The sequence below is a fragment of the Lentzea miocenica genome (assembly GCF_033949945.1).
Classification (GTDB): Bacteria; Actinomycetota; Actinomycetes; order Mycobacteriales; family Pseudonocardiaceae; genus Lentzea; species Lentzea miocenica.
Genome location: NZ_JAXAVW010000020.1, coordinates 57672 through 115342, shown reverse-complemented (window position 1 = coordinate 115342; position 57671 = coordinate 57672). Strand labels below are relative to the sequence as shown.

52 protein-coding genes (2 of these 52 cut by a window edge) are annotated in these 57671 nt (G+C 70.3%); 23 read left to right on the top strand and 29 right to left on the bottom strand.

Translation table 11 applies throughout. The annotated features are described in order from the left end of the window. The 3 genes from SK803_RS24455 to SK803_RS24445 all read right to left on the bottom strand — a co-directional run. Nucleotides 1-608: the beginning of a fatty acid desaturase gene (locus SK803_RS24455; RefSeq protein WP_319968412.1), read on the bottom strand. 793 nt of this gene lie to the left of the window's left edge; only the first 608 of its 1401 coding nucleotides appear in the window; it begins with the start codon at nt 606-608; its stop codon lies off the left edge, out of view. A gap of 63 nt (nt 609-671) precedes the next feature. Beyond that, nucleotides 672-1877, bottom strand: coding sequence for an NAD(P)/FAD-dependent oxidoreductase (locus SK803_RS24450; protein WP_319968411.1), 1206 nt, complete (start codon nt 1875-1877; stop codon nt 672-674). A 41-nt stretch (nt 1878-1918) separates the two neighbouring features. Beyond that, nucleotides 1919-2344 carry a MarR family winged helix-turn-helix transcriptional regulator gene (locus SK803_RS24445; RefSeq protein WP_319968410.1) on the bottom strand — a complete coding sequence of 142 codons (426 nt, stop codon included), beginning with the start codon at nt 2342-2344 and terminating at the stop codon, nt 1919-1921. A gap of 55 nt (nt 2345-2399) precedes the next feature. Between SK803_RS24445 and SK803_RS24440 the strand changes: the two genes are divergently transcribed. Further along, nucleotides 2400-3068: an alpha/beta fold hydrolase gene (locus tag SK803_RS24440; protein ID WP_319968409.1), complete on the top strand. Its 669-nt coding sequence runs from the start codon at nt 2400-2402 to the stop codon at nt 3066-3068. Here the strand turns inward: SK803_RS24440 and SK803_RS24435 are convergent. The 3 genes from SK803_RS24435 to SK803_RS24425 form a co-directional block, all read right to left on the bottom strand. Further along, the gene (locus SK803_RS24435; RefSeq protein WP_319968408.1) at nt 3049-5046 is read right to left on the bottom strand and encodes a GH36-type glycosyl hydrolase domain-containing protein; all 1998 of its coding nucleotides are present in this window, start codon (nt 5044-5046) and stop codon (nt 3049-3051) included. The genes SK803_RS24440 and SK803_RS24435 overlap by 20 nt on opposite strands. A gap of 160 nt (nt 5047-5206) precedes the next feature. Beyond that, on the bottom strand, nt 5207-7534 hold the full coding sequence (locus SK803_RS24430; RefSeq protein ID WP_319968407.1) for a VIT domain-containing protein: 2328 nt from the start codon (nt 7532-7534) through the stop codon (nt 5207-5209). After that, nucleotides 7531-8103 (bottom strand): MerR family transcriptional regulator, encoded by a 573-nt coding sequence (locus SK803_RS24425; protein WP_319968406.1) that lies wholly within the window; start codon nt 8101-8103, stop codon nt 7531-7533. Before SK803_RS24425 ends, SK803_RS24430 begins: the two co-directional genes overlap by 4 nt. Before the next feature lie 126 nt (nt 8104-8229). Here SK803_RS24425 and SK803_RS24420 point away from each other — a divergent pair, with 126 nt between their 5' ends. Both SK803_RS24420 and SK803_RS24415 read left to right on the top strand, forming a co-directional pair. Beyond that, nucleotides 8230-9246, top strand: a complete 1017-nt coding sequence (locus tag SK803_RS24420) for a hypothetical protein (protein ID WP_319968405.1) — start codon at nt 8230-8232, stop codon at nt 9244-9246. Next, nucleotides 9243-9752, top strand: coding sequence for a GNAT family N-acetyltransferase (locus SK803_RS24415; protein ID WP_319968404.1), 510 nt, complete (start codon nt 9243-9245; stop codon nt 9750-9752). Before SK803_RS24420 ends, SK803_RS24415 begins: the two co-directional genes overlap by 4 nt. Here the strand turns inward: SK803_RS24415 and SK803_RS24410 are convergent. Together SK803_RS24410 and SK803_RS24405 are read right to left on the bottom strand one after the other, a co-directional pair. Further along, complete coding sequence (locus SK803_RS24410) at nt 9730-10362, bottom strand: uridine kinase family protein (RefSeq protein WP_319968403.1); 633 nt, start codon at nt 10360-10362, stop codon at nt 9730-9732. The two genes, SK803_RS24415 and SK803_RS24410, sit on opposite strands and share 23 nt — an antisense overlap. A gap of 25 nt (nt 10363-10387) precedes the next feature. Further along, on the bottom strand, nt 10388-10756 hold the full coding sequence (locus SK803_RS24405) for a DoxX family protein (protein WP_319968402.1): 369 nt from the start codon (nt 10754-10756) through the stop codon (nt 10388-10390). Between the two features lie 105 nt (nt 10757-10861). Between SK803_RS24405 and SK803_RS24400 the strand changes: the two genes are divergently transcribed. Together SK803_RS24400 and SK803_RS24395 are read left to right on the top strand one after the other, a co-directional pair. Then, nucleotides 10862-11233 (top strand): winged helix-turn-helix transcriptional regulator, encoded by a 372-nt coding sequence (locus SK803_RS24400; protein WP_406601570.1) that lies wholly within the window; start codon nt 10862-10864, stop codon nt 11231-11233. A gap of 25 nt (nt 11234-11258) precedes the next feature. Continuing rightward, a complete protein-coding gene (locus SK803_RS24395) occupies nt 11259-11840 on the top strand; it encodes a peptide deformylase (protein ID WP_319968401.1) in 582 nt (193 codons plus the stop codon). A 196-nt stretch (nt 11841-12036) separates the two neighbouring features. Here SK803_RS24395 and SK803_RS24390 read toward each other — a convergent pair whose 3' ends face one another. Beyond that, complete coding sequence (locus SK803_RS24390) at nt 12037-12690, bottom strand: fasciclin domain-containing protein (RefSeq protein WP_319968400.1); 654 nt, start codon at nt 12688-12690, stop codon at nt 12037-12039. A 207-nt stretch (nt 12691-12897) separates the two neighbouring features. On the opposite strand from SK803_RS24390, the gene SK803_RS24385 reads away from it, so the two are divergent. Further along, entirely contained in the window at nt 12898-13500 is a 603-nt protein-coding gene (locus SK803_RS24385; RefSeq protein WP_319968399.1) for a sigma-70 family RNA polymerase sigma factor, read from the top strand. Beyond that, the gene (locus tag SK803_RS24380) at nt 13497-14219 is read left to right on the top strand and encodes an anti-sigma factor (RefSeq protein WP_319968398.1); all 723 of its coding nucleotides are present in this window, start codon (nt 13497-13499) and stop codon (nt 14217-14219) included. Before SK803_RS24385 ends, SK803_RS24380 begins: the two co-directional genes overlap by 4 nt. Before the next feature lie 227 nt (nt 14220-14446). On the opposite strand, the gene SK803_RS24375 is transcribed toward SK803_RS24380, so the two are convergent. From SK803_RS24375 to SK803_RS24355, 5 genes are all read right to left on the bottom strand, one after another. After that, complete coding sequence (locus tag SK803_RS24375; RefSeq protein ID WP_319968397.1) at nt 14447-14815, bottom strand: sunset domain-containing protein; 369 nt, start codon at nt 14813-14815, stop codon at nt 14447-14449. Nucleotides 14816-14823: 8 nt separating this feature from the next. Further along, the gene (locus tag SK803_RS24370; RefSeq protein WP_319968396.1) at nt 14824-15750 is read right to left on the bottom strand and encodes a hypothetical protein; all 927 of its coding nucleotides are present in this window, start codon (nt 15748-15750) and stop codon (nt 14824-14826) included. 110 nt (nt 15751-15860) lie between these two features. Beyond that, the gene (locus SK803_RS24365) at nt 15861-16985 is read right to left on the bottom strand and encodes a glycosyltransferase (RefSeq protein WP_319968395.1); all 1125 of its coding nucleotides are present in this window, start codon (nt 16983-16985) and stop codon (nt 15861-15863) included. 38 nt (nt 16986-17023) lie between these two features. Then, complete coding sequence (locus SK803_RS24360; RefSeq protein ID WP_319968394.1) at nt 17024-17845, bottom strand: HD domain-containing protein; 822 nt, start codon at nt 17843-17845, stop codon at nt 17024-17026. Nucleotides 17846-17877: 32 nt separating this feature from the next. After that, a complete protein-coding gene (locus tag SK803_RS24355; protein ID WP_319968393.1) occupies nt 17878-18237 on the bottom strand; it encodes a hypothetical protein in 360 nt (119 codons plus the stop codon). 18 nt (nt 18238-18255) lie between these two features. Here SK803_RS24355 and SK803_RS24350 point away from each other — a divergent pair, with 18 nt between their 5' ends. Then, the gene (locus SK803_RS24350) at nt 18256-18708 is read left to right on the top strand and encodes a DUF742 domain-containing protein (RefSeq protein WP_455032248.1); all 453 of its coding nucleotides are present in this window, start codon (nt 18256-18258) and stop codon (nt 18706-18708) included. Here SK803_RS24350 and SK803_RS24345 read toward each other — a convergent pair whose 3' ends face one another. Next, the gene (locus tag SK803_RS24345; protein ID WP_319968392.1) at nt 18709-19347 is read right to left on the bottom strand and encodes a TetR/AcrR family transcriptional regulator; all 639 of its coding nucleotides are present in this window, start codon (nt 19345-19347) and stop codon (nt 18709-18711) included. It abuts the gene before it with no gap. 134 nt (nt 19348-19481) lie between these two features. On the opposite strand from SK803_RS24345, the gene SK803_RS24340 reads away from it, so the two are divergent. The 3 genes from SK803_RS24340 to SK803_RS24330 are packed head-to-tail and all read left to right on the top strand — an operon-like array spanning nt 19482 to nt 22944. Beyond that, the gene (locus tag SK803_RS24340) at nt 19482-20285 is read left to right on the top strand and encodes an SDR family NAD(P)-dependent oxidoreductase (RefSeq protein ID WP_319968391.1); all 804 of its coding nucleotides are present in this window, start codon (nt 19482-19484) and stop codon (nt 20283-20285) included. Between the two features lie 2 nt (nt 20286-20287). Continuing rightward, nucleotides 20288-21415, top strand: a complete 1128-nt coding sequence (locus tag SK803_RS24335) for a DUF5938 domain-containing protein (RefSeq protein WP_319968390.1) — start codon at nt 20288-20290, stop codon at nt 21413-21415. Beyond that, nucleotides 21415-22944, top strand: coding sequence for an acyl-CoA synthetase (locus tag SK803_RS24330; RefSeq protein ID WP_319968389.1), 1530 nt, complete (start codon nt 21415-21417; stop codon nt 22942-22944). Before SK803_RS24335 ends, SK803_RS24330 begins: the two co-directional genes overlap by 1 nt. Here the strand turns inward: SK803_RS24330 and SK803_RS24325 are convergent. Genes SK803_RS24325 through SK803_RS24315 form a run of 3 tightly spaced genes read right to left on the bottom strand, consistent with a single transcriptional unit; the run spans nt 22934 to nt 26837 of the window. Next, nucleotides 22934-24034 (bottom strand): zinc-dependent alcohol dehydrogenase family protein, encoded by a 1101-nt coding sequence (locus tag SK803_RS24325; RefSeq protein ID WP_319968388.1) that lies wholly within the window; start codon nt 24032-24034, stop codon nt 22934-22936. The genes SK803_RS24330 and SK803_RS24325 overlap by 11 nt on opposite strands. Continuing rightward, complete coding sequence (locus SK803_RS24320; RefSeq protein WP_319968387.1) at nt 24031-24444, bottom strand: acyl-CoA thioesterase; 414 nt, start codon at nt 24442-24444, stop codon at nt 24031-24033. Before SK803_RS24320 ends, SK803_RS24325 begins: the two co-directional genes overlap by 4 nt. Before the next feature lie 14 nt (nt 24445-24458). Continuing rightward, a complete protein-coding gene (locus tag SK803_RS24315) occupies nt 24459-26837 on the bottom strand; it encodes a helix-turn-helix transcriptional regulator (protein WP_319968386.1) in 2379 nt (792 codons plus the stop codon). A gap of 184 nt (nt 26838-27021) precedes the next feature. Here SK803_RS24315 and bdeA point away from each other — a divergent pair, with 184 nt between their 5' ends. Both bdeA and SK803_RS24305 read left to right on the top strand, forming a co-directional pair. After that, the gene (gene bdeA / locus SK803_RS24310) at nt 27022-27870 is read left to right on the top strand and encodes a bis(hydroxyethyl) terephthalate hydrolase (RefSeq protein ID WP_319968385.1); all 849 of its coding nucleotides are present in this window, start codon (nt 27022-27024) and stop codon (nt 27868-27870) included. A gap of 129 nt (nt 27871-27999) precedes the next feature. After that, complete coding sequence (locus SK803_RS24305) at nt 28000-31335, top strand: hypothetical protein (protein ID WP_319968384.1); 3336 nt, start codon at nt 28000-28002, stop codon at nt 31333-31335. A 534-nt stretch (nt 31336-31869) separates the two neighbouring features. On the opposite strand, the gene SK803_RS24300 is transcribed toward SK803_RS24305, so the two are convergent. Beyond that, nucleotides 31870-32712 (bottom strand): SDR family NAD(P)-dependent oxidoreductase, encoded by an 843-nt coding sequence (locus SK803_RS24300; protein ID WP_319968383.1) that lies wholly within the window; start codon nt 32710-32712, stop codon nt 31870-31872. Between the two features lie 62 nt (nt 32713-32774). On the opposite strand from SK803_RS24300, the gene SK803_RS24295 reads away from it, so the two are divergent. Then, nucleotides 32775-33194, top strand: coding sequence for a MarR family winged helix-turn-helix transcriptional regulator (locus SK803_RS24295; protein ID WP_319968382.1), 420 nt, complete (start codon nt 32775-32777; stop codon nt 33192-33194). On the opposite strand, the gene SK803_RS24290 is transcribed toward SK803_RS24295, so the two are convergent. The 5 genes from SK803_RS24290 to SK803_RS24270 form a co-directional block, all read right to left on the bottom strand. Continuing rightward, nucleotides 33195-33812: a hypothetical protein gene (locus tag SK803_RS24290; RefSeq protein ID WP_319968381.1), complete on the bottom strand. Its 618-nt coding sequence runs from the start codon at nt 33810-33812 to the stop codon at nt 33195-33197. Nucleotides 33813-33903: 91 nt separating this feature from the next. Beyond that, nucleotides 33904-34554: a response regulator transcription factor gene (locus SK803_RS24285; protein WP_319968380.1), complete on the bottom strand. Its 651-nt coding sequence runs from the start codon at nt 34552-34554 to the stop codon at nt 33904-33906. Further along, complete coding sequence (locus SK803_RS24280; protein ID WP_319968379.1) at nt 34539-35606, bottom strand: hypothetical protein; 1068 nt, start codon at nt 35604-35606, stop codon at nt 34539-34541. The genes SK803_RS24285 and SK803_RS24280 overlap by 16 nt, the downstream gene beginning before the upstream one ends. After that, nucleotides 35599-36642 (bottom strand): sensor histidine kinase, encoded by a 1044-nt coding sequence (locus SK803_RS24275; protein ID WP_319968378.1) that lies wholly within the window; start codon nt 36640-36642, stop codon nt 35599-35601. Before SK803_RS24275 ends, SK803_RS24280 begins: the two co-directional genes overlap by 8 nt. 56 nt (nt 36643-36698) lie before the next feature. Next, nucleotides 36699-39614, bottom strand: a complete 2916-nt coding sequence (locus SK803_RS24270; RefSeq protein ID WP_319968377.1) for a BTAD domain-containing putative transcriptional regulator — start codon at nt 39612-39614, stop codon at nt 36699-36701. Between the two features lie 47 nt (nt 39615-39661). On the opposite strand from SK803_RS24270, the gene SK803_RS24265 reads away from it, so the two are divergent. Together SK803_RS24265 and SK803_RS24260 are read left to right on the top strand one after the other, a co-directional pair. Next, nucleotides 39662-40531, top strand: coding sequence for an alpha/beta fold hydrolase (locus tag SK803_RS24265; protein ID WP_406601574.1), 870 nt, complete (start codon nt 39662-39664; stop codon nt 40529-40531). Nucleotides 40532-40569: 38 nt separating this feature from the next. Next, nucleotides 40570-40725: a hypothetical protein gene (locus tag SK803_RS24260; protein WP_319968375.1), complete on the top strand. Its 156-nt coding sequence runs from the start codon at nt 40570-40572 to the stop codon at nt 40723-40725. A gap of 99 nt (nt 40726-40824) precedes the next feature. On the opposite strand, the gene SK803_RS24255 is transcribed toward SK803_RS24260, so the two are convergent. Continuing rightward, entirely contained in the window at nt 40825-41676 is an 852-nt protein-coding gene (locus SK803_RS24255; protein WP_319968374.1) for an alpha/beta fold hydrolase, read from the bottom strand. A 130-nt stretch (nt 41677-41806) separates the two neighbouring features. On the opposite strand from SK803_RS24255, the gene SK803_RS24250 reads away from it, so the two are divergent. Beyond that, on the top strand, nt 41807-42397 hold the full coding sequence (locus tag SK803_RS24250) for a CGNR zinc finger domain-containing protein (RefSeq protein WP_319968373.1): 591 nt from the start codon (nt 41807-41809) through the stop codon (nt 42395-42397). Here SK803_RS24250 and SK803_RS24245 read toward each other — a convergent pair whose 3' ends face one another. Then, nucleotides 42398-43057: an alpha/beta fold hydrolase gene (locus SK803_RS24245; protein WP_319968372.1), complete on the bottom strand. Its 660-nt coding sequence runs from the start codon at nt 43055-43057 to the stop codon at nt 42398-42400. Nucleotides 43058-43207: 150 nt separating this feature from the next. Between SK803_RS24245 and SK803_RS24240 the strand changes: the two genes are divergently transcribed. The 5 genes from SK803_RS24240 (at nt 43208) to SK803_RS24220 (ending at nt 47600) form a co-directional block, all read left to right on the top strand. Next, nucleotides 43208-44647: an NAD(P)/FAD-dependent oxidoreductase gene (locus SK803_RS24240; RefSeq protein WP_319968371.1), complete on the top strand. Its 1440-nt coding sequence runs from the start codon at nt 43208-43210 to the stop codon at nt 44645-44647. Continuing rightward, a complete protein-coding gene (locus tag SK803_RS24235) occupies nt 44644-45651 on the top strand; it encodes a hypothetical protein (RefSeq protein WP_319968370.1) in 1008 nt (335 codons plus the stop codon). Before SK803_RS24240 ends, SK803_RS24235 begins: the two co-directional genes overlap by 4 nt. Before the next feature lie 15 nt (nt 45652-45666). Beyond that, nucleotides 45667-46263, top strand: coding sequence for a TetR/AcrR family transcriptional regulator (locus SK803_RS24230; RefSeq protein ID WP_319968369.1), 597 nt, complete (start codon nt 45667-45669; stop codon nt 46261-46263). A gap of 113 nt (nt 46264-46376) precedes the next feature. Further along, on the top strand, nt 46377-46961 hold the full coding sequence (locus SK803_RS24225) for an NADPH-dependent FMN reductase (protein WP_319968368.1): 585 nt from the start codon (nt 46377-46379) through the stop codon (nt 46959-46961). 24 nt (nt 46962-46985) lie between these two features. Next, a complete protein-coding gene (locus tag SK803_RS24220) occupies nt 46986-47600 on the top strand; it encodes a TetR/AcrR family transcriptional regulator (protein ID WP_319968367.1) in 615 nt (204 codons plus the stop codon). Nucleotides 47601-47609: 9 nt separating this feature from the next. Here SK803_RS24220 and SK803_RS24215 read toward each other — a convergent pair whose 3' ends face one another. Genes SK803_RS24215 through SK803_RS24205 form a run of 3 tightly spaced genes read right to left on the bottom strand, consistent with a single transcriptional unit; the run spans nt 47610 to nt 53652 of the window. Next, nucleotides 47610-50609 (bottom strand): MGH1-like glycoside hydrolase domain-containing protein, encoded by a 3000-nt coding sequence (locus SK803_RS24215; protein WP_319968366.1) that lies wholly within the window; start codon nt 50607-50609, stop codon nt 47610-47612. 47 nt (nt 50610-50656) lie between these two features. Next, nucleotides 50657-50833 (bottom strand): hypothetical protein, encoded by a 177-nt coding sequence (locus SK803_RS24210; RefSeq protein WP_319968365.1) that lies wholly within the window; start codon nt 50831-50833, stop codon nt 50657-50659. Nucleotides 50834-50892: 59 nt separating this feature from the next. Then, nucleotides 50893-53652, bottom strand: a complete 2760-nt coding sequence (locus SK803_RS24205; RefSeq protein WP_319968364.1) for a tachylectin-related carbohydrate-binding protein — start codon at nt 53650-53652, stop codon at nt 50893-50895. A gap of 299 nt (nt 53653-53951) precedes the next feature. Between SK803_RS24205 and SK803_RS24200 the strand changes: the two genes are divergently transcribed. Further along, on the top strand, nt 53952-57671 hold the start of the coding sequence (locus SK803_RS24200) for a DNA/RNA non-specific endonuclease (RefSeq protein WP_319968363.1). The gene runs 5988 nt beyond the window's last position; only the first 3720 of its 9708 coding nucleotides appear in the window; it begins with the start codon at nt 53952-53954; the stop codon falls past the right edge of the window.

Sequence of the window (57671 nt, the reverse complement as noted above, 5' to 3'; positions counted from 1 at the left end):
CCGAAGACGGTCCGCGGCCAGAACCGGTAGAAGCTCTCCCCCACGCGGCTGCTCGCCGGGTCCTCCGGGGTGGCGACGCGCACGTGGTGGCCGCGGTTGTGCTCGATGTAGAAGTGCCCGTAGAAGCTCTGCGCCAGCGCGATCTTGGACAACCAGCGCTCGTGGCTCTCCTTCTTGTGGCCGAGCTCGTGCGCGGTGTTGATGCCGATGCCACCGATGCACCCGATCGACACGGCGAGGCCGATCTTGTCCACAACGGACAGATCACCGCGCGCGATCAGCCAGAACGCCACCACGAACCCGACGTACTGGATCGGCAGGAACAGGTAGGTGATCCAGCGGTAGTACCGGTCGTTCTCCAGCCGCTCGAGCACGTCGTCGGGCGGGTTGGCGCGGTCGAGCCCGGCGACGAGGTCGATGGCCGGGACGATGATCAGGATCACGATCGGGCCGATCCAGAACCACACGCCCCAGCCGGTGAGAGCGTGCAGCCCCATCGCCAGGAACGCCAGGGACGGCACGACCAGTCCCAGCAACCACAGGTAGCGCTTGCGGTCCGTCCACTGCTCGGTTGAGCCGACGGGCACCGTTGCCTTCTTGTCGCTCATGCCACACTCCTCGGGAGGTTGACAGAACGATAGGGAGTGTAAAGCCGGTTTGACAAGAGGCGGCTATTTGTAAACCTCGGCCAGCACTGCACGCGCAGCCCTGCGGCCCGAGTGCAGCGCGCCCTGGATCGAGCTGGTGTCACGGTGGTCGCCGCACACATAACGACGTCCGCCCGCGCGCACGGACTGCCGCAGCCGGTGCGGCGCGTCCATCGACGGAAGCGCCCGCTCGATCTCGTACCTCCGCAGGACCTCCCAGCGACTGGTGTCCGTGCCGTACAAGCGGTCCAGGTGGGTACGAACGTCCTTTTCGGACGCCTCGCCCAACACAGTGGCCTGCACGAGCGGGGCATGCGGCGAGTACGGGCGCGAGACCTCCGACATCACGGCCGTGTTCACGACCGGACCGCCGTTCGCGTCGACCACCAGGCAACCGTCCCGCAGCGGGGATCGCGGCGGCCGGAAGTACCAGGTGGTCACGCCGTTCCAGCGGGGTTCGGCCAGTCCCGGCAGCAACCTGGCCGCGGTCGTGCCGTCCGTCGCCACCACAACAGCGTCCGCGGCCACGTGGCCGCCGCCCTCAAGATCGACCCCGTGGTCCTGCACAGCACGCACGGCGGTCTCCAGCTGAACGGTGCCCTCCGGCAACTTCGCCGCCAGCGCCTTCGGCAGTTCACCCATGCCGAGCGCGGGAACGGCGGCGCCACCACGGGCAAAGCTGCGCCACACCAGGTGGAAGAACCGCGACGACGTCGTCAGCTCCCGCTCCAGGAACACGCCCGACAGAAACGGCCGGAACACCGCCTCCACCGCGCGATCGGTGACACCAAGAGATCGCAGCTCGTCGTGCGTGGGCCGGTCGGGCGCGCGGAGCAGAGGTCGCGCGGGCCCGAACGCGTCCCGCGCCGAGAACCCGGCCAGCGCCGCCAGATCGCGAGCACCCAGGACGTGCTGGCGAAGCATCCCGTCCCACGCGGCCGATCCGGTGCGCGGGTCGGCGAGCAGGTCGTGGCGGCCGTTGTCGTGCACGAACACGCCAGGGCGTAAGTGCCGCAACGGAAACGGCCCCAGGTCCAGCCGCTCCAGTTCGGGGTAGGCGGGCAGCATGATCTGGAAGCCCCGGTCGAACCGCACTCCGTCGACGACGTCGGTCCGCACGCGGCCGCCCACGTCATCACCCGCCTCCAGCACGGTGACCTCCGCGCCGGCCGCGGTCAGCTCCAGCGCCGCACTCAGTCCAGCCAGACCCGCTCCCACCACCACGATCACAAGTCGACGGTATGGGCCGCACGGCGTGTCCGCACAACGGACTACTGATCCGCCAGGTCGCCACCGAGCGCGGTGTCCAGGAGGTCACCCAGTTGCTGGAGCTGCGCGGCGGACAGCGCGCTGAACGAGGACTCGACGACGCGATCGACCGCGTCCTGCCCCTCGGTCCGCAGCCGCGCGCCCTCGTCGGTGAGCCGGTGACGCACGGCCCGCCCCGGCCCGGGAACCCGCTCGATCAGCCCGCGTTCGGCCATGCGCACGGCGAGCGAGCCGAACGACTGGTCGGTCTGGAAGGTCAGCAGCGCGAGGTCGTGCAGCGAGGCGTCCGGCTGCCGGTGCAGGTGGCGCAACGTGTCCCACTGCACGAGGGAGAGTCCGAGCGGCGCCAACGCCTGACTCAGTGCGCGGTGGTGGCGGTGCTGCAGGCGCTTCACAGCGAGCGCGACGTCAGCGGGACGGTGCTTCACAACCGGGATCTTAACCACCTTGCTTATATAAACATCCTTACCTAAGGTTCCTTATATGACCTACTTACTCCTGCACGGCGGGGGCGGCGCTCCCACGATGACGGCGTTCGCGGACCTGCTGGCCGAACGCACCCACTCGCAGGTGCTGGCCCCCACCCACCCCGGCTTCGGCGGCACGCCCAAAGACGGACTGACCAGCGTCGCCGATCTCGCGCAGCACTACGTCGCCCTGCTGGACCAGTTGGAACTGACGAACGTGACCGTGCTCGGCAACTCGTTCGGAGGCTGGCTGGCCGCCGAGATCGCGCTGCTGGCCAGCCCTCGCGTGAGCAGCGTGGTGATCGTCAACGGGATCGGCGTCGAGGTCGACGGCCACCCGATGACCGACATCAGCGGCTTCAGCCTCGCCGAGATCCGCGCGCTGTCGTGGCACGACCCGGCCCTTGCGCCACCAACCACCGCCACCGGCCCGAGCCCGGACGTGCAGGCGCTCATCAGCTACACCGGCCCGTCCATGTCCGATCCCACGCTGCTCGAACGGCTCGGCGACGTGCGCGTTCCCGTGCACGTGCTGTGGGGCGAGAGCGACGGCATCGTCGACTCCGGCTACGGCAAGGCCTACGCCGCCGCGATCCCGTCGGCGACGTTCACCCTGCTCCCCCGCACCGGCCACCTGCCCCAGGTCGAGACGCCCGAGGTCCTGCTCACGGCGCTGCTCGGGTGAACCGGCGCCGCATCGTGCCGCCGGCGGTGGGTTCGACGCCGAGCAACCGCAGGTAGGCGAGCAACGGCTGGGCGTGGCTGTGCAGGTTGGCGACGGGGTAGGCCTGCATCGCGACGCCGTGGCCGGGCAGCGCCCACGTCTCGCCGGGCCGGTCGCTGTCCGGCGCGAGGTAGCAGTCAGGACCGGACAACGTGCCCGTCCACGTGCCGGGGTAGGCGGCGGTGTGCGCGTGCAGGGACATGCGCCGCCACTCGTCCCACGCCAGATCCGGGTCGTAGCGGGCGGCCGCCCAGATCAGCGTCATGTTGACCGAGAACCACACCTGGCCGGGCGTCGCGGGCCAGCGGTGCCGCGCGCCCAGCGGTGAGCCGGCCCGGCAGGTTTCGTCGATCGTCCTGAGCAACGCCCGTGCCTGGTCCGGCGTGGCCGCACCGCACAGGATCGCCCACGGCTGCACCTCCAGCCACAGGTCGTGGTCACCGATCAGGCCGCCGCCAGGGGCGTGCGCGCGCCGGAACCATCTGCCGTTCCACTCCCCCGCCACCCGCTCACGAAGATCAGCCGCGCGCTCACGGGCTTCCGCCGCGGTGGCGTGGTCACCGAGTCGCTCGGCGAGGCTCGCGTACACCGGGAGCACCCAGGCGGCCATCGCCGAGTTGAGCACCGACTCGCCGCGTTCGATCATCAGGTCGCGGTCCACTCCGGACTCGCTGACGGCGAGGTCGTTCCAGTCGGCGTTGAGGATCCGGACGTGCCCGTGTTCCCCCACGCCCACCTCGTCGACGAAGAACCTGAACTGGCGCCGCAGGTTCTCGCCGAGCGGCACCGGATCGGCGCCGTGACACGGGTGGTACCGCACCGGTTCGGCGAACGCGGTGAGGTCATCGGTCGCCGCCGCGTACTCGGCGGCCAGCCACAGCGCCCACAGGTTCTGGTCGGACGGCCGGAACACCCCGGCCCAGGGCTGCTTGCGGCCGTCGAGCGCGTACGGCAGGTCGCCGTCCGGGCTGCCCCAGGAGCAGGTGTTGCGCAGGACCGACAGCGCGAGGTCCGGTTCGAGGTGGACGAGCGGGAGCGCGTGCTGCAACGGATCCCTTGCCGCGCCGTTGAATCCGTGCCGGAACGAGTAGGCGGAGCCCTGGTTCAACGTGTGGCCCCCGAGCACGCCGTCGACGCAGGCGCCACCGGTGAGCAGGGCCGCGTGCCAGGTGATCTCGGGTGTCGCCGCCGGGAGGCGATCCCGCAGTGCGGCGAGGCTGTCGGTGTACACGGCGGCCGGGTTCACGGGGCCGTCGAGGAGACCGAAGCGGAACCACACCGTCGTCTGGGCACCGGGCGGCAGTTCGAGGCCGACGGCGACGGCCAACGGACCGGACGTGGTCTCCACCCGCTCGTCGCCGCGCTCGCCAGGCGGGAGCTCGATCCCCGTCGACGGCCCAGCCGGCGCCTCCGTCCCGGCGTCGCCGCACTTCTCCAGCGCCACAACGGGTCCGTCCTCCAGCACGTCGTCACGCGAGGGACCGAACTCCAGGTTCACCTCGCGCGGCCGCACCACCCACTCCTCGGTCAGCGTCCGGCGCAACACCGCCTCGCCCCGGTTGACCACGTCCACCTTGATCAGCACCCACGGCACCTCCCCCTCGGGGCACAGCACCGTGCGTTCGATCTCCGCCCCGTCCCCGGCCACCGACACGCGGCAGAACGTCGGCCCGAACAGCTTCACCGCAGCGGCATCCGTGGACAGCGCACCGAACCGGCCAGCGCCCGTGTGCTCGGCGATCCATCGGCACCCGAGGTGCTCGTCCCACACGCTGGAGAGCCCGTCGCTGCCGGCCACCAGCGTGATCCGGCGGTTGCCCACGTGCACGCGGTGCAACGACGTCGGCGGGTCGAGGACGGGATCCCACGGCTCTGGGCCTGCCCGGTATTCGAACGCGGGCAGGCCCTCGGCTGTCGTCCACTCCCCGAACGCACTCACACCTGCCAGCGTTCCGCTGGGACACGCGGGCGGGCAAGTGGCGTGGCCCAGAACGTTGCCGGGGGAATTCGCGGTCAGACGGGTGCATCGTGGTGCCGCGAGGCACCCTGCTGGGCGTGGATTACCTCGCCAACGTTCTGGGGCGCGCCACCAGGGCCGTTCAGCGCCAGAACGACCGGCGGCGCTCCGGCGCGGCGGGCTGTTCGGCGAACTCCCGCAGCACCTGCTGAGCCCGTGCCCACAGCTGGGCGACGTCTCCCCCGGCGGTGAGCTCGGCGACCAGGCGGCGCAACGGCTCGTACGCCGCACCCTGCCGAGCCGCGACCAGGGTGCCGAGGCGGCTGGCCAGGTCGGCGAGCAGCTCGCGGCGTTCCCAGTCGGGCCGTCCCGCGTCCTGCTCCAGGCGCCGCACCTCCATCGCCGCGATCTCCCGCAGCTGCGCGGGGTCATCGGGCACCGGCACGGGAGCCGGGGCGCACATCATCTTCGGCGCGGAGGGCCGGCCGCGAGTGCGACCCGCGGCGGCCTGGGGTGCTGGAGGCGGCGGTGCGGCAACCCCGTCGAACGCGGCGCGTGGTCCGCCGCCGTAGCCACCACCGGGCGCCGAGGCGTAGCTGACCATCGGCGCGGCGGCGAACGGCGGAGCCGCGAGTTCCCAGCCCGCGGGCTGCTCGACCGGCTGCACCACCCGGTGCACCGTGCCGTCGGACACGACGCGTTCGTCCACCGCGACGAACGCGGTGAAACGGCACAGCACGCCGAAACGCAGTGAGGTCTGGACGATCGTCGGCTCCACCGCCCTGTCGCCGGTGGCGTACCGGTCTTCGAGGTCACGCAATGCGGCGCGAGCCCATTGCGCCCGGACCGCGGGCGACGTGTGGTGCTGGGCGGCGACCGTTTCCTGCCAGTCCGCGCCGTCCCTGGTCCGGCCGCGCACGGTGAAGGAGCCGGGCGCCGGTCCGCTGTACCGGCCGAAGGCGACCAGCGGCACACCGGGATAGATGGCCGTGGGCTGCTTGGGCAGCGACGACTCGGGCGAGACCACCACGTCGGTGATCACCGGCGCGCCGATGCGGCGCTGGATGTGCGACATCGCCTCGTCCAGGCGGTCCTCGCTCTCCACCAGTTCGCAGCGGCCCGCGCCCTGAGCGGCCAGGCGGCCGAGGAAGCCCGCGTTCACGGCGGTGTCGATGCCGACGGCGTGCACGCGCGTCCGGTTGATCACCGGCGCGATGTCGCGCAGGAGCTGGTCCTCGTTGCCGACCTGCCCGTCCGTGACCAGCACCAGAACGGGGTCACGGCCCTCGCGGACGTCGGCGAGCAGGGTCAGCCCCTCCCGCAGCGGCGCGAACATCTCGGTCCCGCCGCGGGCCTGGACCGCCGCCAGGTGCTCGACAGCGCGGAACCGGTGGCGGTCGGTGCCGGAGACGAGTCCGTTCCCGAGTTCCGCCGGCCGTTCCACGCGGTCGTCGAAGGTGATCACGGAGAACGTGTCGTCGTTGGTCAGCGTGTCGATGATGCGGGCCGCCGCTCGCCTCGCCGCGACCATCTTCCAGCCCGACATGCTGCCGGACCGGTCGAGCAGCAGCACCACGTCGCGAGGCCGCACCGGGACGGAAAGATCCGGCGGCAGCACCGTGAGCTGGTAGGTGCCCTCGTCGGAGTCGGGATCGGGCACGCACACGGCCGCGGAGCTGTTCCCCGCGTACGCCAGGCGCAGCACGAAATCGCGGTCGACGCGTTCACCCGGCACGACCGTCACCGTGTTGCCCTCGGACACGACGGTGTGCAGGCTCGACCGCACCTCGCCGAGCTCGAGACCGGCGGGGTCGATCTCCACGCCGATCTGCAGCCGCAACGGGTTCGGGAAGCCCGGCAGCAGCACCGGCGGCGTGATCCGGGAGGCGTCCGGCACCAGGTCCGTGTCCTCGGCGTACCCGTCACCGACCGACGGCCCCGGCAGCGGCGTGCCCGGCACGTACCGCGGCGCCACCACCAGCGGGAACCGGAACGTGGCCGCGCCGTCCTCGAACACCAGCGGCCCGACCAGGCTCAGTTCGACGATCACCCGTTCGCCCGCGGGGATGTTGCCGACCCGCATGGTGAAGACGTCGGGCCGTTCCTCCTCGACGATGGACGCTCTTCTGCCTGCCGCGATCGCGTCGTCGTAGGCCTGGCGAGCGGCACCGCGCTCCTGCAGTTCGGCGTCGACGGTGCGATCGCCCGCGGTCATCTTCATGCCGGTGACGGCGGCGCGGTCCGGCAGCGGGAACACGTACGTCGCTTCGAGGGCCGTGTCGTGGGAGTTCACGAAGCCGGTCGTCAGCACGACGCGGCCGACCAGCCCGGTGATCGCCGCCCGCACGTCGAGGCGCTCCAACGGCAGGTTGCCGCGCTCGGTGCGCAGCGCGCCGAGACCCGCGTCCTCGGTCGTCCAGCCGATCCGGTCCCCCTCTGCGGACTTCATCGGGGCGACGGAGAAGGTCATGGCGATTCCCTTTCGTTCGTGAGCAGACCACGGGAGGCGAGCAGGTCGAGCAACGGCTGTGCGGCGGCGGCGATGTCCGCGATGTCGGCGGCGGCCGGCGTTCCCGGGACCAGGAGGACAGCGCCTCCTCCGAGCGCCACGCCGTTCAACGGGGCCGCCTGCGGCGGCGCCGGGGGCGGCGCGGCCGGTGCGGCGGCGGGTTCCGCCCAGAACCGGGGGCGGACGGCCTCCTGAGGTGGCGGATCAGCGGACTCGAGCAGTCGTTCGGGAACGCGGGCGATGGCCGCCAGCGCCGTGTCGGCGGCGCCCGCGAGCTCGGTCTGGATCTCGGCCAGCGTCCTCCCCTCCGACTGCAGTCTCTTCACGGCCACGAGCTGGAGCAGGTGGCGTTTCCCGTACAGCGCGGTGCGGCCGCGCATCGCGGACGGCCGGTCCACCAGCCCGGTCGTCGCGTACCAGCGGACAGCCCGCCGGTCGGGCACGTCCCGCACACGACCGTTGGGCGCGCCCGAGTACTCCGCCGTCAATGCGGCGGAGACACGGTCCAGCAACTCGTCGAGCGTCCACACCACTCGATGGTGACACTGCAACCGTGACAGTGTCAACGTCAATCTTAAAGATGATCACACCCGGCGGCGCGGTAGGGTCCGCGCGTCGCGTGCCCCTGCACACCGACTGAGGGATGGAGAGCACGAGTGACCACGGACGAGGTCGGGATGATGACCGACCACGACACCGCTTTGGCCCGGCTGAAGACCAAGAAGGCGCAGATCCAGTACGCGCTGGAACACATGCCGCGTGGCTGCACCGTCGAGGACGTGCGCCGGTGGCTGTACAAGCACGGCCAGCAGCCGCCCGGAAGGCCTTACGCCGCGCCGATCGTGAACGACTGGCGCGCTCGCAACGGCGTCACCGACACCGGCGGCCACGTGCTGCTGACGCCGGAACTGATCGCCGAGATGGACGAGGCGGACGGCAACGAGCCGGCCGGCACCAAGGCGGGCAGCACCGGGCCAGCTGCCGATCCCGCACCGGCCGAGGCCTCGAAGCCCGCCGGTGCCAAGGGTTTCTACGCGGTCGCGGCCCTGAGCATCGGTGTCAGCGTGGACACCTCGTGGCGGTTCTTCGAGCTGCGCCTGGGCATCACCGACACCGTCGAGCGGGTCATCCTGTTCTCCGTCATGGAAGCGGCGCTGATCGCGTGCGGCTGGGCCATGCGCGGCGGCGTGCGCCGAGACGGCCGTCCTGGCCCGGCGCGTCTCGTGGCGTGGGCGCTGACGGCGTTCGCCGCGTTCGCCGCACTCAGCCTGTCCGGTCCCGTCGCGGGTACCGCCCGTGTTCTGCTCGGACCGGTGCTGGGCCTGGTGATGCTGCACCTCGCGCTGGGCATCGAGATCCGCGCCGCACGTCAGCGCACGACGACCTGGGCACGAGTCGGCCGCGAGCTGCGGGAACGCCTGCTCTCGTTGCTGGGCCTGGGCAACGACCACCGCGACGCCCTCGCGCGCACCCGCGACCGGGCGGCGTTGCGGGCCGCGAAGCTGGCGCTGGCCAGCCGGTGGACGCCGTGGCGGAAGGCCCGCCTGCGCAAGGCCCTGCACATCTCGCACGTCGCGCACGACCCGGCGCAACGCGACCGGATGCTGCGCGAACTGGGAGTGCTCCAGCACGCCGACAAGCTGGCCGACACCACCCAACCGGCGCCGTGGTGACCATCGCCCCGGCCGACACCGGCCAGGCCGCGGAGATCGCGGAGCTGGTGAACCGGGTGTACGCCGACGCCGAAAAGGGACTGTGGGCCGACAGCGCCGAGCGGACCAGCGAAGCCGAGATGGCGGGCCTCGTTCAGGCCGGGCAGATCTGGGTGGCCCGGTCGGGCGAGCGCGTCGTGGGTTCGGTGCGCATCCAGCAGCTGGACGACGGCACGGGTGAGTTCGGCATGCTCGTCGCCGCTCCGGAAGAACGCGGGACCGGCCTCGGCAGGGACCTCGTGTCGTTCGCCGAGCGCTGGGCCCGCGAGCGCGGTCTGGTGCGGATGCAGCTGGAGCTGCTGGTTCCGCGGACCTGGTCTCATCCCGTCAAGGACTTCCTGCGGGACTGGTACACGCGCATCGGCTATCAGGTCGTGCGCACGGACGACTTCGGTGCGGCCTTCCCGGAGCTGGCCCCGCAGCTCGCTTGCCCGTGCGACTTCTTCATCTTCCACAAGGAGCTGTGACGACCTCGGTTTCGGGGTCGTGGCGGAGTTCGGTCGTGCCTGCGACGACGATCGTCGCCCTCTCCCAGGGGCGTTCGCGGAGCAGGAACGGCAGCTCCTCGGTCAGCCACGCGGCGACGTGCCGTTGCTGGGCCTCGGAGTCGCCGTCCCGTGCCACGAGCCGGCGTTCCTGCTCGTCCAGATCGCCCTGGATCCAGATCGAGGCGTCGAGCCACTCCGCGAGCTCCTCGCGGATGATCCCGGTGCCCTCGATCCACACGACGTCCATCCCCGCTGGGACCTGGATCGCGCCCTGCCGGTGATGCTCGATCCAGGCCGGTGGCCGGAACTCGACCGCCTCGCCCCTCCGCAGTGGCTTCAGGACGTTCTCGGCCAGGAGGTCTCCCCAGTCGAAGAACGCCTGGTTCCAGGCGATGTCGTCGGTGTGCACGACCGCGGACGCCGGAACGAGCTTCCGCAGGCGTTCGACGAGGGTGGACTTCCCGGCGCCGCCACGGCCGTCGATCGCGACGAGCGCCGGACGTCTTGGACTCACGAGTCGTTGCACCACAGCGGACAGCTTCTCGACCCGCCACCCCGTGGCCTCGCCCTCACCCTCGTGCAACCGCATACCCGCGATCCTGCACCGCCGCCGGTCAGCCCGCGAACCGCCCGACCGCGACGAAGGCCGCCAGCAGCAGCAGAACCACGTTGACGGGCAACGACTTCGTCTCCCCCAGCTTCAGGTGCGCCCGCGCCGCCAGCACCTGCACGATCACCAGCCCGACGGCCGCGATCGGGGTGAGCACCGGTGCGATGCCGGTCAGTTGCGGCAGGACCAGGCCGAGCGCGCCCAGCACCTCGACGGCACCGATCCCCTTCACCGCCCCGTCCGACATGTCCTTCGCCCACTCGAAGCTGCCGGAGGCCACCATCTGTTCCCGCGGGCGCACCAGCTTCATGAGGCCTGCCGCCAGGTAGACCGCCGCCAGCAGACCCTGCACCACCCACAACGCGATGTTCACCGCAGTCTCCAATCCTTACGAGTTGTGCGTAGCCTCATGGTCTGTAAGTTTTGAAGCGCTGCAAAAGGCACATCGATGTATGTGTCCAGGAAAGCGGGGTGCGCTGTGACGGGGCTCACGCAGTCGGACACCTGTCCGCCGCCGATGAACGACGGCGGCGCGGTCCGGGAGGTGCTCGACCGCATCAGCGACAAGTGGAGCCTGCTGGTCATCGGCGCGCTGCGGAACGGCCCCCTGCGCTTCGGCGAGCTGGAGAAGGGGATCACCGGCATCTCGCAGCGCATGCTCACCCTGACGTTGAAGCACCTCGTCGAGGACGGCCTGGTCAGCCGCACGGCGTACCCGGAGGTGCCGCCCCGCGTCGAGTACGAGGTGACCGACCTCGGCAAGACGTTGGTGCCGTTGGTGATCGCACTCGCCGAATGGGCCATCGCCCACCGCGACGAGATCAACGCCAACCGCGGCGGCCACCACTAGTCACCCGAAGACCTACGCTGCGTTCATGACTGTCAGGCCGATCCTCGTGGCCGGCGAACCGATCCTCGCCACTCCCGCCACACCGGTCACCGAGTTCGACGAGGATCTCGCGCGGCTGGTCGAGGACCTGTTCGACACGAACACCGCCGCCAACGGCGCGGGTCTCGCGGCCAACCAGATCGGCGACAGCCGCACCGTGTTCGTCTTCGACTGCCCGGACGGCACCGGACGCCACCACCGAGGTCACGTGATCAACCCGGTCCTGGAGACGTCCGAACTCCCCGGCACCCAGCCCGACCCCCGCCGCGACCTCGAAGGCTGTCTTTCCTTGCCCGGTGAGCGTTTCCCCACCGGCCGGGCAGCCTGGGCCCGCGTCACCGGCGTCGACCGGCACGGCGACGCGGTCTCGGTGGAGGGCGTCGGCTTCTTCGCCCGATGCCTGCAACACGAGGCCGACCACCTCGCCGGACGCCTCTACCTGTCCCGGCTCGTCGACCCCCATGCCGCCGAGGCGATGCGGATGCTCGAACGCAACGGCTGGACCGAACCGGGCATCAGCTGGCTGCCGGGCGACGGACCGGACCCGTTCGCGGCGGGTCCCTGGTGACGAGCGTGACACCGGTCCGGTGGGAGCTGATCGCGGCCCTGCGCAGCGGGCCGGTGTTCACGACACCCGCTGCGCAGGGACCACGCGCGGCGCCGGCCCGAACCGGCTGAACCGCATCTGGCGGATCCGCGCGCACTGCGTTCGAAGCGGACCGCCCGCGTGGATCACAGCCACGCAGGCGGTCCCCCGAACGAGATCACTGGGGAAGCAGGACCGAGTCGATCAGGTAGACGGTGGCGTTCGCGGTGCGCACGCCGCCGCAGATCACGTTGGCGTCGTTGACCTTCAGCGCGTTGCCCGAGCCGGACACCTTGACCATGCCGGTCTGGACGGTCTTCTGGTCGCCGGCGATCTTGTCGGGCGAGATCTGGCCGGGGACCACGTGGTAGGTCAGGATCTTGGTCAGCAGCGCGTCGTCGGTCTTGAGCTTCTCGATCGTCGCGGCGTCGATCTTCGCGAACGCCGAGTCGACCGGCGCGAACACGGTGAACTCGGCGCCGTTGAGCGTCGACACCAGGTTGACCTTCGGGTTGAGCTTGCCCGACACCGCACTCACCAGCGTCGTCAGCAAGGGGTTGTTGCTTGCGGCGACGGCGACCGGGTCGGCGGCCATGCCGGTGACGGAACCGGCTCCGGACGGGACCTGCTTGGCGTAGTCGGCACAACCGGGGCCGACGAGGTCCTTGGCCGGGTCGGCCATCGCGGCGGACGACGGTGCCGTCGAGGTGGCCGAAGTGGGCGCGGTGCTGGAGCCACTGCTCGCCGCGTCGCCCGAGCCGCAGGCAGCTCCGAGCAGGGCGAGCGAGGCGGCGCCGATGGCCAGAACAGTGCTGCGGACGGTCTTGTTCATGACAGGACATCTCCAAGGAGTGGCCGGGCGGTTGTTGCCCGTGATTCGGCGCCCGCCGGGGAGCGGATGGGTGCGGTTACCGATCCGTTACCCGTCCGCCGCTTTCGTCCACCTTCGGCTGAACCTGTTGTGACAACGCATTCAGATCCGATCCGTCTCGGCCTCCGTCACGAACACCAAGGGACAACGCTGAGGAGAGGAAGCACGATGCCGAAGCGCGAGCGGTCGCTGCAGAGCATTCCCCGCGATGACGACCGCCCGGCCGAACCCACGGCCGACGACCTGCTGGCTCTGGTGGCCAGGGGCGACGAGACCGCGTTCGAGCGGCTGTACGACGTCGTCTCCAGCTCGGTGTTCGGTCTCATCAGACGTGTCGTGCGCGACCAGGCGCAGTCGGAGGAGGTGTTCCAGGAGGTGATGCTGGAGGTGTGGCGAACAGCGACCAGGTTCGACCCGGGCAAAGGCAGCGCCAACACCTGGATCCTGACCCTGACCCACCGGCGCGCGGTCGACCGCGTCCGGTCCGCGCAGGCCGCCACGCACCGCGAGGACCACGTGGCACGGCTCGACCCGGCCAGGCCGTTCGACGAGGTGAGCGAACAGGTCGACGGCAGGATCGAGCAACGCCAGGTGCGCCGCTGCCTGAGTTTTCTGACCGACCTGCAGCGCGAGTCCGTCGTACTCGCCTACTACCAGGGCTATTCCTATCCAGAGGTCGCGAGCCTGCTGGGCCTGCCGCTCGGCACGGTCAAGACCAGGATGCGCGACGGCCTGATCCGACTCCGCGACTGCATGGGGGTGACCGGATGAGGAGCACATCCGCAGACCTGCACACGCTCACCGGCGCCTACGCCGTGAACGGCCTGTCGGACACCGAACGAGCGATGTTCGAGGTCCACCTGGCCCGCTGCGACAGCTGTGCCGTGGAGGTCGCCGAACTCACCGCCACGGCAGCCCGGCTGGGCGCGGCGGTCGAGTTCGCGCCACCTCCGCACCTGCGGGCACGCGTCCTGGCCGCCGCGGCCAAGACCAGGCAACTGCCTCCGCGCACGGCCCGCCTCTCCAGGGCCAGGAACCTGCGCGGCGCGGGCGGCCTGCTCGCCGCCGCCTGCCTCGTCGTCGCGGTCGTCCTCACGGTGGAAGTGAAGTCCACTCAGGACAGTGATGCGCTGGCCCAGATCTCCAGCGAGTACAGCCGGTTCTCCAACTTCCTGTCCACCCCGGACGTCAAGCTGGTGAGCGCCACCGGCCCGGACGGCGCGACCGGTACCGCGGTGGTGTCGGCGAGCCGCGACGAACTGCTGTTCCTGAGCCGCGACCTGCCGGCGCCCCCGTCCGACCGCGTCTACCAGCTCTGGCTGATCGACGACCACGGCCCACGGCCCGCGGGAGTGCTGCCCGCGTCCGGCTCGGCTCCGCTGATGGCGTCGGGCGTGGCCGACGTGCGGAAGGTGGCGATCACCGTGGAGCCGACGGGAGGTTCGGCGACGCCCACCACGGCGCCGATGATGGTCATCGCACTCGCGTAGCCCGCTTGTCGTTGGCCGATGCCCATGAGTGTCATCGGCCAGCGCACCGCTTCGCCCTGGCCCGGCTCGGTACGACGTCCAACTGGCGTCGGTGAGCCGGCCGGTGGCGATGCAGGACCGCACAAGGGAACGCACGTCGTCGGGAGCGGGCGCCTGGTCGTGATCCCGCTCCCACAGGTTCAGCGCGGCGAAGCGTGACACCTGATTTGCCCACCGCGAGCCCGGCTTCACGCCTTGACGCGCGCCTTCGTCGTCCACATCCGGTAACCGGCGCCCAACGCCTCCGCTTCCGACGCGAAGGCCATGTCGCCCTTCATCCGGTTGTAGTAAGGCGATTGGGGCGTGTGGTACACCATCGTCTTCGAATTGCCCTTGACCGGCAACGACTTCTGCTTGTCCGCCGGCACGACGGGCGGCGCCACCGACTGCTGCCGCACCACCACGTCCTCCGCGGCGATCCGCGGTGCCGGCAGGGCCAGCCGCGGCTTCAGCGGCTCGGGACGCAGGCGGCCGCGCACGGACAGCCACGTCAGCAGCACGCCGACGCCGAAGGACACCACGCACAGCACGAACATCTGCGAGAACAACCAGAGCACAAGAACTCCTAGCGGACTACGACGTCGACCTGGCGCGCGGCCGGGTCGTACTCGCCGTCGGGGGCGGGACGGGTCTCAACTGCGATCAGCGTGGACGGCACGCCTTGACCCACGAGCACGTCGCGGACCAGTTCCGCGCGTTTGGTGGCCATCGCGGGGTCGGTGCCGTGTGCCACCAACGTGATCGAGGCGCGTGGTGCGACGAGAAGCATGCGGCCGACGCGTTGGACAAGCACCGGGCCGTGGCCTTCCCACGCGGTCGTGCCCTGCACGAACCGGATCGCGCCGTTGCCGTTGACCAGCCGGCTGATCGAGTCGTGCAGCGCCTCGACGTTCAGGTCGCCGACCGCGGCGGACGGTCCGACCTCCACGCGGTCCGTGATCTGGAGGCCGTTCGCGGCTTGTTTCACCGCGTCCCGGACGGCGGTGGCGCGGGCCTCGTCCGGCACGCGGGCCGCGATCGCCACCTGGCCGTTGTAGATGGTCGTGGTCACGTCGGACACCTTGGCCGACAACGCCGCGGACACCAGACGCCCGACCACGGCGGGCGGCACCGGCAGCGTGCCACCGAGCCGGAGCGCGGCCGTCACGCGGTGGTCGTCGGACTTCGTCGCGTTGATCAGCGCGACGCGTTCCGCGTCGTCGGCCACCGCGCCGGACAACAGGATCTCGCCGCCTCGCACGGCCACGAGAAGCTGCTCCGGGCCAGCGGGCCGTACGTCTGTGCTGCCCACGCCGGACACATCGGAGACCACGGCGCGCACCGCGTCCACGGACCGTGGCGACACTTCGCTCACCACGACGGAACGGCCGCTCACCTCGACCACGCCGTGGTAGCCGGCCTTTCCCAGCGCTGTACGCACGTCGGCGTGCAACGCCCGTTCGACGTCCTGGCCGTACACGAACACGCCGGTGGCGGCGAGCAGCACGGGCACCAACAGCCCACTGATCCAAACCGCGTGAGGAAGACGCACGGCGCAGGGCTTACCGGACCTGGAGACCGAAAATCCAATCGCTGCCACCGATCGGACCGAACTTCACCCGGTCAGGTGGCCGCACTCGCGCTGAGGGCCGCCCGGCACACCTCGACGGGATCGCGGACGTCGGCCACCGTCGCCGCCGCACGCGCCGCCGCCAGAGCGAACCCCGGATCGCCCAGCACACGTGCCACGGCATCCCGCAAACCGTCCACAGTGGCCGGACGAACGATCAGCCCGCACCCCTGCCGCGCGACCCGGTTCGCCATCTCCCACTGGTCGCCCCCACCCGGCACCACCACGACGGGAACAGACGCCAGCAACGCCTTGGCCAGCATCCCGTGCCCGCCACCGCAGACCAGCACCGACGACGCGCGCAGCAACTCGTCCTGCCGGCCGGGCCCCGACCGCACCCAGTCCGGCAACTCGCGAGGTGGCGGCGCGAACGTCGACACCACCGCCCGCACGCCCAGGTCGCCCAACGCGTCGAGCGTCATCCCGGCCATGTCGGCGGCCCCGGTCCACGCCGTCGACGGCGCGACCATCACCAGCGGAGCCTCACCGGGCGGCGGGCTGATCCGCTGCCGGCTCGCCTCCCACAGCAGCGGCCCGACCACCTGGGCGTTGCGCGGCCAGTCCGCCCGCGGCACCTCCAGCGCGGGCAGCGTCGCGATCAACCGCACCACCGGCCCCGCACCCGGCGAGCTCAGCCCGATCCGCTGCCGCACGACAGCGCGTTGCCGGTCCCCCTGACGGATCGACCTGGCCGTCATGGCCCGCAGCACGGCGTCCCGCATCCTGCCGCGCACACCGACCCCCGCGGCCAGCCCGCTGCCCATCGGCGGCAGCCACCTGGACGGTTCGTAGAGCGGGTGGGGCGACAGCTGCGCCCACGGCACGTCGAGGAGTTCCGCGGCCATGCTCGCGCCCAGCGCGAGGACGTCGCACACCACCAGGTCCGGCTTGAGAGCAGCCAACTGCGGGGTGAGCGCCGCCGCCAGTTCGGCGGCCTGTTCGTGGAGCGCCTGACCGAGATCCACCGCGTCCCGCAGGTCGGCGAGCGACAGCCCGTGGACCCGCGACGCCGTGATTCCCTCGCGCGCGGCGGCGTCGACCCACCGGTCGCCCGTGAGCAGCATCGGAATGTCCCCGGCCGCCGCGAACTTCAGGCACAACGCGATCGCTGGAACCACATGCCCCGGATCGCCCCCGGAGACAACAGCTACCCGCATCAGCCGCGGGCGGGCTTGTACGTCCGGCGCAGCAGCCGGTGGATGCGCCGCACAGCCGCCAGCCGTTCGTCGCCGTTGATCGCGAGAGCCCTGACCACCGGATCGTCCGGCCCACGACGCCGGCGGATCTCGGCGAGCCGCTCCTCGACCGTCGTCGGGTGGCCGTCCGGACTGGTCGTCATGTCGGCGTACCAGAGCGCGTCCCGGAGCCTTCCGCGCTCGTCGCCGAACTCCGCCAGCCCTTCGGCCATCCCGGTCAGCTCGGCCACGGCCGACGCGCCGGAATGATGCGCGACCAGGCCGCACACCCGCCGCGAGAGCCCGGCCCGCAACAGGTACCGCGCCCCGTCGAGGGAGTGCAGACCCGTGTCGGCGAGCTCGGCCGCGTACCCGATGTCGTGCACCCACGCCGCGGCGACCAGCAGATCCCGCTCTTCGACGGGCAGCACCCGCGCCACCTGCCGCGCCCGGCGCGCCACCCCGGCGGTGTGCGCCCACCGGCGCGGCAGCTCGTCGGCGAGCAGCCGTCGTGCGGTGTTCCTCGCCCAGTCCGGCAGCCAGGTTCCCGACATCTCGTGCTGGTCGGAGGAGAAACCCAACACGGACGCCCGCACCGCGCGTTCGACCAGCAACGGCACGAAGTCGCGCACCCGCGCGTCGCCGAACCGCGCGCTGGCACGCTCGATCCACTCGTGCACCAGGCTCGGCGGGACCTCGTCATGTTCCCTGACCAGGCGCGATTCGAGGCGCCTGATCCGCTCGTCCACCTGCCGCCGCCGCACGTCCGTGGTCGTCAGCACGTCCTCCGCCTTCCGCAACATCCGCCGCGTCCACCGTAGACGGCCGGGGCGCGTCAGCCGAGCCTTGCCCGTTTCGCTCGATCAGGCGGCCTGACCGAGCGAAGCGCGTTGCTCCATCCGGTGGAATCCAGGTCCGCGCGGTGACGTTTTCGGTCGAACCGACGATAGGGCGAGAACGAACACCTCCTCAGGAGCCTCCAGTCGACCGCCGCAGAAGAAACCCGAAATAACTCGTGGGCATCGGCGCACACAAGGTCACCGACGCGTACCGTCGGCGTGGAATGCTCGTTGAGCTGGATGAGGAGCGGGAACCAGACCCCGTTGACGATGATCTCGCTGCGAAGCTCGACGACCGTGCCGCCCTCGCCGCTGTGCAAGCTGCTGACACCGCTCACCGACAGGTTCAGCACCACGCAAGGAGGCGAGTGGTCATGACCGATCCGGCTCCTGCGCGGTTCGACACGGAGGCCGGGCTGGACGACGTCCTCGAGCGTGCCGGTGGTTCAGCGGCGACACCGAGCCGGCACGAAGGCGAAACCGACACCGCCAGGTCACTGGTGCGCCCTTATGCGCGCACCGGCGGCCGCACCCGGCCCGACCACGACCTGGCCATCGAAGCACTGGTGTCCACGAGCGCACGCGGCCTCGAACCGGACGCCACGGTCACGCCAGAGCACAAGTCGATCTGCCAGTTGTGCGCGGAGACCCGATCCGTGGCCGAGGTCGCCGCGCTCCTGCACCTGCCGCTCGGGGTCGCGCGGGTCCTGATCGCCGACCTGGCGGGCGCGGGACTGGTCACGATCGGCGAAGGTGGCTTCACCGCGGGAGATCAGCCTTCCGTGGACTTCCTGGAGAGGGTGCTCAGCGGGCTTCGCCGGCTCTGATCAACGCTGGGGTGTCACGAGGAGGTCGATCACGTCCGGCAGCTCGGCGCGCAACTGCGCGACGGTCACCACGTCGCCCGCCAGGTGGTGCAGCAACGCCCGCTGGAAAACCCCGTCCAGCGTCACGTAGACGGTGGACGGCGAACCGGCCACCGACCCGCCGGACAGCTCGGCGTAGCGGCTGATCACCCGCCACACCATCGACTCCCGGTGGCTGTCGATCTCCAGCACGTCCGCCCGGAACGACTCGTCGAACAGGCTCTGGTTGCGCAGGTCGTACCAGAGGCGGTGCAGCGTGGCGTCCTGGTCGAGGGTGTCGAAGAACGTCCCCACGAACTCGCCGCGCAGCTGCTCCGACGTGGTCGCGTTCGCCACCGCCTCGTCGTACTTGGTCACGCAGACGACCTCGTACTGGCGGACCGCCTCGGTGATCAGGTCGCGCTTGTCCGCGAAGTAGTAGTGCAGGACGCCGTGGGAGAACTCGGAGTTCTGCGCGATCTCCCGCAGGCTCGTGCGGGCGTAACCCAGTTCGGCGAGCGTGTGCAGCGTCGCCACGGCGAGCTCGGTCCGCCTGGCGTCGAACTTGTCGACCTGCCGGCGGGTGATGCGGTCCTGCTTGCTCTGGGCGACGTCTGTCACGTCTCGGATCCTAACGCCGATTGCGACAACGGTTGACCAATTGTCCAAAGAATCTTGGACAACCGTCAAAGAAAAACTTGACGACTGTCAAGCATTGGCTAGGGTGTGAGCCATCTCACCGAGGAGGCGACTCAATGACGAGTTATCAGCTCAACGGGCGGAAAGCACTGGTCACCGGAGGTGCACGCGGGCTGGGCGCCGGCATGGCCCAGGCGCTGGCCGCGGCCGGTGCGGCGGTCCTGATCGGCGACGTGCTGGAGGAGGAAGGCAAGCAGACCGCCCAGGCGCTGCGTGACTCGGGTGCGACCGCGGAGTTCGTGCCGCTGGACGTCACCGACGACGAGAGCTGGGCAACGGCGGTGAGCACCGCGGTCGACACGATCGGCGGGCTCGACATCCTCGTGAACAACGCGGGCATCGAGATCACCAGCCTCATCACCGAGCTCGTCCCCGCCGACGTGCGCAAGATGCTGGACGTGAACGTGCTGGGCACCGCGCTCGGCATGAAGCACGGCCTGCGCGCGATGCGTCCCGGTGGCGCGGCGGGCAACGGTGGTTCGATCATCAGCGTCGCGTCCGTCGCCGCGACCATCGCCTTCCCCGGCATCAGCGTCTACTCGGCGACCAAGTCCGCCATCGACCGGCTGACCAGGGTGGCCGCCGCGGAGTCCGGCAAGCTCGGCTACGGCGTGCGGGTCAACTGCATCTACCCCGGCCTCACGCCCACCGCGATGGGCAACCAGCTGGCCGTCGACTGCGCCGAACTCGGCCTGTTCCCGTCGGTCGAGGCCGCCGTCGGCGCGGTCGTGGAGCTGACGCCGCTCGGACGGCTCGGGCAGGTCGACGACATGGCCGACGCCGTGGTGTTCCTCGCTTCCGACGCGTCGAAGTTCATCACCGGAGCCGGGCTTCCGGTCGACGGCGGAATGGGGATGTAGTCGTGCCTACCGACAAGCCTGTCGTCGTCTATGGCGCCTCCGGCTACACCGGGCGCCTGATCTGCGAGTACCTGCGTGAGTACGGGGTGCCGTTCCTCGCCGCCGGCCGCGACGGCAAGAGGGTCAAGGAGGCCGTCGACGCGGTGCCCGGCATCGACACGGTCGACTACGAGGTCCTGGAGGTGGAGCACACCACCGCGGCGCTGACCGAGGCGTTCACCGGGGCCAAGGTCGTGCTGAACACCGTCGGCCCGTTCTCCCGCTACGGCCACGAAGCCGTGCAGGCGAGCCTGAACGTCGGTGCGCACTACACCGACACCAACGGCGAGCAGGACTGGATGATCGACGCCGAGGCCCAGTACGGCGCCGAGTTCGCGAAGCAGGGTCTGCTGCTCTCCCCCGGCATCGCGCAGATGTACACGGTCGGCGAGATCGCCGCGCAGATCTGCCTGGAGACGCCCGGACTGGACACTTTGGACATCGGGGTGTTCTGGAAGGGTTACCCCACAGTCGCTTCCACCAACACGATCCTCACGAACGCCGCGTTCGCGAAGGCGTACTACCTGGAGCAGAACGAGTACGTGGAATGGCCGCCGGACGCGGGGCTCTACGAGCTCGTCGTGCCCGGTCAGCACGAACTGGGACTGGCGCTGCCGTGGGGCGGCACGGCGCATCCCGTGTGGTTCAAGAGGGATCCACGGGTGGCGTCGGTGCGCGCGCTCGGCGGCGTGTTCAACCGGCCGCTGATGCTCGGCGTGCCGCAGATCGTCGCCGCGGCTCTCGAGCAGATGGAAGGCAAGTCGGACGCGGAGAAGTACGAGATCGTCGACGCGTTCTCCGCGCAGGTGCGCAGCGAGATGCCGCCACGGGAGAACCCGCGGATCAACATCTCGCTGGACTCCGTGCACGCTTCCGGACCGCTCGGCCGGGCGAGTTGCGTGATCCACGGCAACTGCAACTACAAGCAGACAGCGTTGCTGAACGTGTACGGCGCGATGCACCTGTTGCAGGACGCCCCTCGCCGGGCCGGATTCGCCTCGGGCTGTCAGGCGTTCGGGCACCGGGAACTGCTCGGCGCGCTGCGGTCGTTCGGTCTCGTGCTCGATCCGATCGTCGAAGTGCACCGCTGATGCGACTGCACGACTACCTGGACAAGGGCGCGTCGCTCGGTGGTGACGCGCCGTGCCTCACCATCGGCGGCGTCTCCACCAGCTACGCCGAGGTTGTGCAACGTTCCCGCACGATCGCGGGAGCGTTGCAGGACAGCGGGATCGGCCCGGGAGACCGGGTCGCGGTGCTGTCCGCGAACGACCCGCTCGCACTCACCTGCGTGTTCGGCATCTCGCGGGCCGGTGCGGTGTGGTGCCCGGTGAATCCCCGCAACGAGGCGGCGGAGAACCGGGAGCTGCTCGACCTGTTCGGCTGCCGGTGCCTGTTCTTCCAGGCGAAGTTCGCCCCGCTCGTCGAGCGCATCCGCGGCGACCTGCCGGCGTTGACGACGCTGGTGTGCCTCGACGGTGAGGTCGAGGGCGCGGTCACGTTCTCGTCGTGGCTGGCGCGGCACGGCAGGGAGCCGGAACCGGTGGTCCTGCCCGACGACCTCTGCATGCTCGCGGGCACCGGTGGCACGACCGGCAGGCCCAAAGGCGTGCGGTTGACGGGCCACAACATGGAGACCGCGACCGCGCTGACCCTGATGAGCTACCCGTTCGGCGTGCGACCGCGTTACCTCGCGCTCGCGCCGCTGACGCACTCGGCGGGCGTGCTCACGTTCCCGATCATGGCCCTGGGCGGCGAGACGGTGATCATGCCGGCGCCGGACCTCGGCGAGTTCCTCCGGTTGATCGAGCACCACCGCGTCACGCACGCGTTCCTCCCGCCGACCGTGATCTACGGCCTGCTCGACCACCCCGCGCTGGACTCGACCGACCTGACCTCGTTGCGCTGCCTCTGGTACGGCGCCGCGCCGATGTCCCCGGTGCGGCTGACCGAGGCGCTGCACCGGATCGGGCCGGTGATGGGTCAGCTGTTCGGTCAGACCGAGGCACCGAACATGATCGCCACGCTCAGTCCCGCCGACCACTTCCTGCCCGACGGGTCGATCGCCACCGCCAGGTTGTCGTCGGCGGGCAGGCCCACCCCGCTGACCCAGGTCGCCATCATGAACGCGGACGGCGCACTGCTGCCTCCTGGTGAGCGCGGCGAGATCGTCGTGCGCGGGCCGTTGGTGATGGCCGGCTATCACGAGAATCCCGCTGCCACCGCCGAAGTGAGTGCGCACGGCTGGCACCACACCGGTGACATCGGCTACCTCGACGCGGACAACTTCCTGTACATCGTCGACCGGGCGAAGGACATGATCATCACAGGCGGGTTCAACGTCTACTCGGCCGAGGTCGAGAAGGCGTTGCAGGCCCATCCCGCGGTGCAGGACAGCGCCGTGGTCGGGCTGCCGGACGACAAGTGGGGCGAGCGGGTGACCGCCGTCGTGCAGCTGCGGGTGTCCGGGCACGCCGACGCCGAGGCGTTGATCGCGTTCGTGAAGGAGCAGCTGGGCAGCGTGAAGGCACCGAAGCAGGTCGAGATCTGGCCCGACCTGCCGCGGTCCAAGGTGGGCAAGGTGCTCAAAGCCGAGATCAGGCAACGACTCAAGCCATGATCACGACCTGCCGCACCGCCTCGCCGGTCGCGAGTTTCGCGAACCCGTCGTTGATCTCGTCCAGCCGCAGCCGCCCGGACAGCAGGCCGTCCACCGGCAGCTTGCCCGCCCGGTAGAGGTCGATGAACCTGGGCACGTCCCGGCGCGGCACGCACGAGCCGAGGTAGCTGCCCTTGAGCGTGCGTTCCTCGGCGACCAGGTTCAGCGCGGGCAGGGTGACGGTGCGGTCCGGGTGCGGCAGGCCGACGGTGACCGTCGTGCCGCCGACAGCCGTTGCGGCGTAAGCCTGTTCGAGCACGGCCGCGACGCCGGTGGTGTCGATGACCTTGTCGGCACCACCGTTGGTCAGTTCTCGGACGCGTTCGACGACGTCCGGCCCACCGGCGGCTTCGTGCGTCGCACCGAGGGTGAGCGCGAGCCGGCGTTTGTGTTCGACGACGTCCACCGCGACGACCTGGGTCGCTCCCGCGGTGATGGCCGCGAGCACCGCTGCCAGGCCGACTCCGCCCAGTCCGAAGACCGCGACCCTGTCCCCCGGCACGACCTGGGCGCTGTAGAACGCCGCGCCCGCGCCGGTCAGCACGGCGCAGCCGAACAGTGCGGCGATGTCGAGCGGCAGATCTCCTGGCACGAGCGTGGCCGAACGGTCGGAAATCACCGTGTACTCGGCAAAACCGGACACGCCGAGGTGGTGGTGCGGCTGCGTGCCGTCCGGGAGCGTCCATCGTCGTTGTCCACTGAGGAGCGTTCCGTCGCGGTTCGCGGCGGCGCCTGGTTCGCACAACGCCTGCCGGCCGGACGCGCAACGACGGCAGGCACCGCACGCGGGCACGAACGACATCACGACGTGGTCACCTGGCTTGAACTCGGCGTTCGGGCCGACTTCGACGACTTCGCCTGCCGCCTCATGGCCGAGCACCATGGGCAACGGCCGGATGCGCGAGCCGTCGATCACCGACAGGTCCGAGTGGCACAGGCCGGTGGCGTGCACCTTGACCAGCAGTTCGCCGGGACCGGGCGGATCGAGTTCGAGGTCGGCGATCTCGAGCGGCCCGCCGACGCCGGTCAGCACCGCGCCTCGCGTCTTCACGCGATCACCAGACCTTCCATGGCCGTGCGGAGGTTCGCCGGGATCTCGACCGGCTTGCGGGTCGTGCGGTCGACGAACACGTGCACGAAGTGGCCTTCTGCCACCACGTCAGCGCTGTCTTCGAGGAAGAAACCGACCTCGTAGCGCACGCTCGACCGGCCGAGGTGCCCGACGCGCAGCCCCGCGTCCAGCGCGTCCGGGAACGAGACCGAGGCGCGGTAGTTGCAGTGGGATTCCACGCACAGCCCGATCTGCTGCCCCGCCTGGATGTCCAGGCCGGCGTCGATCAGCCAGGTGTTGATCACGGTGTCCATGAACGCGTAGTGAACGACGTTGTTCACGTGCCCGTAGACGTCGTTGTCCGCCCACCGGGTCGGAATCCGTTGCCAGTGCCGGTAGTCGTCGCGCACAAACCCTCCATGCCTCAATCGAGTCTCCTGGTGAGCTCGACCCTCGACCGCACGCCGAGCCGCGCGAAGATGTTGCGCAGGTGGTGCTCGACGGTGCGGTGGCTCAGGAACAACCGCGCGGCGATCTCGCGGTTCGTGGCGCCCTCGGCGACCAGCCTGGCGATCTGCGCCTGCTGCGGCGTGAGAGCGGGATGGTCCTTGGGCTCGCCGGTGGGATCACCGGCGGCGCGCAGTTCGGCGCGGGCGCGGTCGATCCAGTGATCAGCCTGGTACGACTGGAAGATGCGCACCGCGTCACGCAGGTGTTCGCGGGCGGCCTTGGGTTTGCGGCTTCGTCGCAGCCGGGTCCCGTACAGCAGCTCGGTCTTCGCGAGTTCCATGGCGGTGCCGCTGGCCCGGTGCAGCCGGATCGCCTCCTCGAAGTGCTCGTCGGCGGTTCCGGCCTCGAGAAGTCCGTGACAGCGATGCGAAAGCGCCATCCTGGCCGTGCTGCCCGTGGTGTCCGCCCACTTCTCGAACCGTTGCAGCGCTCTGTCCGCTGTGGACGTTCGCCCGCATGCCACGGCGGCCTCCACCACGTGCGGTGCGGCCATCACCTTGATGCCGGCGTGTCCGGGATGCAGCCGCAGCCGGTCCAGTGCGTCGGCGGGCCGGTCACGCGCCAGATCGACGCACGCGAACGCCCACGCGCCGAACGTGCCCGGCCGGGTGAGCCCGCGTTGGGTGATGTGCTCGGTGGCGGTGTCTATGCGGTGCAAGGCCGTGTCCGCGTCACCGCGCAACGCCGCCAGCAGCGCCAGGATCGTCAGGTGGTCGACCACCGCGTTGTGCTGCCCGATCGCCGTCGCCGCGTGCACGCCCTCGGTGGCCGCCGTCAACGCCGCGGCGTGCTGGTCCAGCAACAACGCCGACAACGCCCGGTACACCAACGCCCAAGGCACCAGCGCGATGAATCCACTCTCACGCGCCGACGTCACCGCGCTGGTAGCCATCTCGTACGACCGGTTGGCGTCGCCGAGGACGTACGCGGCCTGGCTCGCCCAGATCCGCGCCTGCGGTCCGGCGACCTCGTCGGCCAGCCGCACGACCTCGCGGAGTTCCGGCAACGCCTCGTCGTGCCGTCCGGAGAGCGTCGCGGACATCCCCACCAGGTGGTCGAGGGTGAGCCGGGTGGCCGCCGGTTCGTCGCCGCGGCGGATCTCGCGCGCGAACTCCGCGATGGCGGTGTGCCTGCGGTGGTCCCCGGCGATGCTGGCCGCCTCGCCCGCGAACCCCAGTGCGGCCACGGCGAGCACGCGATTGGTGCCGACGAGGCCCTTCGCGGCGCGGACCAGCCGGTCGGCAGCGACGTCCGGGAGGCTTTCGCCCAGGTCGATGCCACCCACCACGAGGTCCATCAACGCCTTGAGCTCAGGCGTGTCGGTCAGCCGGACCGCGGTGCGCAGAACGGCCCGCGACCGGTGCGGCGCGCCGTGGGCCCAGTGGTCGGCGGCCGCTCTGAGCAGCCGGTGGGCCTTGGTCTCGGGGTCCGCGGTCAGCTGGGCGGCGCGGCCGTGGTCGCGTGCGGCCGTGGCGAAATCCCCGCAGCGACGTGCGTGCTCGGCGTGCTCGGTGAGCACGTCCGCGAGCGCCGGGTCCTGGGTCGTCACCGCCTGATGCCACGTCCGGCGAGCCCCCGGTGGCAACGTCTCCGCCAGTTCGGCGTGCGCCTTCCGCCTGGCAGGCAGCGGCACCTCCGCCCGGAGCGCCGACCGGACCAGTCTGCGCAGGTCGAGCAACGAGCCGGCCTCCACCACCGCGTCCAGGTCCCGCTGGGCCAGCGTCTCGGCGTCGAGGTCCTCGTCCACCGCCGCCAGCGCGACGACGTGCTGCGCACGGGGTGACAGCGCGTCGAACCGGGCCCGCCACCGCAACCGCAGCGAGCTGTTCTCCGGCAGCACGTCCGGCGCCGGCGCGGCACCCCCGAGCTGCGCGGACGTGAGCGATCCCGCCAGCTCGACCAGCGCCAGCGGGTTCCCGCAGGCCAGGTCGGCGAGGTCCTCGGCAAGGGCGTCGGGCGCACCGGGCACCAGGTCGTGCAGCACGCGCAGGCTCGTCGCGCGGTCCAGCGGGTCGAGCGTGACGCTGGGCAACCCGCGCGGCTCCCCCTCGGTAGCGATGAGCAGCGCAGCACGCGTGTTGGTGACGTCGTGCGCGAGCTGCACCAGGTCGTCGTCAAGAGAGAGGACGTCCACGCACAACAACGCGTCGTAGGTGTGCCGCACCGCGTTGAGCAGCGCAGTCTTGCCCGACCCAGCCTCACCGCGCAGCACCAGCACCCCACCGCGTCCAGCGCGCGCACGGTCGACCAACGCGTCGACGGCGACGCGCTGCCGGTCACGCCCACGCAGCATCGGACCAGTCTTACGGCGGTTGTGGCCCCTCCGGAAGAGGTGGGACCAAATTCACCTACCACCGTTAGTTTTTCCGCCGAAGTTTTCGCCGAGACCGGTGGTTGCACCGATGCGGACCCGAGCGCCGTGGTTGCAGGGTCGAGGTGTCCTCGCAGTTCCCCTGCCGAATGAGGTGTACAGCGCCGTGCAACTCCGCACCCTGCTCCCCTTAGCGCTCTCGCTGGTCCTGGTGACCGGCACCGCCCAGGCGGCGGACAACCCGTACGAACGCGGCCCCGCGCCGACCGTGGCGAGCATCGAAGCCTCCCGCGGCCCGTTCGCCGTCTCGGAAACCTCCGTGTCGTCCCTCGTGGGCGGCTTCGGCGGCGGCACGATCTACTACCCGACCAGCACCGCGTCCGGCACGTTCGGCGCGGTGGCCATCTCCCCCGGCTACACCGGCACCCAGTCCAGCATCTCCTGGCTGGGCCCGCGCCTCGCGTCCCAGGGCTTCGTCGTGTTCACCATCGACACCAACACGATCTACGACCAGCCCGACAGCCGCGCATCCCAACTGCTGGCCGCCCTGGACTACCTGACCCAGCAAAGCACCGTGCGCACCCGCGTCGACGCCACCCGGCTGGGCGTCATGGGCCACTCGATGGGCGGCGGCGGCACCCTGCGCGCGGCCAGCCAACGCCCCGCACTCCAAGCGGCGATCCCGCTGACCGCGTGGCACACCACCAAGAACTGGTCGTCAGTCCGCGTGCCAACCCTGGTGGTAGGCGCCGAAAGCGACTCCGTAGCCCCGGTCTCGTCCCACTCCGAGCCGTTCTACACGTCCCTGCCGTCCACTTTGGACAAGGCGTACCTGGAACTCAACAACGCCTCGCACTTCGCCCCGAACTCGTCCAACACGACGATCGCGAAGTACAGCATCTCGTGGCTCAAGCGGTTCATCGACAACGACACCCGCTACGAGCAGTTCCTGTGCCCGCCGCCGGGACGCAGCACCCTGATCGAGGAGTACCGGGACACCTGCCCGCACTCCTGATCTGAGCACGGGTCGCGGCGTCCGTCCGAGCGCGGGGGCGCCGCGACCCGACCCACTGCACCGATGTCCGGTCCTGGCGCCCTCTCCTCAGGCATGATTGGTGTCCGAACGGATGCCGAGGAGACGTGCGTGGCCGAGGAGCCGAACTCGGTGCCGGGGCTGGCGCCGGGCGCAGTCGTGCGGGCCACCAACAACTTCCGCGCCGACGTGCACGTCGTCCGCAGCGCCTATCTGCACCAGGTCGCTCAGATCGCGCCCGCCGACCTCGTCGGCAGAGAGGCAGAACAGGCCGATCTGGCCGAGTTCTGCACCTCGGCGTCGACCTCGGGGCGCTACCTGTGGTGGCGGGCGGAAGCGTGGTCCGGCAAGACCGCCCTCATGTCGTCGTTCGTGCTCGCTCCACCCGCCGGAGTGCGGGTCGTGTCGTTCTTCGTCACCGGGCGGCTGGGCGGCCAGAACGACCGGGCGGCCTTTGTCGACAACGTGCTGGAGCAGCTGCTCACCCTGCTGGGAGCGAGTGTCCCGGAGCTGCTCACGGAGGCCACCAAACAGGCACACCTGCTGCGGCTGCTGGACGCCGCGGCCGCCGCTTGCCGATCTCGCGGAGAGTCCTTCGTGTTGCTGGTCGACGGACTGGACGAGGACGACGGAGCGGGTGGCCACAGCATCGCCTCCCTGCTGCCGGTGCGGCCGCCGGACGGGATGCGCGTGGTGGTCGCGGGTCGTCCCAATCCGCCGGCGGACGCTCCCGACGACCACCCACTGCGGTCAGGTGCCGCGGAGATCCGTTCGCTCAAGCCCTCTCCTGCGGCGACCGCGGTGCGGCGGGAGATGGAGCGCGAGCTCAAAGCGCTGATGTTCGGAACCAGCCTGGCCAAAGACCTGCTCGGGCTGGTCTGCGCGGCCGGTGGCGGTCTGACCGCGGACGACCTGGCCGAGTTGACCGAGACGTCGCGCTACGAGGTCGAGGACCGTTTGCGCACGGTCGCCGGACGCAGCTTCGCCCGCCGCGACGACGTCTACCTGCTCGCGCACGAAGAGCTGCGAGTCACCGCGACCGAGATGTTCGGATCACGGCTGGCCGGCCATCGCGACCGCTTGCACGCCTGGGCCCGTGGGTACCGCGACCGGGGCTGGCCGGAAACCACGCCCGAGTACCTGTTGCACGGGTATGCGCCGATGCTGCGGTCGATGCCAGATCTCGCGCGCGTGGTGGAACTGGCCACGGATCGTGAGCGGCAGGCACGGCAGTTGCGGCAGACCGGCGGCGACGCGGCCGCGCACGCGGAGATCCTCGCCGCACAGCAGGTGGTGGCGGAGCACGACCCGGCGAATCTCCTGGCCATCACGAAACTGGCCGCGGCACGGGGAGACCTCGACGCCCACACCGGCAGGCTGCCCGTCGAACTGCCCGCCGTGTGGGAGTTGCTCGGGCAGCCGCTGCGCGCGACGGCACTCGCCCACGGCATCGTCAATCACCGCACACGGGGACACGCCCTGTCGCTGCTGGCGCCGGCGGTGGCGGAGTCAGGTGACCTCGACAGAGCACAGGACACCGCTGACAGCATCACCGAACCTTGGTGGCGGATGTGCGCACTCACCCAGCTGGCGCAGATCATCGCCGCCAGCGGGCACAGCGAACACGCTGAAGTCGTGCTGACGAAAGCCGAAGCCGCGGTGGCCGAGATCATCGAAGCCGCGGAACGCAACCGCGGCATCGTCGCCGTCGCTCGCACCTTCGAGTCGCTCGGACACCGGGAGCGGGCATCGGCGATTCTGGGCACCGTCGACGAAAGCGTGGTGCACGACTTCACCTTGACCAGACGCGAACTCGCCGTATGTGCAGAGGCGATCGGTGACCACCGACGGGCCGAGAGGATCGCCAGGAACGCAGCCGATCCGCTCGAGCAGGTGATCCTGCTCGCCGCGGTGGCATCCGAAGCGCTGGCAGGCGGCCGCGGCGAGCGGGCCGCGCCGTTGCTCGACGACGCGGAGGCCATCGCCTTGCGCCTGGACCCCTTTGAACAGGTGCTGGGTCTGGCGAGGATCTGTTGTTCGGCGGTCGGTCTGGGCAGCCGTTCGTCCAGAACGGCCGACCTGGCCTTCGCATCGGCGACGAATCTCGATCTGGAGGAGAGGGGCGGTGTCCGTGCGGACCTGGTGGACTGCGCTGTGGCCTGCGGCGATCTCGAGAGAGCGGAGAGCACCGCCCTCTCGATCAGCGAGTCCGTCGACGCCGCGTCGGCGCTCGTGGAGGTGGCGCGGCTCGCGCTGAGCCGTGGTGAGAACGAGCGTGCTGACGCCCTGATCACCAGGCTCATCAGCTCTTACCGGCACGCCAGCGCCCTCGGCGACCTGGCCCTGTTCGTCGTCCGGCTCGGCAGGAGAACGACCGCCGCGGAGCTGGCGGAGCTCGCGGAAACGGCCTCTCGCGGAAACGTCGGCCTCTACCGCGACCAGGTCGCGGCCGACGTGGTGTCCGCCCTGTGCTCCTTGGGATGGCACGACGAGGCCGAGGCCGTTGCCGCCACCGTCGCCTCCCCCGCCAAACGGGCACGTGCTCTGGGCTCCGTCCTGACCTCGGTCTCCCCCACCGGTGAACGCGAGCGGATGAACCGTCTCGCCGCCGCCGTGGACTCCCTCCGGCTGGAGATCGAGACCGAGCTCGACTACCGGGAAGTGTGCCGCACCCTGGTGAACGCCCTGGCCGCCGCGGAAGAAGCCGATCGGGCGGCAGCCGTCGTCGACTCGATTCCCCACGACTTCACTCGGGTGATGGTGATGGCAGGTGCCGCGCTGGCGGCAGCCCCGACCAACCCGGCGCTGGCCGTCGAGCTCGCCGGTCGCGCGGAAAGAGCGGCCCGCTCACTCGCACCCGGTGCACGCCAGACGCCGTGTGCCGACATCGCCGCCGCTTTCGACATCGCGGGGAACCGGCACCGAGCGATGACGATCATCCGGGAGACCCTCCCGGACGTCCACCATCGCGATCTGGCGTGGCTCGCGATGGCCGAAGCCGCGGCATCGTCGAACGATCACGAGCGGTCCCGCCGGCTGGCCGAGCGGATCGAGATGCTCCACAACTACCAAAGCGCGCTCGGGCACACAGCCGCGGCCATGGCCAGGGCAGGACTGACCAACGAGGCCGAAGAGCTCGCCGCCGAACTTGAGATCAACGATGCTCGCGACACGGCGATGTACGGGCTCGCGCTCGCGGTGGCCGCGAAAGGTGAATGGTCGCTCGCACGGCAGCGCGTCGACACGTTGCGACAGAAAAGCCGGCGGCCGGTACTGCTCGGCGAGTTGGCGATCATGGCCGCGGACGCCGGAAACCCTGCGATGGCCAAGCGGTTCGTGCTGGAGGCTGCGACAACGGGACAGTGGTCCGCATCGTTGAGAGCGCTCGCGAGGGTCGATCCGGACGCTTTCCAGGAGATCGTCGCGATCGTCCGAGCCGCAAGCTGATCAGGACCGTCCGACCAAGGTCATCCGCACGTCCCCGGACAGCCGGTACGGCCGCGTCTCCACCAGCGCCCCCCAACAGCCGCCGCAACCGCGACACCTCCGCCCGCACCGTCACCACGTGCTCGGCGTCCCCGTACAACACCCGGCTCAACGCCTCCGCGGACAACCCACCGGGCCCAGCACGATGCAGCAGCACCAGGATCTCCGCGTGCCGCCGCGTGACAGTCCGCCGCCAGTCAGCGTCACCGCCCGTGAGCCGAACCTGCGGCGTGCCAGTCAGATCAAGCTCCAGTGTCACCGTGCGATCCACAGAGGACGGACGAATCAGCCATCCGCCGGCGAGCCGTACGGGCGTGCACGCGCCAAGCCCCGGCACCGCAAGAGGTTTGCCGAAAACAGGAACGGCGATCCGCGACCCCACCGCGACCCCATGAGAAGCCGCCACCCAGCCGTCGTCGTCCACGACCAGCGCAGGCCCAGAAGCGAGCAGCGGTGCCCCGGCCGTGCGCAGGCGATCCAGCCCCAAGAGGTGCATCACCTCACTTGAAGCAGCTTCTCGGTCGCTTCCCACAGTTCGCGTTGGACGTCCGCACTCCTGCCGGGTTCGGGACACGGCAGGGGTGCGGCGTCCTTCACCGAGAAGTAGCCGCCCGTCGTGGTGGCGAACGCCGGATCGGTCGCGAGCCGCGTGATGATCGAGGCGCCACGCGCCGGATCACCGATGCGCAGTCCACGCAAGGCTTTCTCCAAAAGCCCGGCCAACGGCAGTTCGCGGCCGAGCCCGGTGGTGTTGAAGCCGGGGTCGCAGCAGTTGGACGTGACACCCGTGCCGTCGAGCCGCCGTGCCAGCTCCTGGCTGAACATGATGTCCATCAGCTTGGTCCGGCCGTAGTGGGCGGCCGACTCGCGGCGGGTGTAGTCGCCGGTGAACGTGAGGTCGCGGGCCGGGTCGATGCCGCCGGAGTGCCGTGACGCTTCGGAAGCCACCGTGACGACGCGACCGGTCAGCTTGTCGCGCAAGGTGTTCGTGAGCACCCAGGGCGCGAGGTAGTTCACCGCGACCATCTCGGCGAACCCGTCCTGCGTGACGCGCTGGCTGAACGCGTGGATGCCGGCGTTGTTGATCAGCACGTCGACCTGGTCGTAGCGGGCCTCGATCTCCTTGGCCGCGCGGCGGACGTCGTCCAGCGAGGACAGATCGGCCACGAACGCGTCGACGGTGGTGCCAGGTGCGACCTGTTCGACCGACAGACGCAGGTCGTCCACCTTGGCGGCGCTGCGGGCGACGATGCCCAGGTCCAGGCCGCGGCGGGCCAGGTCGAGCGCGACGAGCCGGCCGAGGCCGTGGGTCGCGCCGGTGATGACGGCGGTGGTCATGACGACTCCTATATCGTGAGGTACCTCAGTTATACCCTGAGGTACCTCACGAAGGGCTGATCATGACCAAGAGCCGCCGCGCCAGCGAGGTTGGCCTGCACTTCCTGACCACCGCCGCACAGGTGCGCAAGGCGGTCGACGAGCACATGGCCCTGGAGGGGGTGTCGCTGGCGCGGACGAAGGTGCTGCAGGTGCTGGCCCGGCTCGGGCCGGCCAAGCAGACGCAGCTCGCGGAGGAACTCGGGATGGCCGCTCGGTCCATCACCCAGGCCGTGGAGGCGATGGAGCGGGACGGCTTGGTGCGGCGGTCTTCCGATGCCGATGACCGGCGGGTCAAGGTGGTCACGCTGACGGAGGAAGGTGGCCGCGCGCTGGCTGCCGGCGAGGCCGCGGGCGACGAGATCCTGCGGTCGATCTTCCAGCGCCTCGACGCGGATCAGCTGGCAGCGCTGGACGAGATCCTGGCCGTCGTCCGGCCCTGATCAGCTTTCCCAGACCACCGGCGACTTCTCGTAGCCGTCGCCGCGGTTGTAGGCGGCCGCCGCGACCTTCAAGCCGTCCGGCGCCCCCGTCAGCACGCACGTCTCGTACGACGCGCCTGCCGTCGAGAACGTCTTCGGCGCGCTGGTGGAGTCGCACTTGGGGGTGTCGCCGGAGATGATCACGCCGGTGCCCTTGCCGTCGGCGCCGAGGCCGCGCAGGGCCACCGACGTGTAGCTGAGGTCGGTGCCGCTCACGTTCTCGACGCGCACGCGCAGGTAGAACGGCGTGATGCCCTTCGCTTTGTCGCCGAACTTCGCGAGGTCTTCCTTGGCGCCCGGTTCGATGGCGGTGAGGGTGACGGCGATCGTGCCGTTCTTGTCCGTCCCGGCGTAGGGGATGACTGCGCGGGCGCCGACCTTGAGCTTCGTGCCGGGGGCCGTGGCGTCACCGGTCGGCGTTGCGGCGGACGTGCTGGTTTCCGTCTCGGAGGTCGTGGTCGCCGTCGTTTCGGACGACGCGGGCGAGGCCGTGCCGGTGGTCTCGGAGCCACAGCCCGACAGGAGCAGTCCCGCCGTCGCGGCGGCGGCGATGAACAGGGGGCCACGGGCGTGGATCACTGCGGAACTCCTCGGAACTGCGGAAACGGGATTGCAGAGGAGGCTAGGTCGTGGCTCGTGGTGGCGGTATCGGTCGTTCACACCACACGGGTCAGAGGTCGTCGAGCCCGATCAGACCGTCCTGAACGGCGCGCGCCACGAGTGCTGCCTTCGTGGGCGCCTGCCTGCCGATCGCGGCGTACTTCACCCTGATCCGCTCCAGGTGCGAGTTCACCGTGCTGAGCGTGATGTTCAGGCGCTGGGCCACGAACTCCTTGGACTCCGACTGGAACCACTCAACCAGGACCTCGGTCTCGCGCGGCGACAACGCGGGCCGCGTCTCCGACCTGTCGCCCGCCAGCGCACCGGCGAGCGCGGGCGGGGTGTAGGACTGACCGGCCGCCGCGGCACGCACCGCCTGCACCAGGTGGTCGGCGCCCTCGGACTTGGTCAGGTAGCTCAGCGCGCCGATCTCCATGCACTGCAAGGCCGTCTCGTCGTCCGCGCGCATCGAGTACACCACGACGTTGCGACCGTCCTCGACGAGCCGGCGCAACGCGGGCAACGCCGGTGTCGAAGCGCCCAGGTGCAGGTCGAGCACGACCACTCCGGCGTCGGCTCCGGGACCGGTCCACGCCACCTCGGGGTCCTCGCCGTTGGCAACCAGGGTGATCGGCGGCTCCGCGGTGGACAGCCAGTGCGCCACTCCAGCGCGCACAACGGGATGGTCGTCGACCACGACCGCGGTCACGTCGTCCGCCATCTCGCCTCGCTCCTCACCAGTCCACCGTGGACGCTCGTCTCGACCGCGACGAACGCCGGCACGTCCCGTTCCGGCAGCTCATCACCGGCTTCCGTCACCACGGCCACACGCACCTCGTCCGCCGTTCGCAACAGACTCACCTTCGCACGCCCATCGGCCACCGCCAGCGCACGGGCCATGGGCGCCACCAGTTCCCGGCGCACCTCCGTAGGCACCGGCGTAGCCACGCCGCTCACCGCAAGCGAAACGACCACCCCACGCCGCTCGGCCACGTCCACACACGCGGTCAGTTCGTGCAGCAGCGGGTCCGGCACGTCGTCGTTCTCCGCGAACAGCCTGCGCAGCTGCACGGCCGCCACCGAACACCGCAGCCTGGTGGCCTCGTCCCCCGCGCTCACCACCTCGTCGGCGAGGTCCGCGAGCAACGGCAGCACCGCGCCCAGCTGCCCCGCGAACCCCGTGCGGAGGTCCTGTTCGCGCTGCCGGGCCAGCTCTTCGCGGGTGCGCGCGGCATCGTGCTCGGCGGCGGCTTCCGCGGCAAGCCTGGCGTCGCGCACCAGCACGCGGATCATCACCAACGCGCCGAGCTGCACACTCGTACCGCTCAGGATGACCACCCCGGCGGTGCCCACGTCGCCGTTGCCGTCGTGCAGGAACCACGCGACGGAGAAGGCGATGTGCGCGGTGAGCGCGGCGACCAGCACTCTGGGACGTTCGGTCAGCAGGAGCAGCAGGTACCAGCCGACGAGTCCGAACGCCCAGTCCGCGGCGCCGAACGACGCTCCGGCGGGCAGAGCGGGCGTCGCGAGGAAGGACGATGCGAGCACGACGGCGGCACCGGGCAGCGCGATGGCAGCGGGCAGCTCCGTTCGGCCTGCCGCGACCGAACCGCTCACCAGGGCCAGCACCGAGGTCAGGAGAGCGAACGCCAGCCACGCGGGCGGTGCGTGGCCGTGGGTGACGAGGGTGGGCAGGGTGAGGCCGAGCTGGATGGCGACGACCACGACCAGCAGGACTTGGCGGGTGGTGGCGAAGACGGCGTGATCAGTCATCGGCTGGCCACACCAACCGGGCCGTCGTGCCTCGCGACGGCGCCGAGTCGATGGAGACGGATCCGCCCGCCGTTCGCAACCTCTCCAGCACTGAGCCACGCAGTCCGCGCCGATGCTCAGGCACGGACGCGAGCACGAACCCGCACCCGTCGTCCTCGACCGCCACGACCACGCCCCGGCCCGCCCGCGCCACCGTCAGCGAAGCGGCCGCCGTGCCCGAATGCCGCGCCACATTGGTCAGCAACTCCCCCACGGCCCGCACGAACGCCAACGCGACCGCCGCGGGCACCGGCGCCGGCTCAGCCCTCACCTGCACCGTCACGGCGCTGTCCCGCGCCACCACCGTGAGAGCAGCCGCGAGATCCACGGTGCCCTGGGCGTTGTCCCGTTCGGCCAGCGCCACCAGATCGCGGCGCGCCTGGACCGCGACGGCCGACGGATCGCCGTCGTGGGCGGCCATCAGGAACGTCGCGGCGGCGGTGTCGTGCAACAGCGCGAGAAACTCACGCTCCTGACGGCCGCGTTCCAGGGCCACCGCCGCGGCACGCTGTTGCGACGCGGCCTGGGAGCGCAGCGAGTCGACCCGGCGGCTGGAGCGGCGCAACAACTCGTAGGCGACTCGGGCGAGCACGGGCTCCAGGACGGCTCGCACCAGCACGCCAGGACCGGCCACCGCCACTTGCAGCGCGATGAGCACCGCGGAGAGGGGCACGGTGGCCCGCAGCGGCCACTGCCACTGCCAGGTGATCAACGTGGTCGTGAGGACGGTGAGCGTCCACTGCTCGGCACCGCCCAGCAGCACCGACAGCACCACGACCCGGACGAACGCCACCGGCAGGGCGATACGGGGCACTCGGAAGTCGGCGAGAGAGGTCAGCGCGACGAACGCGAGCAGCGACCAGCCCAGCGGCGAGTTCACCGACCAGGCGCCGAAGACGCTGATCAGGACGACGCCGGAGCCGCGAACCGGGCCCGCGAGGCGGGACACCGTCGCGAGCAGTCTCGCCTCCAGCAGCACGCCCGGCACACTAGCCACCGATGTGGCCCGGAACGGTGGCGAGGTAGTCCACGCCACCGTTCCGGGTCGCACCACTACCTACCCAGTTCGCCGAGATAGCGGGCGACCGGGCCGAACGTGAACAGGCCGGTCCCCGCGCCCGCCAGCTCGGACTTCGCGGGCAGCAACAGCTCGTGGGCCCGCTTGCCCAGTGCGGCGTCCCGCAGCCGGGTCGCCGCCATCGCCAGCAGGCACGCCCGCACCTCGCTCAGCAGATCGGCAGGGCCCGGCGGCAACGCCCGTGCGGCGGCCAGCGCCTCGTCGTGCGGCAGCACCAGCGGGCGGACCCACTCCAGGTGCGGACCCCAGTCGTCGGTCAGGTCCACTGTGGACGGCCCGTGCAGGCTCAGCAACGCCAACGGGAGCAGTCCGCGCTCCATGCCCCACATGCCGGTCCCCTGCACGCGCGCGGCGGCGGCTCGGTAGGCGCGGTCGGCTTCGGCGACCTGGCCGGACGCCGCGAGTTTCAGCGCCGCGTACCACTCGGTGAACACGGAGACCAGCGGCAGGTCGTGCCGGCGGGCCAGGTCGTCCGCCGCGGCGGCGTGCTGGTCGGCGGTGTCGAACTCGGCCAGCGCCGCGTGGGCCTGGATCAGGATCAGGTGGCCGAGGACCTCGTGGGTGACCAGGGAATGCGCGGAGGCCACCGAGAGCAGTTCGCGGCCGATCGCGGCACGTTCCGGGGCGAGGCCGGTGCGGTGGAACGTGTGCATGAACCGGGCGTTCAGCGCGAACGCGAGCAGCGCGGGATCGCCGAGGTCGCGGGCGATGGTCTCGGCCTCCGCGGCCTCGGCCAGCCGGTCGCCGGTGCCGCGCTGTTCCATCGCGATCGTCGCGAGGAGCCGGGCGCGGGTCGCGGTCGGGCCGGGGAACGCGGCCAGCGTGCGTTCGGCGGCGGTCACGAGCTCGGCCGAGTGGACGGGGTCGTCGTTGGTCGTCCAGATGCCCGGCACGTCGAACGACCCGATCACGTCCGCCATCGCCTCCGCGTCGCCTGCCAGCCGCAACGCGTCCGAGCGACGGGCGCGGGCCGCCTCCAGGTCACCGCTGACCGCCAGCGCCCTGACCAGGCCGGTCAGCAGGTCGAGCCGGGTGCCGCCGGACGCCTCGACCGCCGCCTGCCACAACCGCGCCGCCGCACGGGGTGACCGGGTCGACTCGGCCGCCGCGGCCAGTGCCCGGACCGCCTTGTCACCGCGTGCGCCCGCCAGCAGGTAGTGGTGAGCGAGCAGGTGGACGTCGTCGGGCCGCAGAGATTCCAGTGCCGCCGCGACGACGGAGTGCCAGCGCGCCCGCCTGGTCAGCGACACGTCCTCGTACAACGTGTCGCGCACCAGCGCGTGGGTGAACCGGGCGCGGCCGGGCGCTTCCTCGACCAGGAAACCCGCGGCGAGGGCCACGTCCAGCGCGTCGAGCACCCGAGCCTCGGCCCCAGCACCCGCGCCAAGCACGTCGTCCGACGCGCCTGGCACCCGCTCATCGGCCAACGCGGCCAGCAGGTCCACCTCGACGTCACGCCCGAGCACCGACGCCTGATGCAGCACCGTCCGCGCCTCCGCGGGCAACGCGGCCAACCGGTGCCGGATGACGTCCCGCACTCCCGCGGGGACAGCACCGAGGTCCCCGCCGGCCGCGAACAGCCGAGCGAGTTCCTTGACGTAGAAGGGATTGCCACCACTGCGCTCGTGGATCACCCGGACGTCCGGCGAGCCCCCGGTGATCGACCGCACGAGTACGCCGACGGACTCCTCGCCCAGACCGCGAAGCTCCACCCTGACCGGCTCGGCCCGGGCCAGTGCCTCCGACGGCACCACGGCACGCGTGGTGGCGACGATCAGGACGCGGCCGGAGAGCTGGTGGGTGGTGAACGCGGCCAGCACCGCGAGGGTCTCCTCGTCGGCCTGGTGCAGGTCGTCCAGCACGATCAGCACCGGCGCGGCGGACTCCACTGTGGACACGATCGCGCGTCTGAGGTGGAAGCGGTCGGCGACCGCCAGCTTCTCCCCCAACGACTCCACGACCTGCTGCCACGGCCACGCCACCGGCGCGTCCTCCGGGCACCGCGCCCAGACCGTCGTCCAGCCGCGACCGCCGACCACCTCGCGGAACGCCTCCGCCAGCGCCGTCTTGCCCACGCCAGCCTCGCCGGTGACCAGCGCGATGCCCAGGCCCGCCGCCGGCACGGCGGCTTCCAGCGCGGCCAGCTCGGCGGACCGCCCGACCAGCGACGGTGCGGTGGAAGGCATCAGCCGGGGCGACTGGGCGAGGATGTCGGCTTCCAGCGCGCGCAGCGAGGCGCCCGGATCGACACCGAGGTTCTCGACGAGTGCGTGCCGTGCCGCACGGACCGCCTCCAGCGCGTCACCCTGCCGTCCGTCGCGGTACAACGCCAGCGCGAGCAGACTCCACGCCTTCTCCCGCCACGGGTGTTCGGCCAGGTGAGCCCGCAGATCGGCGACAACTCCCGCGGTACGGCCCAGTGCCAGCGCGGCCTCGGCACGGCGTTCCAGGGCGACGAGCCGCAGCTCCTCCAGCCGGTCGATCTCGGCCCGCGCCCAGTGTTCGTCGGCGAACTCGGCGTAGGCCGGGCCGCGCCACAACGCGAGTGCACTGTCCAGAACGGACAGATCACCGCCGAGCATCTCCTCGAACCGCCACGCGTCCACGTCCTCGGCGCGCAACGCGTAGCCCGCACCCTCGGTGACCAGCAGCGTCGAGGGTGTCCGGGGTGGACGATCGGGTTCGAGCGCCTTCCGCAACGCACCGACGAACGTCTGGACGGTGCCGAGCGCTCCGTCCGGCGGGTCCTCCCACAGGTCGGCGACCAGCACTCGCACCGGCACGACGCGGCGCCGGGCGATCAGCAGTCTGGCCAGCACCGCGCGCTGTTTCGGGCCGCCGAGGCGGGCGGATCCCGCGGTCAGCGGGCCGAGCACCCCGAACGTCCCCACCCGCTGAGCCTAACGCTGATCGGTTGCTGATCGGGCGCGCGCAGGCTGTGGGCGTGAACCTCAACGGATACGACTACCAGCGCGTTCAGGGCGCCGACGACGTCTCGATCAACGTGGCGAGCCTCGGCTCCGGCCCGCCGGTCGTCCTGCTGCACGGCTTCCCGCAGACCCACCTGATGTGGCGGCACGTCGCCGCCGACCTGGCCGCCGACCACACCGTGATCATGCCCGACCTGCGCGGATACGGCGACAGCGACAAGCCCGCCGACACCGGCCTCACCTACTCCAAGCGCACCATGGCCGCCGACGTCGTCGCCGTCGCCAAGGCGTTCGGCCACGACAGGTTCGCCCTCGTCGGGCACGACCGGGGTGCGCACGTGGCGTTCCGCGCCGGCCTCGACCACCCGGACGCCGTCACGCACCTGGCCGCGCTCGACGTGCTGCCGACGCTCGACACCTGGGACGTCATGCGCGGCACGACGGCCGTGGTCGGCTTCCACCTCTACCTGATGGCGCAGCCGCCTGGGCTCGCCGAGGAACTGATCGGCGCGCGCCCGGACGAGTTCTTCGGCCACTTCCTGGACATCTGGAGCCAGTCACCGTTCCCCGCGGACATCCGCGAGGCCTATCTGAAAGCGTCCCGCGACGCCGTCACGTCGATCATCGCGGACTACCGGGCGACCGCGACGATCGACGTCGAGCACGACACCGCCTCGCGCGACGCGGGAGTGCACCTGCGGATGCCGGTCACCGTGCTCCAGCAGGACTGGGGCGCGGCGCTCGGATTCGACGCCGAGGCGTTGTGGCGGAAGTGGGCACCCGACCTCGACCACGGCACCGTCTCCTGTGGACACTTCATGGCCGAAGAGGCGCCGGACGTGGTGGCGGGCGCGATCCGCGCTCTGCTCACCCGGTGATTCCTGCGCTCACAAGGAAATTCATTCGACGAGACTCGATGAGGAGGATTTCCGTGTTGTCACTGGCTGCCTGCGCCGTCATGGGCGCGCAGACGGCCCCTGCGGCCCACGCCGCGACGCTCACGAACACCTTTGAACGCCCGTCCGGTGGGAGCGCTTACACCAGGGCCGAGTGGGCGAAGGCAACCACCTGAGCGCGGCGATCGGCAAGACCGGAGCGCACTCGGGCGGAGGCGGTGAAGGTCGCGGAGGACAGCGGCTGGTTGTAACGCCGAGCCCGTGCGGAACCGCGTTCAGCCGAAGGTCTTCGCCAGCACCGTGCCCACGTGCTCAGCGATCTCGTCGGCCGCTTCCTCCAGGGCGAAGTGACCGGTGTCGAGCAGCACGATCTCGGCGGACGGCACGTCGCGGCGGTAGGCCTCGGCGCCGGCGGGGATGAAGAACGGGTCGTTCCTGCCCCACACCGCCAGCAGCCGCGGCTGCCGCGTGCGCAGCCACTCCTGCCACGACGGGTAGCGGCCGGGGTTGCTCTGGTAGTCCCACAGCAGTGCCTTCATGTACTCGGCGCGGCCGGGCAGGTCGATCACGGCCTGGTCGGCCACCGCCTGCTCCGGGTCGATGTTCTCGGGGTCGCGTGCGCCCGCCTGCCACTGGTGCCGCGTGCCGGCGAGGCTGAGGAACCAGTCGACGGTCTCCTCGTGCTTCTCCTTGTCGTTCCACCAGCCGTTGAGCGCCTCGACGCCGGGGCCGAAGCCGTCGGTGTAGGCGTTGCCGTTCTGCGTGATGACGGCCTTGACGCGCTGGTCGTGCTCGAGTGCGATGCGAAAGCCGACCGGGGAGCCGAAGTCGAACATGTAGACCGCGTAGTCCTCGACGCCGAGCAGGTCGATGACCTTGCCGGTGACCTCGGCCAGCCGGTCGAACGTCGGGCTGTCCGGCAGTGGATCGGACGAACCGAAGCCCGGGTAGTCGATCGCGACGGTGTGCCAGTCGGCGGCCAGGCGGTCGATGAGCCGCACGTAGGCGCGGGTGCTCGACGGATAACCGGGCAGCAGCACCAGCGTCGGCCTGCTCGCGTCCCCCGCCTCGCGGACGAACACCTTGAGGCCGTCGACCTCGACGTGGCGATGACGGATTGCGGGCATCTCGTGCTCCTCAGCTCGTTCTAACGGATAGAACAACCGTAGACACGTTAGGTCGCCCGACGCAAGCGCTGCGGATCAGAAAGTGCTAATGTTTTGGCGATCGCTTTAAGTGTTAGACGGAGGGACGAGCGTGCGCACGACACTGCCCGAGTTCCAGGCCGCGGGCTTCCCGATGGGTGCCGAGCCGCTCGTCGCGCTCGACCTGGTGGACACGCAGGCGCTGGCCGCCGAGCCGGCCGTCGACCTCCTCGCCGACGACGCGCAGTACGCGAGGTGGTGGGCGCTTCAGGCCGACCGGCTGCCCGCCGCGGCACAGCCGGCGCCGAACGCGGTCCGCCGGCTGCGCTCGGTGCTGAGGGAACTGTTCGACGCACGGCTGACCGGCCGCGCGCCCGATCCGTCGGCCGTGGAGGACCTCAACGCGACCGCGGCCTCGGTGCCGACCAGCCCTCGGCTCGACGGCTGGGGTGCCGACGCGCAGGTGGTGCGGCGGTGGCACGACGACTACAACGGCCACCCCGCGCTGGCCGCGATCGCGGGCGAGGCGATCCGCCTTCTGGCCGACCCGCAACGACTCGAGTCACTGCGGCGGTGCGCCAACCCCGCCTGTTCGATGTTGTTCCTGGCGGAGAACAAGCGGCGGGTGTGGTGCACCGCGAACCTCTGCGGCAACCGGGCCCGCGTCGCCCGGCACTACGAGCGCACCCGCGGCGAGGCCTGATCAGTCCTTGGCGACCTCGTCCAGCACCGCGGCGAGGTCGGCTGGCGCGGACAGGAACGGCGAGTGCGACGTCGGCAGGTGGCGCACCGCCGACGCGCGGGCGGCCATCTCCTCCTGCACCGCCGGCGGGATCGCCTTGCCGTTGTCGCACACCACATACGTGGACGGGATCGTGCGCCATCCGGCGGCGGTGAGCGAGTCGGACCCGGACGAGCCGCTCCGCGGTCGCAGCCGGGCGATGGCGCGTTCGGCCACCGTGGGATCGACGTCACCGTAGAACTGCGCGAGGGCGTCGGGCTGCGGTGGCACCAGGTCGACCTCGAACGGCGGGATGCCGACCGCGCCGGCGATCGACACACCCGCGTCGAACATCCACGCGGCCAGGTACACCAGGTGCGTCACGGACTCCGCGCCCGCGGTCGCCTCGCTCATCGGGAAGCCGCCGTACGAGTGGCCCACCACCGCGACCGGCCCGTCGATCGCGGCGATCGCCTGCCGAATCACCTCCGCGTCGTCGCCCATGCCGGCGGGCGAACCGGAGGTCGGCAGGTCGACGGCGTGCGCGGTGCGGCCGAGGCGGCTCAGCTCCTCGATCACGAGCTCCCAGCACCACGAGCCGTGCCACGCGCCGTGGACGAGCAGGATGTCGGGTCCGGGCATCAGGCGCACCTTCTGTCGATGAAGATCGTCACCTCCATCTGTACCACCGAACGACGAACCTGTTCGTGCGCAATGGATTCCTTGACACCCACGCCGGTCATTCATACATTCAAGGGCACTTTGTATGAATGATCCGGGGAGTTGGTCCTCATGCGGCTCGGCAGCACCGCGGTCGTTCTCGGCGGAAGTGCCGCCGGTCTCTGCGCGGCGGGGGCGCTCGCCGCGCATTTCGACGAAGTGGTTGTGCTGGAACGGGATGAGCTTCCGGCGGAAGCCGAGCACCGGCGCGGGGTGCCGCAGAGCAAGCACCCGCACTTCCTGCTGAACTCGGGACGCCGGGCGATCGGAGCGCTGTTCCCCGCCTTCGAGGAAGACCTGATCGCCGCGGGTGGACTGCACCTGATGCCGTCGATGGACGCCGCCTACCTCGACGGGGAGGGCTGGTCGGCGCGCAAGCGGGCGGCCATGACGATGATCTACAGCTCGCGGATCCTCATCGAGCGGGTGTTGCGGGACCAGGTGCGCGCGCTGGGCAACGTCGTTGTGCGCGAAGGTGTTTCGGTGAGCGGGCTGAGCTGCCGCGACGGCGAGGTGGTCGACGTCTCCGTCGGGGACGAGCACATCGCGGCGGACTTCGTGGTCGACGCGATGGGACGGGGCTCGTCGGTCGGCACCTGGCTGGTGGCCGCGGGCTGGCCGGAGCCGGAGGTGCGGACGCTCGACGCCAAGGTCACCTACACGTCGCGCTGGTACGAGCTGCCGGACGAGCCGCCGGCGTCGTGGTGGTGGCGGCACATCGTGGTCATGCCGACCCTGCAGAAGGGCGAGCACCCGCCGGAGCACGAGTTCCTGGTCAACTTCTTCCCGATCGAGGGCAACCGCGCGATCGCCTGCATGGGGTCGTGGGGCCTGGAGATGCCGCGGACCACCGATGCGTTCGTGGGGTCCGCACGGCGCGTGCGGACGCCGTTGTTCGCGGACGCCATGGACCGGTGCACGCCCACCTCGGAGGTGCACCTGACACGGTCCACGGGCAACAAGTGGCGGCGGTACGACCGGTGGAAGACGCCGCCGCGGCGGCTGGCGTTCGTCGGCGACTCGATCTGCGCGTTCAACCCGTTCTACGGGCAGGGCATCAGTTCGGCGGCGAGTTCGGCGCTGTTGCTGCGCGGGCATCTCGAACGGGCACCGCGCGTCGATGACGGCTTCTCGGCGCGGTTCCTTGCGGCACAACGGAAGTTGCTGAGCGTCCCGTGGAGCCTGGCGATGGCGAGGGACCAGGGTTACGAGTGCGCCGAGGGTACGGAGAAGCTGCCCGAGTGGCGGCGGAAACTGATCGCGGCGGTGTCGGGGCCGGCGTTCAGCTTCATCGTCGGAGCCGCGCGCGAGGACGCGGTGATCGACGAGCACTTCGCGAAGGTGTTCAACCTGGACGAGTCGCTCGGCGACATGATGACCAACCCGCGGGTGATCGCCGGGCTGCTGCGCCACCGGGTCCGCACCGCGCTGGGACGGCAGAAGGTGCCGTTCGGGTTCGATCCGCTGGTCGAGCCGCCGGCCACGGACTACTCGACCGCGGCGACGCGATGAGCACCGAGTGCGGGCCGGACGCGGAGGCGGTCACCCGCGGCCTCGGGTTCGACTGCCACGACGTCTCCCCCGTGGTCTCGGTGCGCGCACCCTGGGATCTCGCGCACTGGACGATGCCGATCCTCGAGGTGCTCGTCATCGCGGGCGCGGTTTTCGCGCTGGTGCACGCGATCCGCCGCAAGCGCGCGGGCGACTCGACCAACCTGGCGCTGTGGTGGGCGTCGCTGGTCTACCTCTTCGTGGTCGAGCCGCCGCTGTACTTCCCCGAGTGGTTCGGGCTCGACGAGATCTACGGCTTCATCTTCGCGCACAACCAGTTCACGGTGCAGTTCATGTGGGACCGGCTGCCGCTGTACATCGTGGCGTTCTACCCGATGATCAGCCAGCTCGCCTACGAGGTCGTGCGCTCGCTCGGCATCTTCCGGCAACGTGGCGCGCTCGCCGGGGCGGTGGCCGTCGCGTTCGTGTGCCAGGTGTTCTACGAGGTGTTCGACCACATCGGACCGCAGCTGAAGTGGTGGGCGTGGAACCCCGGCAACGTGATCGTGAACCAGCCCGCGATGGGTTCGGTGCCGTTGAAGAGCGCTCTGTTGTTCGCCTCCGTCTCGCTCGCGGCCATGACGTACCTGGTCGTGCGGCTGCCCGGAAGATGGCGGGCGATCGCGGCCGGGGTGCTGACCCCGTTCACGATGATGATCGCCGGCATCCCGTCGAGCCTGGCCGGCACGAACATCACGGCGCAGGCGTGGATCCTCGGCGCCGAGCTGGCCCTGATCTGGGTCGCGGGACTGTGGATCATCGCGCGAGCGCATCCGGACGAGCCGTCGTCGTTCGCCAGGTTCTACCCCGCCTGCTACCTCGGGGTGATGGCGGTGTTCTGGCTCGTCGCCGACGGCAAGCTGGTCAGCAGCGGCCTCTACGCGCTGGCCTGCCTCGCCGGGGCGGGGTTCGTGCTGGCGAGGCTCCATCTGGTGCGGCGCAAGGAGCCTGCCTCCTCCGTGTGAGGAAGGATGGTGCTCATGGGGCACCACGGATGGCAGGGCAACCCGCCCGGCACCGAACAGGAGGCGCGGCGCCGGATCGTCGAGGCGGCCACGGCGTGCCTCGACCGGGCCGGGCTCGCCAAGACCAGCCTGTCCGACGTCGCCGCCGAGGCCGGGGTGACCCGGCAGACCGTCTACCGCTACTTCCCGCGGCTGGCCGACGTTCTGGGCGCCGTCGCCATCGCCGGTGTCGAGGAGTTCGCCGGACGGATGGAGCGGCACCTGACGTCGTTCGGCAGCCCCGCCGAGGTGGCCGTGGAGTCCGTGGTGTTCGGCGTCCGGGCCGTCCCCGAGGAGCGCTACCTGAGCCTTCTGCTGCAGGCGGGCGAAGGCGACTTCTTCACCGGCGCGGTGACGTCGCAGGAGTGGCTCGCGCTCGGCGCGCGGATTCTGCGCAACGTCCCGGTCGACTGGGCCTCCGCCGGCGTCACCACCGACGACGACTTCGCCGGGCTCGCCGAGATCCTGATGCGGCTCTTCCTGTCGTTCCTGCGCTCCCCCTCCACGCCCCCGCACACCGACGACCAGCTGCGCGCCCTCGTCCGCCGCTGGATCGGGCCGGCCCTCGGGTAGCTCCCCCCGTGTGACCCACAGCACCGAGCCCTGCTCGCCCAACCGGGGTAAAGTCCACTTCCAGCAAGCGGGGTACGGTCCGCTTGTCTCGGATCTCGGCAAAGGACCAGGACATGACGCACATCGGCATCATCATCGGCAGCACCCGCCCCGGCCGGAACGGCGAGCAGGTGGCTCGGTGGGTTCAGCAGCAGGCGGAACAGCGCGACGACGCCACGTTCGAACTCGTGGACCTGAAGGACTTCCCGCTCCCCCACCTCGACGAGCCGATGCCCCCGATGCTCGGGCAGTACCAGCACGACCACACGAAGGAGTGGTCGGCGAAGATCGCCGGCTTCGACGGCTACATCATGGTCACGCCGGAGTACAACCACTCCACGTCCGGCGCTCTGAAGAACGCCATCGACTACCTGTTCGCGGAGTGGAACAACAAGGCGGTCGGCTTCGTCTCCTACGGCTCGGTCGGCGGCGCCAGGGCCGTGGAGCACCTCCGCCTCATCGCGGGCGAACTCAAGCTCGCGGACGTGCGCACCAGCGTGTCCCTCTCGATGTTCCACGACTTCGAGGGCTTCACCACGTTCACCCCGACCGACTTCCAGGCGGCCAACCTCACGACCATGATCGACGAGCTCGTCGACTGGAGCCAGGCGCTCGCACCGCTGCGGGAACGTCAGCTCGCGTCGCAGCAGGCGTCCTGATGGCGCGCAGGTAGCGTGCTGTCCGTGGAACCTGTCGCACTGCCGTTGGGCCGCCCGCGCGAGGAACGGGCCGATGCCGCGCGCAACCGTGCCCACCTCATCGACGTCGCCCGGCAGATGGTCGAGGAACTTGGCGCCGACAAGGTCACCATGGACGGACTCGCCGAACGCGCGGGACTCGGCAAGGGCACGGTGTTCCGCCGCTTCGGCACCCGCGCGGGCATCTTCCACGCGCTGCTCGACGAGGAGGAGAAGCACTTCCAGCAACGGGTGATGAGCGGCCCTCCACCGCTGGGCCCAGGCGCACCGGCGGTCGAGCGGCTGGTCGCGTTCGGCCGGGCGCGCCTGGACTTCCTCCTGGAGCACACCGTCCTGGCGCGGGCCTCGCTCGACACCGGCCAGCCGGTGCCCGTCAACGACAGCCCGTCGCTGTTCCACGTGCAGATGCTGCTGGGCGAGGCGCGCCCGGACGCGGCGGCGAGCGGCACGCTGGCGTTGCAGCTGGTCGCCGCGCTGGAGGGACCGATCCTGCTGTACCTGCAGGCGTCGGACGACCCTGGCGCCCCGGACCCCGGCGCCGTCGGGCACGACCTGATCGCGAGCTGGCAGGTGCTGGTCGAGAGCGTCTGCCAGGGCTAGCGGCGGTCTCTAACGGCTTCGCACGGTGAAGCGGTCGATCACCAGCGCACCCGCGTCCAGCCGCAACCCGAACGCGGGCGACCACCCGGCGACCACCGCCGGATCGACGGCGATACCAATCGGCGCGGCACGCAGCAACGTCCACCGCTTCTCGTGCTCGTGCCAGCTGGTCAACCGGCCGTCCTGGACCACGACGGCGAGCCGGTCACCCGGAGCCCAGGTCAGGCTCGCGCAGCACCCACCGGTGGCCTCGTCGCCGCGCCGGACACCGCCGACCGTCACGTCGACGCCGGACGCCTTGCCCGCGTTGTTGAACCACGCCAGGGTGAAGTCGCGGTTCCCCGCGGTCTGGCCGAGGAAGAGGCTGTCCTCGGGTGCCGAACCCGCGAACGAACGCGGTTCGACGACGATCGCCGTGCCACGGGCGTCCCCGGTCACGGGCGCGGCCAGCACCGAACCGCTTCTGGCGATCCCGCTCGCGGTCAGCACGCCGTCCGCGACCTTCAGCGACGGCGACGGTTCGGAGAACGGGCTGTCCACCCGGTACGAGCCGAGTCGATCCGCCTCGAAGGTGTCGTCCCAGAGCACAGCGGCGTAGTCGGCGGGGTCGAAGACGGTCTGGGCGGAACTCAGTGCCGACGTGGCACCGGTCGAACCAGAGCCGGATGCCGTTGCCAGCAAACGAATCGGGACGCGCTCACCGAGCGGCAGCCCAGCAGGTGCGGTGACGCGCCAACGGGTGACCAGACTCCGGCCAGGAGCGAGCTGGGACGCGGTGGCGGACGTGAGCGGTGTGGCGCTCCACCCGGACGGCACGGCGAGCGTGGCCCGGACACCGCGCAACGGTTGCTGGGCAACCAGAGTCGTGGTCGTTTCGACTGCTCCACTGCGGACAGAAAGCTGGTCCGGCAGTGACGCGCGCAGGCCGCGGACGGCGGACCGGTAGGACGAGAACGCCGTGATGCCGACAGCGCCGCCATCGCCGCGGCGCGGCAGAATCCGCACCCGGTCGGTGGTCAGCGCCGGTTGCACCAGGACGCGGTTCACCTGGCGTGCCACCGGTTGCGCGGGAGTTCTTTGCTGGCCCGGTATGTCGCGCCATTGGCCGTCGGGCGCGCGGTACCGCAGGTCGAAGGTCGTCGGCACGCGCACGCCTCCGCCGTCGTCGTAGAAGGTGACGCGCAGGTCGGAGATCGGGGCCGGCGCGCCGAGGTCGACCTCCAGCCAGTCCGCCGCGTTCGGGCTGCCGTACGACGTCCAGCGGGTGCCGGGCACGTCGAGGTGGAAGTCCTGGCCGTCGATCGCCTTCGTGGGCGGGTCGGCGCTGTAGCTGTAGGAGGCGCGGGCGGTCGGGTAACCGGTGCGGCTGACGTTCGCGAAGTCGTCGACCAGCTCCGGCAGGTCCGCGCCGGAGCGCGGCGGGATGGTCAAGCGCAGTGCGGCGAGCGTTGGCTGGGTGTGGGTGAGTTTGCCGTCGAGCCAGACGCGCAGGCCGGTGCCGCGGCCGTAGTGGCTGCCGTCGCGGTCCCAGACCACGGTGAGGTTGTGGCCGTGGTACGGCAGGTTCTCGACGGCGAAGTGCGTCCAGCTGTCCGGCACGAGCGGTGCGATGGAGACCGTGTTGCCCAGCGCGGGACGGATGCCGAGCAGGCCGGAGAGCACGTTGTCGTTGAAGGTCGAGTGGTTGTAGTCCTCGCTGTGGCCCTTGCCGTCGTACAGCCAGCGGTTCTCGTCGGGGTGGTGCGCCTCCGCGACGTACGGTTCGCCGTTCTTCCGTTGCGTGAGGGCATATCCGCGCAGCACCGCGAGGTAGTCGTCGCGGTCGATGTAGGGCTGACTCGGGTAGTCGATGAGCAGGTTCGCCAGCGCCGTCAGGGTCTGGCTGGTGGCGTACGGCCAGCTCGGGCCGTTCCAGCGGCAGCACCCGTTCAGGGCGTCGCGCATGAACCACGGGCTGCGCCGCTCGGCGGTGGTCGGGCCGTAGGGAGCCGCGAACCCTTGCGGGTCGGTCAGTTGCGCCCAGGCCGCGCTGTTCCCGGCCGGTGCCATGTGGAAGTACCACGGCACGAACCCGATCGACTCCCGGTCCGCGAGCTTCGTGCGGCCGGGGTTGTCGTCGCGCATCACGTGTTTGTAGAACTTGCCCGTGGCGTCCCACAGCCAGCGTTCCTGGTTCGCTTTGAGCGCCTCGGCGGCCTGCTCGAACTGGCGCGCGTTCGAGACGTCTCCGCGTGCCTGGAACAACTGCGCGATCGCCCGTGCGTCGCCGTACTGGTAGGCGTTGAGCGTCGGCCGGTAGCCGTCGCCGCCGTGATAGGGATCCGGGCTCTGGTAGGAGCTCGCGGTGTACTCCATCGCGTCCCACACCGGCGTCTGCCAGTACAGCCCCAGTTCCTGGTTGAACTGCGGCGACCAGCGCTGCCACTGCCGGACCAGTTCCGGCAACCGGTCGGTGGCGAACCCGGCGCGGCCGTCGACCGCGGCACGGGCGGCCACGGCGTCGGCGGCCCAGAACGAGTACTGGTGGGCCCAGTCGGTGGTGTTCTTGTTGAGGAAGTCGGTGGCGGGCTTGGGCCCGGAACCCGAGCCGCGCAGCCAATAGTCCACGTAGTCGTCGAGGTAGCGGTGGTCGCGCAGCCAGCGGCCCTCGTAGACGTGGTGGCCCGCCGCGGCGACGATCCCGCCGTTCGGCGCCGAGTAACCGACCGGGCCGAGGAACTCCGACACGATCCACCCGTCCCGCGGGCCGGTGTACTTCAACGCCTCACGGTAGGTGCGCCAGCGGTAGTAGTAGGTGTCGCGGATCTCGCGGTCCGGTAGGTCGACGAACGGGATGTTCGCCTCGTACCACGCCGGTTCCGGGACATTGCCGAGCAGCTCGGCGTGGTCGAGGAAGTTCGTCCCGGCACCGACCGCCGGGTAGAGGCCGGGCGGAGCCTGCGCCACCGCGGGCCAGGCGGTCGAGACCACCAACGCCGCCGCCACGATCACCGTCGTCAACCCGCGCATCCGACCCCCAACGTCAGGTGATGTGCAGCATTGAAGTGGGAGCGCTCTCACAAATGCAAGAGTTTCAAACAGATTCCATCAGGATCGAACACCTTCGAACCAACACCCGCCCCGGCGGTCTCGTCGTCAGGCATCGCCGCCGAGTTGGGTGCGGTGAGCGGCGGTTCGATCATGAGTTGGTAGTACTTGCACACGCCGAACAGCAGAAACGGAAGCCGTTGCACGACGAAGGGAGCCTTCTCGTCGCCAAGCGACGAGAAGGCTCCCTCAGGGTCGAGCAGGACTACTTGATGTCGCCCTTGGTGACCTTGGGGCTCACCTCGTTCGCCGACAGGTCCTCGGACTGCGCGGCCTGAGCCGGCATCGCCGCGGACTGGTTCGACGTGTACGCCGGGGCGTCCAGCAGGTAGTACTGGGCGTCCACCCGCCAGAAGATCCGCTGCTCACCGCTCGGGCTCGCCGCGAACGACGGGTCCATCGGCACGGTGCGCAGCGTGTTGTCCCAGACTCGCCAGGTCGTCGAGCCCGGAGCGGTCTGGCCGCCGCGGTGCAGCAGGTTGCCGGTGTCGCGGATCGCGACCTCGACGATGCCGAACGCGTTCAGCACCACGCCGGGCGAACCGGTGAACTCCAGCGCGCCACCGATGTTCGTCCACGCGGGGAAGCCGGACGCGCCTTCCCTCGTGGTGTACAGCTTGTTGTCCGAGCCGCGGCTCACCAGCTGCACCTTGCCGTCGTCGAACACGACCGCACCCGGCGTGCCGACACCGGTGATGCCGCCCGCGACCCGCTGTGTCGCCAGCGTGCCGTTGGTGAACTTCTTCACCGCGAGCGTGCCCGTCGGGTTGCGGTAGGCGATCTCGAAGCCGTCCGTGACCGGGAGGATGGTCATGTCGGACGTCATGTTGTAGTCAGTCGTGTACGCCGCCTTGCGCCACCCCTTGAACGCGCCGTCCGGGCCGAACTGCTCGGCGAACCACAGCTTGTTCGCACCGTCGAGCGCGAACGCGGTGAGCACCTTGTTCTTGCCCCGCGCCACGATCGGGTCCGTGAACAGCGCGCCGTTCAGGTCCTGCGGCTGGTTCCAGTCCGAGTCGAGGCCGCCCTGCCGCTGCGTGTACGACCTGGCCTGCGCAGTGGTGCCGCGGGCCGCCAGGACGAGCCTGTTGTCGTTCTGCTGCGCCAAAGCAGCCCGGCCGGTGAAGCCGGCACCCGTCATGCCCTGGAACATCATCTCCTCGGCACCGGGGATGCTCTGCCAGCCGCGGCGCAGGACGCCCTGATCGGTGACGTAGGCGACCTCGAACCGGGACTTCGCCTGGTTGTAGATCATCTGCGCGCGCTCGCTCTGCGGTGCGGGCACCGAGGACGGCGGCGTGACCTTCTCCGGCGTCGTCAGCTTGCAGGAGTCGATGTCGGCCATGACCTCCTTGAGGTCGGCCCACCAGGAGATCCGCTTCTTGGGCTCGCCCTCCGCCGTGGTGGTGAAGACCTTGGCCGTGTTGTCGAAGCGGTACCACCAGATGTCGCTGCCGCTGACACCGAGGACCACGTCGCCACCGGGCGACAGGATCTGGGAGTACCCGTTCCAGCCCCAGCCGACGTTGCGCGCATAGTCGAGCCAGCGGCGGTTCTTCCAGTCGTAGTGGAAGCGGTAGAGCGTGCCGCCGTCGATGTTGGGGTCACGCGCGTAGAGCACGCCGTCACCCGCGGCGAAGACCTGGTCGTACTTGCCCCAGCCGTCGTCGATGATCTGCTTCTGGGTAAGGGTGTTCGTCGCCTCGTCGAAGACGTGGAACTCCAGCTGGCCGGTCGCCACTGCCGCGTAGACGTGGTTGTTGCTGTCGACGGTCACGCGGTTGTGGTACGGCAGCTGGTCCCAGCCGCCCCATCCGGTCGCGGCCACCTTGCTGATGCCGCCGTTGTCCCAGCCCGTGCCGTCGATCCAGCGGTGCGTGCGGAACTCGCCGTCCGGCTCGATGAAGAACTTGTACCCCTTGGCGCCCGCCATGAAGCGGCTGCCGTTCCACCCGTTGCCGAGGTGCTGCGGCTTCTGCCAGCTCGTCACGCCGGTCTCGGGTTCGTTGTGCGCACGCATCCAGAGCTGGTCGTTGTGCTGGGAACCCCAGATCTTCGCGTTGGCGAGACAGTCCACATCGGACGCCATCTCGCCGGTCGTGCACGAGTCGATCGCGGGCGCGATCTCGTCCACACCGGTCCAGGTGGCGATCTGCGACTTCCAGTCACCGCTGGCGTTGAGCTCCCAGAAGTTGTACTTCGGCATGTAGCGGTACCACCAGGTCTCGCCGCCGGGGAAGGTGCCCCAGAGGATGTCGCCACCCGGCGAGGTGATCTGCTTGTAGCCGTTCCAGCCGTTGCCGACGTTGCGGTTCCACTGCTCGTCCTGCCACTGCTGGGTGTCGTAGTTGAACCACTTGCTGGTGGTCTCGTCGTACTTGAAGCGGTAGAGCGTGCCGCCGTTGACGTTCGGGTCACGCGCGTAGATCACGCCGTCGCCCGCCGCGACGATCTGGTCGTACTTGTCCCAGCCGCCGGCGATCACCCTGCGGGACAAGACCTTCGTGGTCTCGTCGTACTTGCTCAGCACGAGGTTGCCGCCGGCCTCGGCACCGTAGATGTGGTTGTTGCTGTCGACCGTGACGCGGAAGTGGTACTGCGGAAGGTCCCAGCCGCCCCAGTTGCTCGCGATCAGCTCGCTGATGCCGCCGTTCTCCCAGGTGCTGCCGGTCCAGCGGTGCCGGCGCAGCTCGCCGTCGGTCTCGATGAACCAGATGTAACCGTTGGGACCGGCCATGAAGCGCTCGTTCCAGCCCCAGCCGATGCCGTCGTCCGACGCCCAGTTGGGATACCCGTCAGCGGGGTAGGTCTGCTTGCGCAGCCGGAAGTCGTTGCTGTTCGCCATGCCGACGAACACGTTCGCGGTCTTGCACGACACCGTTTCCACGGCGTTGGCGACGTTGTTGCCGGCGATCAGGATCGGCAGGCCGACGACCCCGACGATCGCGGCGAGTGAGATCTGCACCAGGCGTCTCCACGACTGGCGCGCGGGTCTGCTCATGACTCGAAGGCCCCCCAATCCGGACACGCCAAAACACGCGCGGTTGCGCGTCCGGTAGTAGCTGACATTCCCCCAGAGGAATGCTGACGGGAGGGTTTGTACCAGACGGATTCGCTCAAGCGGAATCCTGCGGACGAACCTCTCACTTCGCATTTCCGTTACACAAGGTGACCAGGCGCACATGCCTTGTGAAGTCGGCGTATCGGACTTTATGCTCCGAGCCGCCTGCACGTTGAGGCCTTACTGCCTGGGGGAAGATCACTATGGTCGGCCGGAGAGCCGGGCGCTTCCGCGCGCCCAAATACTTGGTGCCGTTGCTGGGACTGTTGCTGACCGTCACACTCGTAGTGGGTGTCGCAGGCCCTGGGTTCACCTCCCTGCTGCCGTGGTTCGGCAACGCCGCGCGGGAGCTCGAGGAGCAGCTCGACAAGGCCCGCGGGCTGGCCTCCAAACAAGACGGGAGCAGCCCAGACGGGCTCGCGTCCGAAAGCGACAAACGCGAGGGCAACCGCGGTCTGCCCGTCTCGGAGCAGTCCAAGTACGGCGCTCCCGAGTACAAAAAGGCCGGTGACGGCGCGCGCAACACCGCCAAGGTCACCACCGGACCCACCACGCGCACCGGGTTCGACGCCAAGACCAGCGTCGAGGTCCCCGAGCAGCGCGGCAGGCACGAGACCACCTACCGCAACGCCGACGGCACGCTGACCACGCAGTTCAGCGACGGTCCCCTCAACTTCCAGCGCCCTGACGGCAGCTGGGCGCCCGTCGACCCGGCGCTGGTCGCGGAGAACGGGCAGTGGCGCAACAAGGCCGACAGCGTCGACCTGCGGCTCGCCGGTGCCGCGAACGCCCCCGATCTGGTCAAGGTCAAGCTGGACGACGCCCACGAGTTCGCCTACGGCCTCGCGGGTGCGCGCAACATCGCCGGCCAGCAGAACGGCACGACCGTCACGTACCCCGGCGTCGCCGACCACGCCGATCTGCGGGTCGAGTCAGCCCCCGGTGGTGCCAAGGAGATTCTCGTCCTGCACGACCGCGCCGCGGCCCGTACGTGGGACTTCCCGTTGCGGCTCAAGGGACTCACCCCCAAGGTCGTCGACGGATCGGTGACGCTCACCGACGCGAGCGGCCGTGAGCGGCTGCGCATCCCTGCCGGTTTCATGACCGATTCGGCCGGGCGTGCGGAGGGCGCGGAGACGCCCCAGTCGCACGGCGTGCGCTACGAGATCGTCGACAACGGGCGCACTTTGCGAGTGTCGCTCGATTCCGCGTGGCTCGACGACCCCGCTCGCGTGTACCCCGTCCTCGTCGACCCCAGCGTGTTCGAGGGCGGTGCCACCGAGAGCAAGCGGATCCGGACCGGCGGTGGCGCGCCCGGCGCGAGCGAGCTGCACGTCGGCCGCGACACCGGCGGCGGCAACAACACCGCGCTGATCAAGTTCCCGTCCGTCGCCCAGCGCCTGGCGAACCACAAGATCTTCGGTGCCTCGCTGCAGGTCGTGAACTACGACTCCACCACCTGCAAGGCGACCCAGGTGAACGTGCACCAGGTCGCCGCGGCCTGGACCAACACCAGTGGTCCCGACGGTGCCCCCTCCCTGGGCCCGGTCATCGGCGGTGCCGCGTTCTCGCACGGCTACATGTCCACCGGCCAGACCCGCTCGGCCTGTCCCGCCGCGCCCGAGCTGATCGCCCTGGGCGACGCCGGCACGGACATGGTCCAGTCGTGGGTCCACGGCACGGCTCCGGACAACGGCATCGCACTGCGCGCGGGCACGTACGCGAACACCAGTGGCTTCAAGAAGTTCACCGGCACCGCGTCGGCCAACCCGCCGAAGCTGTTCGTCACGCACAGCCCGTACGACGCCAAGTACGTGATCAGCCAGCCGATCCCCGACCCGCCGGTGACGAGCCAGCTGGACGGCAAGATCAAGATCAAGGTCACCAACACCGGCGCGAACACCTGGGACGCGGGCTACAACCTCGCCTACAAGATCTTCAACACGAAGAAGAACAACCAGCACGAGGACACTCCCCAGGCCGCGACGCTGCCGCACAACGTCCCGCGGGGCGGTGAGGTCGAGCTCAACGCCACGATCGGGAAGCTGCCGATCGGCAGCTACGTCCTCGAGTTCACGATGCGCCACGGCACCAAGACCTTCACCGACGAACAGGTCGCGCCGGCGCGGATCACCCTCGAGGTCTTCAACATCCCGCCGGTCGTCACCGGCCAGTACCCGCTCGCCGGGCACAGCACCGAGACCCTGCAGCCGCAGCTGTGGGCCAAGGCGGAGGACCACGAGAACGACCCGCTGACCTACAAGTTCCAGGTCTGCGAGCAGGACGAGGCCGGCAACCCGGTCAGCTGCTTCGACTCCGGCCTCCAGCCGAACGTCTACTGGACCGTCCCCGCGGGCAAGCTGCGCTGGGACCGCGTCTACTACTGGCGCACCTTCGCCTACGACGGCAACGGGGAGAGCGAGGGCATCAAGTTCTCCGCGCTGATCACCTCGGTTCCGCAGCCCGAGGTCACCTCGCGGATGGGCAACGCGCCCTACACCGGCAACGGTCTCGGCTTCGACCCGATGGTCGGCAACTACACGACCGCCGCCGTCGACTCGGCGGCCGCGACCGTCGGCCCCGAGCTGAACGTCGCCCGCACCTACAACAGCCTCGACCCGCGCGGCAACCTCACGTTCGGCAGCGGCTGGTCGTCGCGCTACGACATGCGGGTCGTGCCGGACGCGGACGGTTCCGGCAACGTCGTCGTGACCTACCCGGACGGCCAGCAGGTCCGCTTCGGCCAGAACCCGGACGGCAGCTACACCCCGCCGCCCGGCAGGGCCGCGACGCTGACCAAGGTGGCGTCGGACTGGAAGCTGATCGACAAGGACCGCACGGTCTACACGTTCCGCTTCGACGGCGCACTGGTGTCCATCAAGGACAGTGCGGGCCGGCTGGTCGACCTCACGCACGACACCGAGGGCAGGCTGTGGAAGGCGATCAGCCGGACCAGCAACCGCACCCTGACGTTCGCGTGGACCGCCGACGGCAAGCACGTCGAGTTCGTCCGCACCGAGCCGGTCGACGGCTCCGCGCTGGAGTGGAAGTACGTCTACGACAACGACCGGTTGCTGGAGGCCTGCAACCCGACGGGCAAGTGCACCCGCTACGCCTACGAAGACGGCTCGCACTACCGCAGCACGGTGCTCGACTCGCGGCCGGACTCGTACTGGCGTCTCGGTGAGGCCGGCGGCGCCGACGCGAACAGCCAGATCGGTGTCAAGCTCGGCAAGGACATGGCGAAGTTCGTCAACGTCGACCAGTCCAACCAGTACAAGCCCGGCGCACTGGGCGGAAGCGACGACCGCGCGGTCCACCTGAACGGCAACAGCTTCGTGCAGCTGCCGGAGAAGAGCGTCAACAAGCACCGCGACCTTTCGGTGGAGCTGTGGTTCCGCGGCACGTCCGCCGGTCCGCTGTTCTCCTACCACGACAAGGCAGTCGACCAGTCGCCCGGCGCGGGTGTGCCCGTGCTGTACGTCGGCTCGGACGGCAAGCTGCGCGGCCAGTTCTGGAACGGCGTGATCGACCCGATCACGTCGCTCGTGGCGGTCAACGACGGCAACTGGCATCACGTGGTGCTTTCGGGTTCGCTGGCCACCCAGACGATGTTCCTCGACGGCAAGGTGGTCGCCAGCCGTCAAGGGGTGATCGACCACCCGCGCCTCGAGTACGCCTACGCAGGCACCGCGTTCACCGTCGGGGCGTTCCCGGCCATCGCCGGTGGCCGCACGCACTTCACCGGTGAGGTCGACGAGCTCGCGTTCTACGCGCGCCCGCTCGGCGAGAACCAGGTGGCCACGCACTGGGCGGCGCGCGAGCCCGGCGACCAGCTGACGTCGGTGCGCCTGCCGAGCCAGCGGGTCGCGGCGACCGTCAGCTACGACCACGTCCACGACCGCATGCGGGAGTACACCGAC

Excerpts from the sequence above, each read along its gene's own strand:
- SK803_RS24440 (WP_319968409.1), top strand. The coding sequence starts at position 2,400 with ATGACCTACTTACTCCTGCACGGCGGGGGCGGCGCTCCCACGATGACG.
- SK803_RS24430 (WP_319968407.1), bottom strand. The coding sequence starts at position 7,534 with ATGACCTTCTCCGTCGCCCCGATGAAGTCCGCAGAGGGGGACCGGATC.
- SK803_RS24410 (WP_319968403.1), bottom strand. The coding sequence starts at position 10,362 with ATGCGGTTGCACGAGGGTGAGGGCGAGGCCACGGGGTGGCGGGTCGAG.
- SK803_RS24395 (WP_319968401.1), top strand. The coding sequence starts at position 11,259 with ATGACTGTCAGGCCGATCCTCGTGGCCGGCGAACCGATCCTCGCCACT.
- SK803_RS24390 (WP_319968400.1), bottom strand. The coding sequence starts at position 12,690 with ATGAACAAGACCGTCCGCAGCACTGTTCTGGCCATCGGCGCCGCCTCG.
- SK803_RS24385 (WP_319968399.1), top strand. The coding sequence starts at position 12,898 with ATGCCGAAGCGCGAGCGGTCGCTGCAGAGCATTCCCCGCGATGACGAC.
- SK803_RS24380 (WP_319968398.1), top strand. The coding sequence starts at position 13,497 with ATGAGGAGCACATCCGCAGACCTGCACACGCTCACCGGCGCCTACGCC.
- SK803_RS24360 (WP_319968394.1), bottom strand. The coding sequence starts at position 17,845 with ATGTTGCGGAAGGCGGAGGACGTGCTGACGACCACGGACGTGCGGCGG.
- SK803_RS24350 (WP_455032248.1), top strand. The coding sequence starts at position 18,256 with ATGACCGATCCGGCTCCTGCGCGGTTCGACACGGAGGCCGGGCTGGAC.
- SK803_RS24340 (WP_319968391.1), top strand. The coding sequence starts at position 19,482 with ATGACGAGTTATCAGCTCAACGGGCGGAAAGCACTGGTCACCGGAGGT.
- SK803_RS24330 (WP_319968389.1), top strand. The coding sequence starts at position 21,415 with ATGCGACTGCACGACTACCTGGACAAGGGCGCGTCGCTCGGTGGTGAC.
- SK803_RS24315 (WP_319968386.1), bottom strand. The coding sequence starts at position 26,837 with ATGCTGCGTGGGCGTGACCGGCAGCGCGTCGCCGTCGACGCGTTGGTC.
- SK803_RS24300 (WP_319968383.1), bottom strand. The coding sequence starts at position 32,712 with ATGACCACCGCCGTCATCACCGGCGCGACCCACGGCCTCGGCCGGCTC.
- SK803_RS24295 (WP_319968382.1), top strand. The coding sequence starts at position 32,775 with ATGACCAAGAGCCGCCGCGCCAGCGAGGTTGGCCTGCACTTCCTGACC.
- SK803_RS24285 (WP_319968380.1), bottom strand. The coding sequence starts at position 34,554 with ATGGCGGACGACGTGACCGCGGTCGTGGTCGACGACCATCCCGTTGTG.
- SK803_RS24280 (WP_319968379.1), bottom strand. The coding sequence starts at position 35,606 with ATGACTGATCACGCCGTCTTCGCCACCACCCGCCAAGTCCTGCTGGTC.
- SK803_RS24260 (WP_319968375.1), top strand. The coding sequence starts at position 40,570 with ATGAGGAGGATTTCCGTGTTGTCACTGGCTGCCTGCGCCGTCATGGGC.
- SK803_RS24255 (WP_319968374.1), bottom strand. The coding sequence starts at position 41,676 with ATGCCCGCAATCCGTCATCGCCACGTCGAGGTCGACGGCCTCAAGGTG.
- SK803_RS24245 (WP_319968372.1), bottom strand. The coding sequence starts at position 43,057 with ATGCCCGGACCCGACATCCTGCTCGTCCACGGCGCGTGGCACGGCTCG.
- SK803_RS24240 (WP_319968371.1), top strand. The coding sequence starts at position 43,208 with ATGCGGCTCGGCAGCACCGCGGTCGTTCTCGGCGGAAGTGCCGCCGGT.
- SK803_RS24235 (WP_319968370.1), top strand. The coding sequence starts at position 44,644 with ATGAGCACCGAGTGCGGGCCGGACGCGGAGGCGGTCACCCGCGGCCTC.
- SK803_RS24230 (WP_319968369.1), top strand. The coding sequence starts at position 45,667 with ATGGGGCACCACGGATGGCAGGGCAACCCGCCCGGCACCGAACAGGAG.
- SK803_RS24225 (WP_319968368.1), top strand. The coding sequence starts at position 46,377 with ATGACGCACATCGGCATCATCATCGGCAGCACCCGCCCCGGCCGGAAC.
- SK803_RS24215 (WP_319968366.1), bottom strand. The coding sequence starts at position 50,609 with ATGCGCGGGTTGACGACGGTGATCGTGGCGGCGGCGTTGGTGGTCTCG.